Source organism: Halomonas sp. 3F2F (assembly GCF_014897805.1).
Classification (GTDB): Bacteria; Pseudomonadota; Gammaproteobacteria; order Pseudomonadales; family Halomonadaceae; genus Vreelandella.
In genome coordinates, this window is record NZ_JABUZE010000067.1 from 57,672 (window position 1) to 114,300 (window position 56,629).

55 protein-coding genes (1 of these 55 running past the window's edge) are annotated in these 56,629 nt (G+C 53.1%); 25 read left to right on the plus strand and 30 right to left on the minus strand.

Annotated elements, in window-relative coordinates:
- From INT21_RS08115 to antA, 8 genes are all read right to left on the minus strand, one after another.
- On the minus strand, positions 1-500 hold the 5' portion of the coding sequence (locus INT21_RS08115; RefSeq protein WP_193059608.1) for a TRAP transporter small permease. Its footprint begins 67 nt before the window's first position; the window shows 500 of its 567 coding nt (coding positions 1-500); it begins with the start codon at positions 498-500; its stop codon lies off the left edge, out of view.
- 10 nt (positions 501-510) lie between these two features.
- Positions 511-1,494, minus strand: coding sequence for a TRAP transporter substrate-binding protein (locus INT21_RS08120; RefSeq protein ID WP_051626399.1), 984 nt, complete (start codon positions 1,492-1,494; stop codon positions 511-513).
- Between the two features lie 42 nt (positions 1,495-1,536).
- Positions 1,537-2,511, minus strand: coding sequence for a catechol 1,2-dioxygenase (gene catA, locus INT21_RS08125; protein ID WP_193059580.1), 975 nt, complete (start codon positions 2,509-2,511; stop codon positions 1,537-1,539).
- A gap of 65 nt (positions 2,512-2,576) precedes the next feature.
- Positions 2,577-2,867, minus strand: coding sequence for a muconolactone Delta-isomerase (gene catC / locus INT21_RS08130; RefSeq protein WP_089040225.1), 291 nt, complete (start codon positions 2,865-2,867; stop codon positions 2,577-2,579).
- A gap of 28 nt (positions 2,868-2,895) precedes the next feature.
- Positions 2,896-4,020, minus strand: coding sequence for a muconate/chloromuconate family cycloisomerase (locus INT21_RS08135; protein WP_193059581.1), 1,125 nt, complete (start codon positions 4,018-4,020; stop codon positions 2,896-2,898).
- 7 nt (positions 4,021-4,027) lie between these two features.
- Positions 4,028-5,044: an anthranilate 1,2-dioxygenase electron transfer component AntC gene (gene antC / locus INT21_RS08140; RefSeq protein ID WP_193085033.1), complete on the minus strand. Its 1,017-nt coding sequence runs from the start codon at positions 5,042-5,044 to the stop codon at positions 4,028-4,030.
- A 19-nt stretch (positions 5,045-5,063) separates the two neighbouring features.
- Positions 5,064-5,549, minus strand: coding sequence for an anthranilate 1,2-dioxygenase small subunit (antB, locus tag INT21_RS08145; RefSeq protein ID WP_193085034.1), 486 nt, complete (start codon positions 5,547-5,549; stop codon positions 5,064-5,066).
- Between the two features lie 3 nt (positions 5,550-5,552).
- Entirely contained in the window at positions 5,553-6,941 is a 1,389-nt protein-coding gene (gene antA, locus INT21_RS08150; protein ID WP_089040221.1) for an anthranilate 1,2-dioxygenase large subunit, read from the minus strand.
- A 296-nt stretch (positions 6,942-7,237) separates the two neighbouring features.
- On the opposite strand from antA, the gene INT21_RS08155 reads away from it, so the two are divergent.
- Positions 7,238-8,092 carry a DUF72 domain-containing protein gene (locus tag INT21_RS08155; RefSeq protein WP_193085035.1) on the plus strand — a complete coding sequence of 285 codons (855 nt, stop codon included), beginning with the start codon at positions 7,238-7,240 and terminating at the stop codon, positions 8,090-8,092.
- 153 nt (positions 8,093-8,245) lie between these two features.
- Positions 8,246-9,589, plus strand: a complete 1,344-nt coding sequence (locus tag INT21_RS08160) for a sodium-dependent transporter (RefSeq protein WP_193085036.1) — start codon at positions 8,246-8,248, stop codon at positions 9,587-9,589.
- A 135-nt stretch (positions 9,590-9,724) separates the two neighbouring features.
- Here INT21_RS08160 and INT21_RS08165 read toward each other — a convergent pair whose 3' ends face one another.
- On the minus strand, positions 9,725-9,943 hold the full coding sequence (locus INT21_RS08165; protein ID WP_089040218.1) for a PA3496 family putative envelope integrity protein: 219 nt from the start codon (positions 9,941-9,943) through the stop codon (positions 9,725-9,727).
- 217 nt (positions 9,944-10,160) lie between these two features.
- Here INT21_RS08165 and hexR point away from each other — a divergent pair, with 217 nt between their 5' ends.
- From hexR to INT21_RS08180, 3 genes are all read left to right on the plus strand, one after another.
- Positions 10,161-11,015 (plus strand): transcriptional regulator HexR, encoded by an 855-nt coding sequence (gene hexR / locus INT21_RS08170; RefSeq protein ID WP_038479662.1) that lies wholly within the window; start codon positions 10,161-10,163, stop codon positions 11,013-11,015.
- 81 nt (positions 11,016-11,096) lie between these two features.
- Positions 11,097-13,295 carry a DNA helicase II gene (gene uvrD, locus INT21_RS08175; protein ID WP_193085037.1) on the plus strand — a complete coding sequence of 733 codons (2,199 nt, stop codon included), beginning with the start codon at positions 11,097-11,099 and terminating at the stop codon, positions 13,293-13,295.
- A gap of 136 nt (positions 13,296-13,431) precedes the next feature.
- Positions 13,432-14,520, plus strand: coding sequence for a TRAP transporter substrate-binding protein (locus INT21_RS08180; RefSeq protein WP_193085038.1), 1,089 nt, complete (start codon positions 13,432-13,434; stop codon positions 14,518-14,520).
- A 79-nt stretch (positions 14,521-14,599) separates the two neighbouring features.
- Here the strand turns inward: INT21_RS08180 and INT21_RS08185 are convergent, their stop codons facing one another.
- Entirely contained in the window at positions 14,600-15,013 is a 414-nt protein-coding gene (locus INT21_RS08185) for an acyl-CoA thioesterase (RefSeq protein WP_083007699.1), read from the minus strand.
- An 84-nt stretch (positions 15,014-15,097) separates the two neighbouring features.
- On the opposite strand from INT21_RS08185, the gene INT21_RS08190 reads away from it, so the two are divergent.
- The 7 genes from INT21_RS08190 to INT21_RS08220 all read left to right on the plus strand — a co-directional run bounded on the left by INT21_RS08190 (position 15,098) and on the right by INT21_RS08220 (position 21,663).
- On the plus strand, positions 15,098-16,051 hold the full coding sequence (locus tag INT21_RS08190; RefSeq protein WP_193059584.1) for a PstS family phosphate ABC transporter substrate-binding protein: 954 nt from the start codon (positions 15,098-15,100) through the stop codon (positions 16,049-16,051).
- Between the two features lie 96 nt (positions 16,052-16,147).
- A complete protein-coding gene (locus INT21_RS08195) occupies positions 16,148-17,266 on the plus strand; it encodes an ABC transporter permease subunit (protein WP_089040213.1) in 1,119 nt (372 codons plus the stop codon).
- A complete protein-coding gene (gene pstA, locus INT21_RS08200) occupies positions 17,266-18,690 on the plus strand; it encodes a phosphate ABC transporter permease PstA (protein ID WP_193085039.1) in 1,425 nt (474 codons plus the stop codon). Before INT21_RS08195 ends, pstA begins: the two co-directional genes overlap by 1 nt.
- Positions 18,684-19,499 (plus strand): phosphate ABC transporter ATP-binding protein PstB, encoded by an 816-nt coding sequence (pstB, locus tag INT21_RS08205; protein ID WP_089040211.1) that lies wholly within the window; start codon positions 18,684-18,686, stop codon positions 19,497-19,499. Before pstA ends, pstB begins: the two co-directional genes overlap by 7 nt.
- 30 nt (positions 19,500-19,529) lie before the next feature.
- Entirely contained in the window at positions 19,530-20,255 is a 726-nt protein-coding gene (phoU, locus tag INT21_RS08210) for a phosphate signaling complex protein PhoU (protein ID WP_193085040.1), read from the plus strand.
- 68 nt (positions 20,256-20,323) lie between these two features.
- Positions 20,324-21,058, plus strand: a complete 735-nt coding sequence (cysZ, locus tag INT21_RS08215; RefSeq protein WP_089040209.1) for a sulfate transporter CysZ — start codon at positions 20,324-20,326, stop codon at positions 21,056-21,058.
- Between the two features lie 125 nt (positions 21,059-21,183).
- Entirely contained in the window at positions 21,184-21,663 is a 480-nt protein-coding gene (locus INT21_RS08220; protein WP_193085041.1) for a copper chaperone PCu(A)C, read from the plus strand.
- 98 nt (positions 21,664-21,761) lie between these two features.
- On the opposite strand, the gene INT21_RS08225 is transcribed toward INT21_RS08220, so the two are convergent.
- The 6 genes from INT21_RS08225 to INT21_RS08250 all read right to left on the minus strand — a co-directional run bounded on the left by INT21_RS08225 (position 21,762) and on the right by INT21_RS08250 (position 26,714).
- Positions 21,762-22,082, minus strand: a complete 321-nt coding sequence (locus INT21_RS08225) for a hypothetical protein (RefSeq protein ID WP_193085042.1) — start codon at positions 22,080-22,082, stop codon at positions 21,762-21,764.
- A 394-nt stretch (positions 22,083-22,476) separates the two neighbouring features.
- A complete protein-coding gene (locus INT21_RS08230; protein ID WP_193085043.1) occupies positions 22,477-22,779 on the minus strand; it encodes a hypothetical protein in 303 nt (100 codons plus the stop codon).
- 300 nt (positions 22,780-23,079) lie between these two features.
- Positions 23,080-24,396, minus strand: coding sequence for a phosphate regulon sensor histidine kinase PhoR (phoR, locus tag INT21_RS08235; protein ID WP_193085044.1), 1,317 nt, complete (start codon positions 24,394-24,396; stop codon positions 23,080-23,082).
- A 2-nt stretch (positions 24,397-24,398) separates the two neighbouring features.
- The gene (phoB, locus tag INT21_RS08240) at positions 24,399-25,088 is read right to left on the minus strand and encodes a phosphate regulon transcriptional regulator PhoB (protein ID WP_009723274.1); all 690 of its coding nucleotides are present in this window, start codon (positions 25,086-25,088) and stop codon (positions 24,399-24,401) included.
- Positions 25,089-25,210: 122 nt separating this feature from the next.
- A complete protein-coding gene (gene ubiA, locus INT21_RS08245) occupies positions 25,211-26,101 on the minus strand; it encodes a 4-hydroxybenzoate octaprenyltransferase (RefSeq protein WP_089040204.1) in 891 nt (296 codons plus the stop codon).
- A gap of 34 nt (positions 26,102-26,135) precedes the next feature.
- Positions 26,136-26,714, minus strand: coding sequence for a chorismate lyase (locus INT21_RS08250; RefSeq protein ID WP_319022686.1), 579 nt, complete (start codon positions 26,712-26,714; stop codon positions 26,136-26,138).
- 87 nt (positions 26,715-26,801) lie between these two features.
- On the opposite strand from INT21_RS08250, the gene INT21_RS08255 reads away from it, so the two are divergent.
- From INT21_RS08255 to yccS, 4 genes are all read left to right on the plus strand, one after another.
- Positions 26,802-27,992 carry an NAD(P)/FAD-dependent oxidoreductase gene (locus INT21_RS08255; protein ID WP_193085045.1) on the plus strand — a complete coding sequence of 397 codons (1,191 nt, stop codon included), beginning with the start codon at positions 26,802-26,804 and terminating at the stop codon, positions 27,990-27,992.
- Between the two features lie 104 nt (positions 27,993-28,096).
- Positions 28,097-28,369, plus strand: a complete 273-nt coding sequence (locus tag INT21_RS08260; protein ID WP_083007712.1) for an HU family DNA-binding protein — start codon at positions 28,097-28,099, stop codon at positions 28,367-28,369.
- Positions 28,369-28,725 (plus strand): hypothetical protein, encoded by a 357-nt coding sequence (locus INT21_RS08265; RefSeq protein ID WP_009723280.1) that lies wholly within the window; start codon positions 28,369-28,371, stop codon positions 28,723-28,725. The genes INT21_RS08260 and INT21_RS08265 overlap by 1 nt, the downstream gene beginning before the upstream one ends.
- A gap of 242 nt (positions 28,726-28,967) precedes the next feature.
- Positions 28,968-31,199 (plus strand): YccS family putative transporter, encoded by a 2,232-nt coding sequence (gene yccS, locus INT21_RS08270; RefSeq protein WP_193085046.1) that lies wholly within the window; start codon positions 28,968-28,970, stop codon positions 31,197-31,199.
- Positions 31,200-31,214: 15 nt separating this feature from the next.
- Here yccS and recG read toward each other — a convergent pair whose 3' ends face one another.
- Positions 31,215-33,293: an ATP-dependent DNA helicase RecG gene (recG, locus tag INT21_RS08275; RefSeq protein WP_193085047.1), complete on the minus strand. Its 2,079-nt coding sequence runs from the start codon at positions 33,291-33,293 to the stop codon at positions 31,215-31,217.
- Positions 33,290-34,219, minus strand: coding sequence for a LysR substrate-binding domain-containing protein (locus INT21_RS08280; RefSeq protein ID WP_089040971.1), 930 nt, complete (start codon positions 34,217-34,219; stop codon positions 33,290-33,292). Before INT21_RS08280 ends, recG begins: the two co-directional genes overlap by 4 nt.
- A gap of 149 nt (positions 34,220-34,368) precedes the next feature.
- Here INT21_RS08280 and INT21_RS08285 point away from each other — a divergent pair, with 149 nt between their 5' ends.
- The gene (locus INT21_RS08285; RefSeq protein WP_089040195.1) at positions 34,369-35,250 is read left to right on the plus strand and encodes an SDR family oxidoreductase; all 882 of its coding nucleotides are present in this window, start codon (positions 34,369-34,371) and stop codon (positions 35,248-35,250) included.
- Positions 35,251-35,364: 114 nt separating this feature from the next.
- On the opposite strand, the gene INT21_RS08290 is transcribed toward INT21_RS08285, so the two are convergent.
- The 4 genes from INT21_RS08290 to gmk all read right to left on the minus strand — a co-directional run bounded on the left by INT21_RS08290 (position 35,365) and on the right by gmk (position 39,051).
- Positions 35,365-35,754, minus strand: coding sequence for a RidA family protein (locus INT21_RS08290; protein ID WP_083007717.1), 390 nt, complete (start codon positions 35,752-35,754; stop codon positions 35,365-35,367).
- A 137-nt stretch (positions 35,755-35,891) separates the two neighbouring features.
- Entirely contained in the window at positions 35,892-38,024 is a 2,133-nt protein-coding gene (locus tag INT21_RS08295) for a RelA/SpoT family protein (RefSeq protein WP_089040193.1), read from the minus strand.
- 44 nt (positions 38,025-38,068) lie between these two features.
- Positions 38,069-38,329: a DNA-directed RNA polymerase subunit omega gene (rpoZ, locus tag INT21_RS08300; RefSeq protein ID WP_038479742.1), complete on the minus strand. Its 261-nt coding sequence runs from the start codon at positions 38,327-38,329 to the stop codon at positions 38,069-38,071.
- Positions 38,330-38,418: 89 nt separating this feature from the next.
- Positions 38,419-39,051, minus strand: coding sequence for a guanylate kinase (gene gmk, locus INT21_RS08305; protein ID WP_193067824.1), 633 nt, complete (start codon positions 39,049-39,051; stop codon positions 38,419-38,421).
- 202 nt (positions 39,052-39,253) lie between these two features.
- On the opposite strand from gmk, the gene INT21_RS08310 reads away from it, so the two are divergent.
- Entirely contained in the window at positions 39,254-39,949 is a 696-nt protein-coding gene (locus tag INT21_RS08310) for an extensin-like domain-containing protein (protein ID WP_193085048.1), read from the plus strand.
- 7 nt (positions 39,950-39,956) lie between these two features.
- Here INT21_RS08310 and INT21_RS08315 read toward each other — a convergent pair whose 3' ends face one another.
- Positions 39,957-41,156: an MFS transporter gene (locus INT21_RS08315; protein WP_125753200.1), complete on the minus strand. Its 1,200-nt coding sequence runs from the start codon at positions 41,154-41,156 to the stop codon at positions 39,957-39,959.
- A 344-nt stretch (positions 41,157-41,500) separates the two neighbouring features.
- On the opposite strand from INT21_RS08315, the gene INT21_RS08320 reads away from it, so the two are divergent.
- A complete protein-coding gene (locus tag INT21_RS08320; protein WP_193085049.1) occupies positions 41,501-42,112 on the plus strand; it encodes a DNA-3-methyladenine glycosylase family protein in 612 nt (203 codons plus the stop codon).
- Here the strand turns inward: INT21_RS08320 and aqpZ are convergent.
- The 7 genes from aqpZ to INT21_RS08355 form a co-directional block, all read right to left on the minus strand.
- The gene (gene aqpZ, locus INT21_RS08325; protein ID WP_193085050.1) at positions 42,109-42,858 is read right to left on the minus strand and encodes an aquaporin Z; all 750 of its coding nucleotides are present in this window, start codon (positions 42,856-42,858) and stop codon (positions 42,109-42,111) included. The two genes, INT21_RS08320 and aqpZ, sit on opposite strands and share 4 nt — an antisense overlap.
- A gap of 581 nt (positions 42,859-43,439) precedes the next feature.
- The gene (locus INT21_RS08330) at positions 43,440-43,883 is read right to left on the minus strand and encodes a hypothetical protein (protein ID WP_193085051.1); all 444 of its coding nucleotides are present in this window, start codon (positions 43,881-43,883) and stop codon (positions 43,440-43,442) included.
- Between the two features lie 2 nt (positions 43,884-43,885).
- The gene (locus tag INT21_RS08335) at positions 43,886-45,130 is read right to left on the minus strand and encodes an MFS transporter (RefSeq protein ID WP_193085052.1); all 1,245 of its coding nucleotides are present in this window, start codon (positions 45,128-45,130) and stop codon (positions 43,886-43,888) included.
- A gap of 4 nt (positions 45,131-45,134) precedes the next feature.
- Positions 45,135-47,582 carry a TonB-dependent siderophore receptor gene (locus INT21_RS08340; protein WP_193085053.1) on the minus strand — a complete coding sequence of 816 codons (2,448 nt, stop codon included), beginning with the start codon at positions 47,580-47,582 and terminating at the stop codon, positions 45,135-45,137.
- 127 nt (positions 47,583-47,709) lie between these two features.
- Positions 47,710-48,720: a FecR domain-containing protein gene (locus INT21_RS08345; protein ID WP_193085054.1), complete on the minus strand. Its 1,011-nt coding sequence runs from the start codon at positions 48,718-48,720 to the stop codon at positions 47,710-47,712.
- Between the two features lie 9 nt (positions 48,721-48,729).
- Entirely contained in the window at positions 48,730-49,239 is a 510-nt protein-coding gene (locus INT21_RS08350; RefSeq protein WP_193060015.1) for a sigma-70 family RNA polymerase sigma factor, read from the minus strand.
- Positions 49,240-49,378: 139 nt separating this feature from the next.
- Complete coding sequence (locus INT21_RS08355) at positions 49,379-50,419, minus strand: zinc-dependent alcohol dehydrogenase family protein (RefSeq protein ID WP_193085055.1); 1,041 nt, start codon at positions 50,417-50,419, stop codon at positions 49,379-49,381.
- A 209-nt stretch (positions 50,420-50,628) separates the two neighbouring features.
- Between INT21_RS08355 and INT21_RS08360 the strand changes: the two genes are divergently transcribed.
- The 6 genes from INT21_RS08360 (at position 50,629) to INT21_RS08380 (ending at position 56,619) form a co-directional block, all read left to right on the plus strand.
- A complete protein-coding gene (locus tag INT21_RS08360) occupies positions 50,629-51,675 on the plus strand; it encodes a PDDEXK nuclease domain-containing protein (protein WP_193085056.1) in 1,047 nt (348 codons plus the stop codon).
- A gap of 265 nt (positions 51,676-51,940) precedes the next feature.
- Complete coding sequence (locus tag INT21_RS08365; protein WP_193085057.1) at positions 51,941-53,470, plus strand: HsdM family class I SAM-dependent methyltransferase; 1,530 nt, start codon at positions 51,941-51,943, stop codon at positions 53,468-53,470.
- Positions 53,460-54,398 (plus strand): RNA-binding domain-containing protein, encoded by a 939-nt coding sequence (locus INT21_RS08370; protein WP_193085058.1) that lies wholly within the window; start codon positions 53,460-53,462, stop codon positions 54,396-54,398. The genes INT21_RS08365 and INT21_RS08370 overlap by 11 nt, the downstream gene beginning before the upstream one ends.
- Before the next feature lie 5 nt (positions 54,399-54,403).
- The gene (locus INT21_RS20345; protein WP_226916862.1) at positions 54,404-55,606 is read left to right on the plus strand and encodes an HsdM family class I SAM-dependent methyltransferase; all 1,203 of its coding nucleotides are present in this window, start codon (positions 54,404-54,406) and stop codon (positions 55,604-55,606) included.
- Positions 55,607-55,733: 127 nt separating this feature from the next.
- Positions 55,734-56,450, plus strand: a complete 717-nt coding sequence (locus INT21_RS20350; protein WP_226916864.1) for a hypothetical protein — start codon at positions 55,734-55,736, stop codon at positions 56,448-56,450.
- On the plus strand, positions 56,443-56,619 hold the full coding sequence (locus INT21_RS08380; protein ID WP_193085059.1) for a hypothetical protein: 177 nt from the start codon (positions 56,443-56,445) through the stop codon (positions 56,617-56,619). The genes INT21_RS20350 and INT21_RS08380 overlap by 8 nt, the downstream gene beginning before the upstream one ends.
- Positions 56,620-56,629 lie beyond the last annotated feature (10 nt).

The following is a 56,629-nucleotide window of genomic DNA, read 5'->3' on the forward strand; positions in this document are numbered from 1 at the left end:
AAATTGATCAGACTGTGGAACAGCAAGGAAGCGGCGAACCAAGGAAGAATCAGCCACACCCAGAACTTCTTGATACCCAGCGTTGAGGTATTCTCGGCATAGATGAAATTGAAGGTCTCGCCTTGAAAAGCCTGAATATCGAATCCGCTCTGCCACAGCAGTAGTGGCTGATACCAGCGCCAACAAAGCCACAGCAGAATCAGCGCGAAGAGCGCCACCATGAGGTCGACAAACAAACCTACCAGGCGCTGACAAGAGGTCGGCAAGAGATCAGTGAACAGCGTCACAGCAATCCCTTGGCGCCGTTTAAAAACCGCACTGGAGATCAGCAGAGTCATCCAGATCATGGCGTAGATAGCCAGCTCGCTGATCCAGTAGATCGGATAGCCGGCGGCACGAAAAGCCACATTGACAAGGATCAGCAGGGTCACTGCCGCCGCTAGGACAGCGGCAGTGATCTCCTCTCCTTTGGCAAGTCGGTCAGAAAGTCGTGACAACATCACGTCGCCCTCATTCACGTAGACGGTCGGCTTCCTGGCGAAGCATCTCCAGTCTCGGAGCTTTCTCACCCCAGATTGCTTCCCACTCGGCAATGGCGTCGCCGAAGAACTCAGCATCGGCCTCGACAATGTTCAGACCAAGCTCACGGATCTCAGCTTCTTGGGCAGCATCCTTAGCCTGAAAGCCGGACAGGACATTCTCCAGGTGCTCAGCCATGGCGGTCTCGATCAACTCACGATCCTCCACTGAGAGTTCGCGCCAAACCCGACCGGAGACCACACCCACCATAGGGAACATCATATGGTTGGAGATCAGTAAGTTAGGCGCCTGCTCATAAAACTTGAGGATCAAGATAGAATCAAAGTCCATGTCGATGGCATCTACCTGGCCATTAGCCAGAGCGTCATAGACTTCGAGCAATGGCAACGGGGCTGGAGCCGCGCCAGTGGCAGTATAGAAGTCACGGATTGGCTCAAAGGGGGTGATACGCAAGCGCTTCCCGCTCATATCGGCCTGGTTCTCGATAGGTGCCCGAGAGAGCACCTGCCGCATGCCTACCATGCCATAGCCAACGCCGACCATACCCACGCCCTGGGGCATCAGGTCGAGCAGTTCACCGGCAGTGTCGGAACGCAGTAGGCGCGCGGCATGATCCACATCATCAACCAGATAGGGCGCATAGAGGGCACCGAAGTCAGGAATCCGATTGGAAATTTCAGCGATGGTCAGAAAGGCCATGTCCAGCGCGCCAGTCTGCAATTGCTGAACCATCTGTGCTTCGTTACCGAGCTGCTGAGCCGGGAAGACACTGACGCTGTGCTCGCCATCAGAACGCTCATGAAGGGTGTCGGCAAAGGCCACAGCTTCGGTGGACCAGAGGTGCTGGGGAGGTGTAATTACCCCCAGGCGGAAATCGCGAGCCTGGGCAGAAACGGCACCAAAGAGTAGAGAGGCCGCCACGGCAGTGCTCAGAAAGGCTTTTGTAGGAGTCATAATGGGTCTCTTATATAGTTTTTATGTGGTTTGAAAACAGACTCAGACCTTCGCTGTACCGGCCAGTTGACTGGCGAGATCCTGCTCATCTTCTTTAGCCCGCGGCCGGGCATGACGCACCTGTAGCTCGGGTGCCTCAACGTTGGCCAGTGCCACATTGAACACCACATGAGAAAACGGACCGTCTAGTTCACGCTTGGCAATCTCGGCGGGGTCCTCAATACGTTCGGCAGTGACGACCAGCTCTTCACGGGTGGCAAAGGCAAAGTCGTCATAGGTGTAGGGATCACCCGCCAGGTTAATCTGAGTGGTCAGGTGCTGGTGGCCCGGAGCGGAGACGAAGTAATGAATATGCGCTGGACGCTGCCCGTGACGTCCCAGAGATTTCAGCACTACATCCGTGGGCGCACCTTCGGGTACGCCGTAACCAGAGGGGATAATGCTACGCGCGGTGTAGTGACCTTCGCTGTCGGTATAAATCGTACGACGCAGGTTGTACTCAGATTGCGAAGGATCAAAGAAGGAGTAACCTCCATGGGAGTTGGCGTGCCAAATCTCGACCTTCGCGCCAGCAATCGGCGTGCCGCTCACGTCACGCACCTGACCGGTCAGCCACATGGTCTCACCGTCGTTATCCTGACTATCGTCCATGCGGGCAAAACCTTCGGCTTCCGGGGCGCCAGCGACATACAGCGGGCCTTCAATAGTACGCGGGGTGCCGCCAGTGCGTTTGGCTTCGGCATCGATAGCGTCTTGGCGCATATCAAGGTAGTGATCAAAACCAAGTCCAGGAGACAGCAAACCAAACTGAGTTTGGCTACCCAGCGAATTGAGCAGATTGACCGCCGCCCAGTACTCTTCCTCGGTCACATCGAAGTCATCGATTAGCTTGAACAGATCAGATACCAAGCGATGCACAATTTGTTTGGCGCGATCATTGCCACCGGTTTGGCCAAAGCCAGCAACGGTTTTGATGAAGTCTTGCACGTCGGGAGTGTCAAAAATCTTCACGGTCATGGTGAAACCCTCTGTTTGTTATAAGCTGTTGTTATTAATAAGAACTAACCTTGCACCTGGGTATATCAGCTATCGTCGTCACGCACTGAAGAGGGGTGACGACACAGCGGTTTGACGCTGATCTCCATATAGGGAAACAGCGGTAAGTTGCTAACCAATGCTTGCAGCTCGGCGTTATCTTCAACGTCAAAGATGCTGACGTTCGAGTAGCTGCCTGCCACCCGCCATAAGTGGCGCCATTTGCCCTGGCGCTGCAGGTCTTGGGAGTAGCTCTTTTCAGCAGCCTTAATATCTGCCGCTTGCTCGGCGGGCATATCCGTCGGCAATTTAACGGTCATTTCTACCTGATACAGCATGGCGCTCTCCTCCTCGGCTCTTACGCGACTAGTCTTTACGTGAGTAGTGCGTAACCTTGTCTTCATCTAGCGTGATACCCAGCCCCGGCCCTGTCGGTAAGTCGACGCCAAAGTCATGGTAATTCAGCGGTTTAACGACGATGTCGTCTTTGAGCAGCAGCGGGCCGAACATCTCCGTCCCCCAGGCCATTTCTGGTAGCGTTGCCCAGGCGTGGAGTGACGCGGCAGTGCCGATGGTGCCCTCCAGCAAGGTGCCACCGTACAAGCCAACCCCCGCAGCTTGGGCAACATGGGCCAGTTCCAGCACGCCGTACATGCCACCGGCTTTGGCAATCTTCAGCGCGAAGGCACCACTGAAACCGCCGCAGACAAGGTCAAGCCCGTCGCGAGCGTCTTGTACTGCCTCGTCAGCGAGCATTGGCACATTGAAACGGTTAGCCAGTCGGACCAGCCCGGCATGCTCACGAGCAGGAATGGGCTGCTCGATCAGCTCAATACCGGCCTCCTGCAGTGCCTGAATACCGCGAACCGCGGTGGACTCATCCCACGCTTGGTTGACGTCAACGCGCACGCTGGCGCGATCCCCCAAGGCCTCTTTGATGGCCGCCACGTGACGTACATCGTGATCCACCGGATGTGCGCCGATCTTCAACTTAAAGTCACAATGCTGGCGCTGCTCTAAGCGCAACTGCGCTTCGTCGATATCCTTGGCGGTATCGCCACTGGCCAGCGTCCAGAGCACCGGCAAATGTGTTTGGCGGGCGCCGCCGAGCAGCTCGGCCACGCTTAGCCCCAAACGTTTTCCCTGAGCATCGAGCAGCGCGGTTTCCAGCGCCGATTTGGCGATCATATTGCCGCGGATGTGGCGGTTAAGGCGGGCGCGTAGCTGATGAATATTGCCTGACGGTTGACCGATCAGCAGCGGCGCTAGGTAGGTATCAATATTGCGCTTGATGCTCTCTGGGCTTTCTGGGCCGTAGGCAAGGCCACCAATGGTGGTGCCTTCGCCTAGCCCTTCAACCCCATCCGAGTGGCGCATGCGCACAATGACCATGGTTTGGCAGGCCATAGTGGTCATGGAAAGCTTGTGTGGACGGATGGTTGGTAAATCGACCAGCACTGTTTGAATATCTTCAATAGAGACGCCGCGCATAGAAACCTCAACTAGAGATAAATTTCTCAAAAAACACTCGGCATTCGCCCACCGGATTTTCCTCAAACCAAGTCTTGCTAGCCTCAATCATCGGTGGCGGCCCACACAGGTAGGCATCGAAGGGCTGGGCGAGGAAGTCGAGATCGAAAAGGTCACAGACCACGCCCTTGTTGCCTTGCCACGCTTCGGAAGGCGTCATTACAACGGTGCCAAAGGCGAAGTCGGGCAGCGTCTCGGTGAAAGCTTCTAGGCGCGCGAGCTCACTGAGATCCTGCTCCTGGGTTACTCCATAGACGAGACGAATCGGCTGTTGGCACTCGCCCTTTTCGGCCAGTTCCTCAAGCATACCGAGGAAGGCAGAAAGGCCTGTGCCGCCAGCCACCATCAGTAACGGGCGCTGTACCTCACGGAGATAGAAGGCTCCCAAGGGCGCCTCCAGAGAGATGGCATCGCCCACCAGGGCACAGTCGCGCAGGTAATCGCTCATCACACCGCTCGGCAACAGGCGAATCAAAAAGCGCAGCTTTCCCTCCTGTACCGCCGAGGTGGCAAAGGAGTAAGCCCGCCACTGATCGCTACCCGGCACCTCGATGCGAGCATACTGACCAGGCAGGTACGGCAATGCCTGAGTGGGATCGTCGAGGGTGATCTCGAGGATGGCAGCACCATCGGAGACCTGCTCCACGGCGCTGACAGTGCCGTTATGCACCTCGGTAGCCACACTGCAGACGTTGGAATCGATATCGAAGTAGAAAGAAGCCTGACTGGAGCGCAGGCGAGTCTGGCAAGCCAATACATGCCCTGCGGAGACCTCCTCCTCGGTCAAGGCTTCCTCATCGATATACTCGACGTCGACATCACCGGACTCGCGCAGGCAGCGGCAGGTACCACAAACCCCTTCCCGGCAATCCACCGGCAGATTGACTCCGTGACGCTGAGCGGCATCCATCAGCAGCTCATTCTTATCGACCTTGACGAAGCGGGTGGTGCCGTCCCGAAAGACAATGGCGGCTGTGTTATGCATGACTCGCCCTCCAGCAACATCAGACGTGGTAGAAATCCAAGACGGAATCGATCTTGTCGTTGAGCAGTACCGTGTGCTTACGGGTAATCTTCCAGTCGTCGCCATCACCACGCAGCGTGTAGTTGGCCGTGCCGAAGAAGTAGCCGCTCTCACCGAAGCGGTGGAAGTGAGTGACCCAGTTCACCTTAGCCTGCACCTGACCATCATCACGTGGCGCCCAGCGCACGTTATTAATCAGATGCAGCGTGCGGGGCATCGGCGTGGAAGCAGCGGACTTACCAGTACGCAGGCGGAAGATGCGATCCTCAATGCCCGTGCGGTCCGCGTAGTACATCAGCGACATCTCACGCTTCGGGTCCTGGGTGATCTCGTGGTCGCCCTTCCACTGAGGGATATGAAACTCACACTCTGGGGCGAACTGGTCTAAATAAGCATCCCAATCCTGGCTGTCACAGAGTTCGGCGACCTGATAGAGAAACTGTTCGATGGATTGCTGCTGGCTCATGACTTATACCTCCTGGAGCTTGAGTGCTTTCTTCTCGAGACCCGCGAGCAGCATTTGCTGCCAGCTGCCGTGCTGGTTGACGTAGAGTCCCTCATGGGTGAACTCGGTTCCGGTGATCACCGGTTTAATCCCGAGCACCTGGCTGTTGTGGGTCTCGCCGTACTCCCAGCACTGGTAGCCCCGGGAAATGTCATTCCACTCAGTGGCCCGCGCTTCGAAGCCACGCTGTTGCTCACGGAACTCCACCAGATCATCGGGGGTCCCCATGCCAGAGACATTGAAGAAGTCCTCAAACTGGCGGATACGATTCTCGCGATCAGCATCGGACTCGCCTTTCACGCCCAAACAGAGGCTGATCACTTCCGTCTTGTTCCAAGCCACCGGGCGCACGATGCGCAGCTGGGAACTGATCTGATCCATGAAAAACAGGCTGGGGTAGATGTTCAGGTTACGCAGGCGGTGCATGGTCCACTCAGCACGCTCCTGGGGGAGCTGCTCTAGTAGGCGCGGCATCACCGCAGCGTAACCAGGGCGTACCTGGGGGTTAGGCATGTCACTGAACAACAGGCTGTGGCCGTTATTGAAGGAGAACCAACCATCGTCGGTATCTTTGTCGCCAGCACCTAGCTTGCTGTAATCGAGGGTGTCGCCACTGCTACCCTTCTGTTGGGCTTCCAGCTCACGGCGGTGCTGTACGGTGGAAACGTAGTTATAGTGCACAGTGCTGACGTGATAGCCATCCAGACCGTTCTCGTTCTGCAGCTTCCAATTGGCGTTAAAGGTGTAACGGGACTCACCGGGCAGCACTTCCAGCTCACCATCCTTCGCCTGCTCGACCATCATGTCGAAGAACAGCGTGGTGTCACCGAGGAACTCCTTGAGACTGACGGTGGATTCTGTGTCCAGACTAATAAAGACGAAGCCACGGTAGCTTTCGATGCGCGCCTGGCTCAGGCCACGGCTGGCCTTGTCGAAGTCTTCGGGATATTCGCTCGGCGCCTTGACCTTGACCAGGCGGCCATCGGACTTGTAGCACCAGGCGTGGAACGGGCAGGTGAAGGTGGACTGGTTGCCCTTGCCAACCCGGGTCAGGGTGGCCCCACGGTGCTGGCAGGTGTTGGCCAGCGCGCGCAGCTCTCCCTTGCCATCACGAGTGATGATCATCGGCTGACGGCCAGCCTGCATGGTAATAAAGTCGTTCTTATTGGGAATTTGGCTTTCGTGGCAGGCGAAGATCCACTGCTTTTCGAAGATGAGTTCCATTTCGAGATCGAACAGCGCCCGATCGGTGAACATGTCACGAGAAACCCTAAAAACGCCTTCATCGGGACGGAAGTCGATACAACTCTCGACGAAAGCCTGCCAGTCGGAGGGGGAGCGATATGCAGTCATGGGTCGTTACCTTTTTATTACTTATGAGGTACGTCTAACCCTAGAGGCTTCCCCCAGCCTTCACTATGCAGTTCTTGGAGGAACACTATGCACTTTTTTGCTCATCCTCCGAGAGCAGTACTGATCGATCGGCGCCAATGCTCACCCAAGTAGTTCTTGTCTATTTAAACGTCGCAACAATGCCCTAGAAACTGTGCCCTAGAAACTGTGTTCTAGAAACAGTGCCCTAGAAAAGCACCTAAACGCTTCTATGAAACAGTTACACTAGTATAAAGATAACCACGAAAGGCCTTAACATGACGCTACCGCTTTACCTTGGTCTGCCCATGTGGGCCAATCAGGATTGGCTTGGCACTCTCTATCCAAGGCATGCCAAAACTGACCTGTTAAGCGATTATGCGGCGGTCTTTTCAAGCGTTGAGGGCAACACAACGTTTTATAGCGGCGCACCAAAGGCAGAAACGGTGGCCGCGTGGGCGCGGCAAGCCCCCCCTCATTTTCGTTTCTGCTTTAAACTTCCTGCCACAGTCACCCATGACCAGCGTTTAACCCAGCCAGAAAATGCCTGGGCGTTTCTCGAAGCACTCACGCCCCTGCATGATCGCCTTGGCCCTACCATGGTTCAGCTACCACGTGATTTTGGCCCTTCGGAGCTGCCACAACTAGAAGCACTACTTGCTCAATGGCCGACCCACTTGCCTTGCGCAGTGGAGGTACGCCACCCCGCTTTTTTCCTTAAAGGAGACGCTGAAAAAGCCCTGAACCGCTTGTTAATAACTTATTCAGCCAACCGCGTAATGCTCGATGTTCGCCCGCTGTTTTCAACACTCGCCAATGACCATCCTGGCTTAGCGCATGCTCAGCAAGAAAAGCCGAAACTCCCGCTACACGTGCTTTCCACAGCAAATTATCCAGTCATTCGCTTTATTGGCCATATTGACAAAACAATTAATAGGGACTACTTCACGCCGTGGATAGACAGGCTCATCCTGTGGATAAGTCAGGGGAAAACCCCTTTCTTATTTGTGCATACTGCTGATAATCGAGCGTCACCAGAACTGGCGCGCTGTTTGTACCATAAAGTTCAACAACGCATCACTTTGCCAGCGCTTGCGTCATTCGCCGACGAGAAGCAGAGCCAACTGTTTTGACCGATCTTTTTAGGCTAACTGACTGGCAACCCCCACCACGATCGGATAAATTGCGCGTACTTTCGGAAAATAACGTTAGAACATTTCTCTTTTCCGAAAATCAGCACATTAGGCTTATAACGCCTTATTACAATTAACGAAACAGGTGATTTCATGGCAAAACTTGCACATGCACAGTGGTCATCGCGCATGGGGTTTGTGCTAGCGGCCGCTGGTTCAGCCGTTGGCCTTGGCAACATTTGGCGCTTTTCTTACATGGTGGGCGACAGTGGTGGGGCAGCTTTCGTGCTTGTCTACCTTGCTTGCGTGGCGTTGGTGGGCCTGCCCATATTGGTGGCTGAATGGATGATTGGCCGCCGTGGTCAGAAAAATCCAATTAACACCATGGCTGACCTAGCAGCCGATCATGGTAAATCCAAGGCGTGGGCGTTAATCGGGGTGAGCGGCGTATTAGCGGCGTTCCTGATTCTGTCTTTTTACAGCGTCATTGGGGGCTGGTCGCTGAACTACACCCTCAGTTCAGTCATTGGTACGTTTAACGGCCAAGATGCTGATGCGATTAGTGGCCTTTTTGGCGGCATGCTGGCTAGCCCGACGACCCTGCTGCTTTGGCATACTGCCTTTATGGTGCTCGTCATTGGTATCGTCGCACGTGGCGTAACCAAGGGCCTTGAGAGCGCAGCACGGTTGCTGATGCCTGCTCTGGTGGTATTAATGCTGATACTGGTGGGCTACGGCATGACCAGCGGCTATTTTGGTGAAGCGCTAGCCTTTATGTTCAGCCCGAATTGGGATGCACTCGACGGCGGTGTTGTACTCGCCGCGATGGGACAAGCGTTCTTCACCCTATCGCTGGGTATGGGCATCATGATGGCTTACGGCTCTTACCTAGGCGAAGACGTTAACCTGATCAGCACGGCACGCACGGTGATCATTCTTGATACGGTGATTGCACTGCTAGCGGGACTGGCGATCTTCCCCATTGTGTTTGCTAATGGTCTCAGTGCTGGAGAAGGTCCAGGCTTGATCTTTGTCACGTTGCCATTGGCTTTCGGTAATATGGCTGGCGGTACAATTTTGGGCTTGATGTTTTTCTTACTGCTGACCTTTGCTGCCTTAACGTCAGCAATTTCCCTGCTGGAACCGACGGTAGAAATGCTTGAAGAGCGCACTACAATGTCTCGTGTCACCGCTACCTTAACAAGTGGGATTGGCGTCTGGGTACTCGGTGTCGCCGCATTGTTGTCGTTTAACGTGTGGTCTGAGGTGCTTTTCTTCGGCCTTAATATTTTCGATCTACTCGATACGTTTACCAGCAAGATCTTGCTGCCATTAACCGGGCTAGGGGCAATTATATTTGTTGCGTGGTGTTTGAAGCGTGACAGTGTAGAGGCTGAACTGGGGCTTTCGTCCACAGGCGTTAGCGTATGGAACGTCATCGCGCGCTTTATAGCGCCCGCAGGCGTTATTGCAGTGTTCGTCACAGGGCTACTCTAAGCCCTCACTGACAATCAGCACTATTGAGCAGTACCGCCCTGTGCATGAGCGGGGCGGATCTGCTTCAGCGTTCTACAATCCCTTAGGTATACTTTTTAAGCCTACCTTTTTAAGTGCACTCTTTAGTGCACTTTTTTAATGCAGTTCGCTCTCTTGCTGCTCGTCATCGTCTGGCATGGGGGCGATATCTCGCGATAGTTTCTGAAACTCCCGATGCAGCTCGATACCCCTACGCGCCCTTAGGCTACGCTGGGCGGCGCTGCGCCGACGCTCAACATGCTCATCCACTTCCATACTCATAAAGATGTCGAGCAGCTCGCTTTTTACCGAGGTGATTCGTTCGACGTTTCTCATAATCGACGTTCCTCCAGGTGAATATGCCTACGTCCACCTGCATCCGTGACGACTGTTTATTTAAATGATGCAGTGCGGCACTTCACTTCTTACTATAACCTACTTGACAAAATGATGACGAATCCAGCTGAAATGCCCTAACGGCGTTTAAACGCATGAGTCAATCGCATTTATACTGTGTCTGCATAAGTACTAAAGAGAATTTAAGGAGCTTAATGTGAGCCGCGCCCTGTTCGATGAAATGAGACGCCGCATGGAGCACTTTCGTCGCTCCGAGCAAAAGGTTGCGCGGTTCGTACTGCGCAACCCAGACGAGGTCATCCATATGCGGATTGTCGACCTCGCAACAGAGGCTAAAGTTAGCGAGCCCACCGTCGTGCGCTTCTGTCGCGCACTCGGCTGTAATGGGTTCCAGGACTTTAAACTCCAACTTGCCCAGATGCTGGCCAGTGGTAGTCAGTTTGCCCAGTTCTCTATGAACGATAGCGACTCGGTTGCCGAATTTTCCCACAGCATTTTCGACTCCACCGTGGGCACACTTTTATCGGTGCGCGACCGGCTTGATAATGATGCCCTCGGGCGTGCGGTCAACGCTCTCGCCATGGCAAACCGCGTTGAGTTCTATGGCTTTGGGGCCTCCGGTGCCGTAGCTTTCGATGCCCAGCACAAGTTCTTCCGCCTGCAGATATCGACCTCCGCTTATGCCGACCCGCATATGCAAAATATGTCGGCGGTCACGCTAAAAGAGGGTGATGTGGTGGTCGCCATCTCACAAACTGGCCGCACCAAAGCACTGGTCGCTAGCGTTCGCCTAGCGCGCGAAGCAGGCGCTACCGTTATTGGCCTGTGCCCGAGTGACTCACCGCTGGCTGGCGAAGTGAGTCTGCCGTTGTATATCGATGTGCATGAAGATACCGAAATCTACACGCCGCTTAGCTCACGAATCGCCCATTTGGTGCTTATCGACGTCCTCGCCGTTGGCGTTGCCAAAACGCGTGGCCCGAAGCTGGCTGAGCAGTTGAAAGCCGTCAAGAAGAGCCTGAATACGCTGCGTTTTCCTGAAGAGCCGTAGTTGCCCATTCGACTGTATGCACAGCCAGTTCACTGGCTGTGCTAAACTGACCGCCCATTTTTCGAACCGGCAGCGGCTTATATGGACGACGTCACGGCGATACTTGATCAGCTTAACCCTGCCCAGCGCGAGGCAGTAAGCGCCCACCAGGGTAACTTACTGGTACTGGCGGGTGCCGGGTCCGGTAAAACCCGCGTGCTGGTTCATCGCATTGCTTGGCTAATGCAGGCCGAAGGGCTTTCGCCGTATGCCCTGCTGGCGGTCACGTTTACCAACAAGGCCGCGCGGGAAATGCGCACTCGTCTGGAAGCTCTGCTGAGCATCTCCATGCGCCATGTATGGGTTGGCACGTTTCACTCAATCGCCCATCGCCTACTGCGCACTCACTGGCAGGATGCTCGGCTGCCACAGCACTTCCAAATCATCGACTCCGATGACCAGTTACGGCTGGTAAAACGGATGCTCAAAGATTACTCCATCGATGATGAGCGCTTCCCGCCCCGCCAGGTGCAAGGCTTTATCTCTGGCTGCAAAGAGGAAGGCCTGCGCCCCCACCAAGTCAACGTGGACGGCGATGGTTATCTTGGCCAGATGGTAGAGCTTTATGAGCGCTACCAATTTATCTGCGAACGCGGCGGCCTAGTGGACTTCGGTGAACTGCTACTGCGCAGCCTAGAACTGTTGCGTGACAATCCGCCTTTGCTAAACCATTACCGCGAGCGCTTTGGTCATGTATTGGTCGATGAGTTTCAGGACACCAATACGCTGCAATACGCGTGGTTAAAACTACTCACTGGGCTGCAAACACCCATGACCGCCGTCGGTGACGATGACCAGTCAATTTACGGTTGGCGTGGCGCCAAAGTGGAGAATATTCGCCGCTTTGAGGAGGAGTTTCCTAACACTCACACCGTACGCCTAGAGCAGAACTACCGCTCCACAAGCGCGATTCTGGAGGCCGCTAACACGCTGATCAGTCATAACAGCGAGCGGCTGGGTAAAAACCTATGGACTGATGGTGTCGAAGGCGACCCTATTTCTGTTTACGCCGGGTTTAACGACTTAGAAGAAGCCCGCTATATCGTCGATACCATCAAAGAAAAGGTCGATGAAGGGTTTAATCGCCGCGATGTTGCCATTCTTTACCGCTCGAATGCTCAATCGCGCTTACTGGAAGAGACGCTGATTCGCCAAGGTATGCCCTACCGTATTTACGGCGGGCATCGCTTCTATGAGCGCTTAGAGATCAAAAATGCCCTAGCGTACCTGCGCCTACTGCTTAATCGTGATGACGATGCCTCCCTGGAGCGCGTGATTAACGTGCCCACCCGCGGGATTGGCACCCGCACGGTAGAGATTGTGCGCCATCGCGCCCGGGAGCAAAGCATTTCACTGTGGCAGGCGCTGCACGATGCCATTCAAGACGGCACGCTAAAAGGCCGTGCAGCCAACGCGGTACAGACATTTGCCAACCTCATTGAGCAATTAGACAACGATGCATCTGGCCTGCCGCTGCATGAAATTATCGACCACATCACCACTCATACTGGCCTGATCGAGCATCACAAAAGCGAGCGCGGCGAAAAAGGCCAAGCGCGCGTGGAAAACCTGGAAGAACTGGTGACCGCTGCGCGCGCCTTTACCCATGGCGATGCCTTCGAAACCCCAGAGGCAGGCGAAGGCATGGCGGCGCTGGAAGCGTTTCTTTCCGAAGCGGCACTTAATGCGGGCGACCATGAAGCCGATGAATTTGAAGACAGCGTGCAGCTGATGACCCTGCACTCTGCTAAGGGCTTGGAGTTTCCCGTGGTGTTCATTGCCGGCGTTGAAGAGGGCCTATTTCCTCATAAAATGTCGATCGAAGAGCCAGGGCGGCTCGAAGAGGAAAGACGACTTTGCTATGTCGGCGTTACCCGTGCGATGCAGAAACTCTACCTGACCCATGCCGAAACCCGCCGCCTGCACGGCAAAGAAGTGTTCCCCAGGCCATCGCGCTTTCTACGTGAACTTCCGCCCCATCTGCTGGAAGAAGTCCGTCTACGTGGCCACATTTCCCGCCCCGTTACCGCCTCACGCTCAAGTTTTGCGCAACAGCGGGTTGAAAGCGACGGCGACCTACCTGCCCTGCATGTTGGCCAGCGGGTAATGCATCCGGTGTTTGGCGAAGGCATCATTTTAAACGCGGAAGGCGAAGGTGCCCGCGCCCGCGTACAGGTCAGCTTTGAAGGTGAAGGGGTGAAATGGCTCGTACTAGGGTTTGCCAAACTCACCCCTCTTTGAGCGGTGTTAACGTAAGCGTAAAGCTGTAGGCGAGTACTTGCCGATTAAAACCTGCTTAGCGCATACTGGCTGATGGACACTGCGCTCACTGCGCGTTAATAAAAAAACATCAGATAATTTCGGAGTTATGCCCGCCATGCAACGCCGCCAATTTCTAAAAACCGCCGGCTTCGGTGCCGCCGGTGTCGCTGCTGCGCCTTTTGTTTCCACTGCTAGCGCCAACGAAACCTACACCTGGGATATGGTGACCTCCTGGCCGAAAAACTTCCCAGCGCTTGGCACAGGTGCCAATGACTTCGCGCGCCGGGTCGAGCAGCTCTCCAATGGCCGCATGCGCATACGTGTACACGGTGCTGGTGAGCTTGTGCCTGCACTTGAGGTGTTCGATGCGGTCGCTGCGGGTACCGCAGAGATGGGGCATTCCGCATCCTACTACTGGCGCGGCAAGGTCGCGGCCTCACAGTTTTTCACCGCGGTGCCGTTTGGCATGAACACAACCGAAATGAATGCGTGGCTGTATAACGGTGGTGGCCAGGAGCTGTGGGATGAGATCTACGCCAACCACAACCTGAAGCCTTTTGCGGTCGGTAATACCGGCACGCAAATGGGCGGCTGGTTCAAAAAAGAGATTAACTCTCTAGACGATATGCAGGGCCTAAAACTTCGCCTGCCAGGCCTTGCTGGCGAAGCGATGAACGGCATTGGTGTGAGTACCGTCACTATGGCGGGCTCAGAAATCTTCACCTCGCTGCAAACCGGCGCACTTGATGCAGCGGACTGGGTCGGGCCTTACAATGATATGGCATTTGGCCTTCACCAAGTAGCGGATTACTACTACACCTCCGCATGGAACGAGCCTACAGCCGTGCTGGAAGGCACGGTCAATTTAGACGCTTGGAATTCCCTGCCAGAAGATCTGCAAGACGTGATCCGTGAGGCTGCGCGCGCCTCTAACCTCGCCATGATCAGCGAATTTGCCTTCCGTAACGCTCAGGCATTGGAAACGCTGGTCGATGAACATGGTGTTCAACTGCGTACCTTCCCGGAAGACGTGATGGCAGCGCTGTATGAATCTTCAAAAGAGGCGATCCAACGCCAAGTAGACAATGACGAAGAGTCTCGCCGTGTTTATGACTCTTACTCAGCCTTCCAGAAATTACTGCGCCCATTCAGCGATGTCGGCGAATACGCCTACCTGAAAAACCGCGACAATGTCGGCGTCTAGGAATTTCGCCAACGTTTAGTAGCGACACAACAAAGGGCGCCAAGGCGCCCTTCTGCGATGTTAATGGTCAACCAATCTCTCAGCTATGCACCGCACGGATACGCCCATTATCATCCAACGCTACCATCACAAAACGCGCTTCGGTCACTTTCTGCCGCTCTTCCAAATGGCGACCCTGAGGTGGACGCACCCATACCTCAACATCAATCTTAATCGAGCTATGGCCTATTTCCCGCACGCAGGTATAAACGCTCACCATTGAGCCCACACGTACCGGGCTTAAAAAATCCATCGCCTCAATCGCTACGGTCGCTGTGCGACCGCCTGCCTCTCGGCCCGCGGCTAGTTCGGCGGCTTGATCCATCTGATTGACTAACCAACCACCCGGAATATCACCATAGAGATTGGTATCTTGCCGAGAAGCCAGTAACTTTAAGGTGAGCTGCCCCTGCGGAGCAGGTACATCGTCCAAATCGGTGTCCAGCGGTGTCATAAGGTGGTCGCTTCAAAAGGTTATTGTTGTGATGTTGCTGCATCGCAATAGGCTGGTAATAGTTAATCACAAGAGGGGTGTCGTTTGAAGCGTTACAATTTACGACGTGTGAGTAAACATCAACTGCTACTGCTTCTGACTGGCTGGCTTTTAATGGCAGGCACGCTTGCCTGGGGGCAGCCAACCTCGGTGAGCGGCACGTTAGGTGCCGTCGGTTCTGACACCATGGCAGGCTTGGTGCTGCGCTGGGGCGAAGCCTTAAGCGCCCGCCACCCGGATATCAACCTACAATTTCAGGCCGGCGGCTCAGCCAGCGCGCCAACTGCCTTAGTGGCAGGCACCACCCGCCTAGGGCCGATGTCACGCCCCATGACCCATGCAGAACGCCAGCAGTTTATTGACCGCTACGGTTACCCACCGCTTGAACTTCGAGTTGCTCGGGATGCATTAGTCGTGGCGGTACATCGCCATAACCCATTGGATACCCTGACACTCCAACAAGTCGATGCGATTTTTTCAACTAGCCTCGCTTGCGGTGCTCCCCACCCCATCCGGCGCTGGAGTACGCTGATCCCGGCGACGGATTGGCCCTATGGCCAAATAGCCCTGCATGGTCGTAACCTAGCGTCAGGCACTCATGGCCTCTTTCAGGCAAGAGCCCTGTGCGATGGCGAGTTCCGCCTAGATATCAGTGAACACCCAGGCTCATCGGCGGTCATTGCTGCTGTAGGAGAGTCCTTCAATGCCATGGGCTATGCAGGCTACAACCACTTAAACCCAATGGTGCGCGCACTGCGCCTAGTAGATGAATCCGGCGCTGCCGTTGCCCCCAACGAACGCTCTATTCAGCAAGGAAAGTACCCATTATCACGCGATCTCTATCTTTACGTTAACCTGCCACCCGGCGAGTCATTGCCACCTGTGGAGCAAGCCTTTCTGACACTTATCTTTTCCGAAGAGGGTCAACAGATTGTCAAAGCAGCTGGCTTTGTGCCGCTGCCCAATCACCTGCGTGATGCTCAGCGCCAACACCTGTGAACTGTCATTTAATTGTCATAAATAAACGATAGGGTAAGGAGACTTGACCATGCATGCTTATTTTCGTGATGGCTTTCGCTTTTCTATGATGTCGACATGACTCCTCCTCGGCTACCCTTCTCGCGTCAGCCGCTGCGCCATATACAAGACCGACTTGCTACCGGGCTTATCACCGCTGGTGGCATTGGTGTTTTGTTGGCAATTTTAGCGATTGGCGTGTTCCTTTTTTGGGAAACGCTACCCTTGCTCGCCTTTGGCGACACGTTCAGCCTCGCTAAACTCTCGCCCCTTGCCTGGGGAACATTAAAAGCGGCACTGGCGGCCATGCTATTCGCAACGCCTATTGCCCTAGGCGCGGCAATGTACTCTGCGCTATTTATGTCAGCACGGCTCCGCAGCCGTTTGAAGCCAACGCTTGAGTTGATGGAGGCGGTGCCTGGCGTTGTCATCGGTTTCATTGCCGGTTTATTACTCGCCCCCTGGGTGGAACGAAACCTGGCCAGTGCCTTGATGATCATTATTTGGCTACCTCTTAGCGCAGCCTTAGCAGGATATCTATGGTATCGGACGGCCGCCCACGTTCGTCAACGACTACCGCTTTCTTGGGCAGGCTTATGGCTGATCCCCTGGTTGGCTGGCATGGCTGTACTGGCTATATGGATTGCTCCCATCATTGAACAACACTGGCTTGGCGGTGACCTGCGACGCTTGCTGGATCAACGTTACGGTCTTGATTACGCCACTCGAAATGCATTGATTGTGGGCATTGCGATGGGATTTGCGGTGATTCCCAGTATTTATTCACTCGCAGAAGATGCACTTGCCGATGTGCCCCCTACCTTAATGGAAGGTGCTCAAGCGCTAGGCGCTAGCCGCTGGCAAGCACTGTGGAAAGTTGCCCTACCCACGGCAGGTCCTGGGGTCTTTTCAGCGGTGATGATTGGCGCTGGCCGCGCCGTGGGCGAAACCATGATTGTGTTAATGGCCAGCGGTAACACCGCGCTCTTGAGTGCCAGTCCGTTTGAAGGGCTACGTTCACTATCAGCCTCTATCGCCATTGAGCTTCCCGAGGCTTCACCAGGCGGGCTGACCTATCACTTACTGATACTGGCGGCGTTAGCCTTGTTCATTTTTACCTTTGTGGTGAACACACTGGCTGAAATTGTCAGACAGCGCTTGCGCCGACGCTATCAACGCTTAGGGAGCACACTCTAATGCGTTGGCAGCGGGCTGTTTTTGCAAACGTTGGTTTTTTAAAAATGAGCGGCAGCGGGCTCTGGCCTTGGCTTTGTGCTGCCTGCGTGGCGCTTTCGTTATTAATGTTGGCAGCATTATTAACGCTGCTGACGATTCGGGGGTTAGGCCATTTTTGGCCAGCGCCATTAGAGGAAGTTACCCTCAAGTCAGGCGACATCGTCATTGGGCAGCCAGTTCGTGAAACGACGCTGCCCAAAGGAGCAGGGGCAGAACGGCTCTATTTCACTGGTAATCAGGATGTTACAGGAAGCAACTGGCAGTGGATTGCCATTGATGAGATTAGCCAACAGGCCGAGCCAGCCGACCTTATCCGCTTAACGCGCACCCCATGGGGTGATTTTATAGGTCGCTTAATGACGCTGGAGAGTGGCGATCAACGGTTAACAGAACAAGCTGCCTGGGCCTTCATCCAGGATGCGCTTGCCTTGCCCGTTAACCAGCGGCCCCCTGGCACGTTAGTGCTAGCCACCGCCGATGGTCAAATACTTCGCCAGCCGCTGGCAAGTGTTACCTATTTTCAATCACCAAATTCCATGTCCTGGGGACAAAAAACCATCGCCTGGGGGCAGCGCATCTGGCAATTTCTGAGTGAAGGGCCACGCGCCGCAAATACTGGCGGAGGTGTCTGGCCAGCCATTTTTGGCACCGTCTTAATGGTCATTCTGATGTCAGTGATCGTTACTCCGTTTGGGGTTCTCGCGGCTATTTACTTAAACGAAATCGCCCACCAAAACCGCTTAACACGCTTAGTTCGCATTGGCGTACGCAACCTGGCAGGCGTGCCTTCAATCGTTTATGGCGTGTTTGGCCTTGGGGTATTTGTATACGGAGTAGGCGGCTCTATCGACAGCTGGTTCTTTAGCGATGAACTGCCCTCACCCACATTTGGAACCGGCGGCCTTCTTTGGGCCTCGCTAACACTTGCCTTGCTCACGTTACCGGTAGTGATTGTCGCTACCGAAGAAGGGCTAGCACGCATACCTGATGCCCAGCGGGAAGGTGCCGTTGCGCTGGGTGCGACACGCTTGGAAATGTTAACGCGGGTGGTGTTACCCATGGCAACGCCCGCCATGCTAACGGGGATGATTTTAGCCGTCGCCAGGGCCGCAGGTGAAGTGGCGCCGCTAATGCTAGTGGGCGTCGCCAAGCTAGCCCCGCAAATGCCTGTAGATAGTGAGTTTCCCTACCTTCATCTAGAGCGCAAGTTTATGCACCTCGGCTATCATTTATTTGATACCGCCTTTCATGGTGAAGATGTGCAGGCCGCCATTCCGCTAGTTTTCGCCACTGCGCTGCTGCTGGTATTAATCGTACTCGTGCTTAATCTAACTGCCATATTTCTGCGTCATTATCTGAGGCGTCAGCGAGGAAACGAATGTTAGCGTCTTTATCGTCCAACAATGCGGCTCTCGCACCCGTGGCGCGTTTTTCTGCCGAACAGCGCTGCTTGAGCATTGCAAAGTTTCACCTCGCTTATGCGGGGAAAATGGCGTTGCGCGATCTAACATTAGACCTACCACGCCACCGTGTAACGGCCTTTATTGGCCCTTCAGGCTGTGGAAAGTCGACACTACTACGCGCGATTAACCGACTGCACGACCTTAATGAATCGGTAACACACAGTGGCCATATTCAGCTTGAAGGTCAGGATATTCATGCCCCGGACATGAATGTTACCGAGTTGCGACGGCGCGTTGGGATGGTGTTTCAAACACCCAACCCTTTCCCTATGTCGATTTATGAAAACGTGGCCTTTGGCCTGCGTTTACAGCAACGCTTACCCAAGCGAAAGCGGGACGACATTATCGAATGGGCACTGACATCGGCAGCACTGTGGGATGAGGTTAAAGACCGACTGCACCGCTCGGCCTGGCAGCTATCTGGCGGCCAGCAGCAGCGCTTGGTCATTGCTCGTACGCTTGCCGTACAGCCGGATGTACTGCTACTTGATGAACCAGCGTCAGCCTTAGACCCGATCTCAACGCTGAAAATTGAAGAGCTGATTCGTAACCTTAAATCACAGCTAACGCTAGTGCTGGTTACCCACAATATGCAGCAAGCCGCGCGGGTTTCTGACTACACGGCTTTTTTGCAGCACGGTGAACTCGTTGAGTACGGGCCAACGGATCAAGTGTTCACCAACCCGCGTTTACAACGCACCGAAAACTACATCACCGGCCGCATCACCTAGGCCCCAAAGACATCACGTCAGGAGTGCTCAATGGATATTACGAGCGATAGCCACAGCCAACATATCTCTCGCCAGTTCAACCAAGAGCTGGAAGAGCTAAAAACCCACCTGATGGCCATGGGCGGTCTGGTGGAAAAACAAGTGCAAGATGCTGTTTTTGCGCTACTGGAAGGTGATAGCCGTCTTGCTGAGAAAGTGCGCGACAATGACCGCCAAGTGAACGACCTGCAACTGCAAATTGACGATGAATGTACGCGGGTATTAGCGCGCCGTCAGCCAGCGGCTTCCGACTTACGCTTAGTGCTAGCGGTTATTCGCGCAACGTCCGACCTCGAGCGTATCGGCGATGAAGCCAGCAAAATTGCTCGAAATGCACTACTGTTGAGCGAAAGTAGCGGCAGCATCCGTGGTTTAGTCGAAGTACGCCATATCAGCGAGCACGTGCGTAAAATGCTTCGCGATGCACTTACCGCGTTTGCGCGTTTTGATACCGATCTTGCAATGCAAGTTGTGCGCGAAGATGAGTTCGTTGACGATGAGTATGGTAGCGCCATGCGCTCGCTGATGACCTTTATGATGGAAGATTCACGTTCGATTAGCTCCGTACTTAGCATTATGTGGGTGCTACGTGCCTTAGAACGCGTGGGGGATCATGCCAACAACCTGGCGGAGTACGTTGTCTACTTGGTCAAAGGGCTAGATATTCGCCATAGCGATCCCGACACTATCGACCCACAGGCACTTAAAAAATCTTGACCTAGCACGCGATTCCTCCTGCAATACGCCCAGATATCCCCTCTGGGCGTTTTTTCTAAGGAGCAAACATGTTGGATGCGATGACAGCGCTGAGTCGAGGCACTCGCTTGGTATACCAGAAAGGTCTGCGGCGCTATATTTTCCTACCCATCGTGGTCAATATAATCGTTTATGCCAGCATGCTCAGTTTCGTGGTCAGCCGCTTTTCTGGCTGGTTAGATAGTGCGATGACCATGGTGCCAAGCTGGCTTGAGTGGCTCTCATGGCTAATCTGGCCACTGTTCTTTATCAGCCTACTGCTGGTGATCTTTTTTACCTTCACCCTGGTCACCCACTTAATCGCCGCACCTTTCTATGGTTTTTTAGCCGCGAAGGTAGAGCGTCAAGCAACAGGACGTGAACCCCTGGATGACCGCGGGCTCGCTAAAACCGCCGTCGATGCCTTGGGTCGCGAGCTAGTCAAACTCGGTTATATTCTGCCACGCATGGTGATACTGTTTATCATTAGCTGGATACCTGGCCTAAACCTGATAGCGCCTATTTTGTGGATCCTTTTTTCCGCGTGGATCATGGCAATCACTTATTTAGATTATCCTATGGATAACAATAAGATTACCTTTCGCGATATGCGTACACGATTATCGAAACGGTGGTGGCCAAGTCTCACCTACGGCGGGTTAATTATGCTCGTGACCTGGATTCCTCTCGCCAACCTGTTCTTAATTCCCGGCGCAGTGGCAGGTGCCGTCTTAATGTGGGACGACCACTACCGCGGCACGCGCGACATTACGCCTCATCGCTAATGACTTAATCGCTATAACGCTGATACAACCTATTTGTTACCTTAAGGTTGTTTGGCTTCACTATTATTCTCAAGATTAAGCATAAGCCTTGTTAAGAAGATAAGGCCCCTACAAGGAATACGACCATGCTGACCCGCGCACTCTGGTTGACGGCTCTCCTCACTGGCTCAATCTCTTTCGCATCGGCTCACGACGTTCAAACCGACCAGCTAAGGATCGCTCATCCTTTTGCCACGCCAACGCCCCCCGGTGTGACAAATGGTGCCGCTTATCTGGATATTACGGCTCATACAGAGTCCGTCACACTGGTCAGCGCACAGACACCTGTGAGCGAAAGTGTTGAGCTACATGATATGCAGATGGAAGGCGATATGATGAAAATGCGCCACGTCAGTGCTATCGAAATCGCTAAAGATGAAACGCTAACAATGCGCCCAGGTGGCGGCTATCACTTAATGCTAATGGGATTACATCAGCCATTGGCAGAAGGTGACCGGTTTCCCATCACGCTCGAATTTGCCCAGCAAGACGCTATTGAAATAGAAGTTTGGGTTCAAAGCGCCCAAGAAGGAAGCACCGCCGCTGACCGCCATCACCAGCATTAACAGGATCAATCGATCACCGTCTTAACCACAAAAACCCCGCCGAAGCGGGGTTTTTGCTATAAAACTTATTTGTCACACACGTTTAACCATCGCCCTCTTTACCAGCGTGTACTGCTACCTTCTTCACGGTTGAGTTCTTCAGCGCGATAACCTGCTCGCTCTTTAGAGTCATCATCAGCGTCACTGGCACGGCTTGAAGGAGCATATATCAGAGTATTCTCATTATCATTGATCAAATCTTTAGCTGAATAGGTCGCAGGGCCCGATGTGTTACGAGATTGAGGTTGAATAATTTCTTGGTTCTCAGCACGTTCTTTATTCAGCTCAATGGAAGAGTGTGCAAACGCTATTGGGCTTGCGATAAGCCCCAACGATAAGCCTACAACCACAGTGCTTTTAACAAATGATTTCAACAACATAAATAAAAACTCCTTGCTATATGGAGCAACCGACAATGCAATGATACAAGGTACCTTCTTTTGCCAATCGCAAAACGTGTCATCTGAATAATTGCATTTTTAACACCAAGAAACAGTGGGCAACGTAACAATGATTATACTATACACAAAAAATTAGACCCCACCGAAGTGGGGTCTTGAGCACTCTTAGTATCGCGATACGTAACACTAGCTTCCTATCCGTTTGAGGGGCTCCAACCTTGGAATTAACCCTAACTAGCGTGTTGACCGTCGAAAGATTCAATCCTTGAATCTAGGAGCATCCATGCAATTTGACATCCATGCCTCTGAATAGCTCATCCGTAAGCGTAAGAGTTATAGTACCTTTTGAAAAGATAAGTAACCAAAGTTAATGTTACATTCCGCTATTTTCTTCAGGCAACTCATCTGTGCTGTCATAGCCAGACTCTGAATCGTCCTGGCTCGTTGAACTAGGTTTCATGTCGCTGGCGTTATCGCCTTCGTCATGAGTCAACTCTTGGCTATCATAATCACTTGAATCTGTTGTACTTTCGGATTGAGTCTCAACAGGCTGCTCATCAGGGGAAATATTGTTCGCGGGGTCTGCTGGCTCTTGAGCGAATGCTGCAGGGCTAGCCACTAAACCAAACGCGACACTTAAAATACCAGCTTTCTTGAGTAGTTCCTTGGACATCATGTTCCGCCTCCTAGATCGCTGTTCAGGTACTGCTTAAATAGTAAGAAAGACGGCCTTTCGGCTTACCAATTCCTATGGTTTTCTCTCTTACCAAGTACCAAGACACTTGCATACGATGTGCCAAAAAATCAAAAATTATATAAAAAAACCGATAAAACAAACACTTATTAAATAAAAGATAATAGAAAGGGCGCTTAAAGCGTTTGCAGATCAAGCAGGGAAAGTGGTTAGAAATGGCACATGAGTATTATGTGACCATACTTGTATGACAAGCATGACACATCTATACATCACTTGTACTTAAACAGCATTGCGCGAGGCGGGCTCGCTTTTGACAACACGTGATGACGGAAAAACACAGCGAAAGAGGGCTCCTTCGCCAGGGCGAGATTCAATTTGTAACAATGCGTCATGTCTTAGTAGCACATGCTTTACAATCGCCAGACCAAGCCCGGTACCACCCGTTGCAGTACTACGACCTTTATCAACGCGATAGAAACGCTCGGTTAAGCGTGGAATATGCACAGGGTCAATTCCCTCACCATCGTCGTCAACTTCAATACAAGCACTGCCATTCGGCAGGGTTTTCCAGCGAAGTGTTATCTGACTACCCTCTGGCGTATACCGCACAGCGTTAAACACTAGGTTTGAAATAGCGCTATGCAGTTCCTGCTCGCTGCCGATCAGACGGGCATCGCTTTCAAGCGCGACTTGAACACTGTGCTGTTGGTTAGAGAGCGCTAGCGCATCGCGGCGAATGGTGTCGAGCATTGGCCCTAACGCCAACGCATGATGATCCTCGCCACCTTGATCAATTTCTAACCGAGAGAGCAGTAGCAGATCATTGACTAAGTTTTGCATACGCTTCGTCTGCTCTTCCATCTGAGCAATACCTCGGCCCAAACGTGGTGGAAGTTGCTCTTTCAAGTCGCTGTAGGTTTCTAAATAACCCGTCAGTACCGTTAGCGGTGTGCGTAGTTCATGGGAAACATTGGCGACAAAGTCACGCCGCATCTGCTCTAAACGATGCAAGCGGGTAATATCTCGCGCCATTACCAAGCGCTCATCATCACCATAGAGAGTAATTTGATATTGAAGGATATGCCGTTCATCGATGGGCGACGTTAAGGTCAGCGGCTCACCGTATTTACGCGCATTAAAGTAGCTGATAAATCGCGGGTCACGAAGCAGATTGGTAATGTGCTGGCCACGGTCGTGGGCGGTTTGCAAGCCCAGCATTTCCGTCGCGGCACTGTTCCACCACTCCAGGTCACCATGCCGATCTAGCATAACGACACTGTCACGCATCGCTTCGGATGATTCCTGAATACGTGCAAGGGTGGCACGTAAGCGATTCTGAGTAATCCGTTGGCTCTTTTGGTAGCGATACAAGCGATCAAAAAGCTCGCCCCACATGCCGCTCGCAGCAGGGGGTTCATCATGAGGGTGAAGCGTTAACCACTTAAAGAGCGCACGCAGTTGGCGCAGTTGATACACCAGACAAACGGCAAGACCTGCAGCAACGCCAAGACCTGGCATACCCAGCAACCACCCCAGACAAGCGCCCAAAGCGGCCAGCCACGCAATTCGCCATAGTTCTCGGCTCCACAGGCGCACCGTTACACCCGCGCGGAAAAACGGTACCCAGTGCCTCTCACCGTTTGAATGAGACTCTGGTGAGCTTCTCCTAGGGCCTTACGTAGACGTCGGATGTGAACATCTACCGTCCGCTCTTCAACGTATACGTTACCGCCCCACACTTGATCGAGCAGTTGGCTACGTGTATAGGCGCGCTCTTGGTGCGTCATGAAAAACTGCAGCAAACGGTACTCCGTCGGCCCCATTTCTAACGCCTTACCGTAAGCACTCACACGGTGGCTCACTGGGTCTAATAGCAAGCCATTAATTTCAATAGGATCTTCGACACCACGGGGGGTAGTACGTCGCAATACTGCTTTTAAGCGCGCCACCAGTTCGCGGGGAGAGAAAGGCTTGGTGATATAGTCATCCGCCCCAGCCTCAAGCCCTTGAATCTTATTATCTTCTTCGCCTTTAGCGGTCAGCATAATGATAGGCACCTCGGCAGTGGCTTCTTCACGCTTTAAGCGCCTTGCAAGCTCAATACCACTGGTACCCGGCATCATCCAATCCAGCAAAAGCAGATCTGGCTGGTGGTCAACCATCATCGCGTGGGCATCCTGGGCGTTATCCGCTTCAAGCACGCGATAGTCAGCCATTTCCAGCGCCACTGCGATCATCTCGCGAATAGGCGCCTCATCATCGACAATCAAAACGGTCTTGGCGGTCATTCCAGGGCCTCACGGTGTTCAATGAAAACTAATTTAAAAAAATAGTTTAAAAAAACAGTTCAAAGACATGTCAGTGACGATAACACCATGACTCGATGACAATTTTATGACATAGAGGACATTTAGCCAGTTATTGGCCACCAACTTAGTGCAATACCTGCAAAAATTAACAAGCCTGACCAATGATTATTAAGAAATGCCTGGAAGCAGCGGTCGCGCTCACGGCCAGCGATTAAGCGTTGTTGATGGACAAACGTAGCGGCCATAGCGGCTAGCCCAAGCCAGAAAAAGCCACCTAAACCAACACGCCATCCTACCCAGGCAAGTAGTCCAAGTGCCGCCACTTGCAACACACCAATGATCAGACGATCAGCGCTACCAAACAGCACCGCGGTAGATTTGATGCCAATTTTTAGGTCATCGTCGCGGTCGACCATGGCGTATTGAGTATCGTAGGCAACGGTCCACAGCACGTTAGCGCTAAACAATAGCCATGCTTCAAACGGTACATGACCCAATACCGCACCGAATGCCATGGGGATCGCCCAAGAGAACGCAGCCCCTAACACCACCTGAGGTAAATGGGTGTAGCGCTTCATAAACGGGTAAATGAACGCTAATACAACACCACCTATCGACAACAGCACCGTAAACCAATTGGTCAATAGCACTAAAATGAAAGCAGTGGCTACCAGCGCGATAAACAGCAGCTGCGCCTCGGTTTCACTGATACGACCAGTGGCTAGCGGACGATGTTTAGTGCGCTTTACATGGCCATCGAAATGACGATCAGCGTAATCATTAACCACACAGCCCGCGGCGCGCATCACATAAACGCCAGCAATAAAGATCAGCAGAACATTCCGTCCAGGCACACCCTCTGCTGCTATCCACAATGCCCATAAGGTGGGCCACATCAATAGCCAAGTACCAATCGGGCGATCCAATCGCGTTAAATGTAAAAAATCAGCCACCCGAGCCCATCCCGTTGGCCTCAACAGAGAACGGTCCATGCTTACCTCTCAAAAAGAAAACGCTGGCGATAGCCTAGCGCGAAGACAGGGCAAGATCATCTGCCATGGTCGATAAAAAGTATTCCTGCACTAACAGCGACAGCCCACTGTGCTGAAACACTGAGCGCCGCCCCCATACACTATCTAAAAGCGACGCAGAGTGTTCCGCGACAAAGCGTGGCTGATGGCGAGTGGCGTAGAGTGGCCCGCGCACTAAGTCAGGTTGTTGAAACAGCCAACTGCCTAATGAACGCTCGCCAAGCCCTTCTAACCCCTTACCTTGTAATTGACTAAGTGGCGCTACCGAGCGTGCTACCACCCAGGGCTTATCACCTACACACAATGCGACTTCCCTCAGCCATGCATAGCGGCGCGGTTCAATTCCCAGCGCTAGCGCTTCATCCCGCAGAGGTAAGCCAATCGTTTGACGTAACAATTGCACCCGAAACGCGTTTGTGCCGCCTGCGACGGTTAACCGCGTCGTTAAAGAGTCCGTCGAGGCCACCCACTGCCACCACGCAGCGCTCATTGCAGGACGAGCCGCAGCAACAGGGAGCCAGTGAGGAAAGAGTCGATGAGGAAGGGAAGCTTGCCGAACAGTAGGGGCGATCACCAAAGTCTCCAAGGCGGTCAATACACAGAAAGCTAGTGTAACATGGTGACCTCACAGGCTTTTGTTCCGCCGACTTTTGGTGACTGCATGCCCTCACACGAGATATCGCGATATTCCCATTCGGCACTGATTATTATTGGCACCGGTATGGCGGGGATTGGCCTTGCGCGCGCTCTACGCCGACAAGGCGATACACGTGCCATTACCCTTATTAGTGCCGATAGTGGCGATGATTACAGTAAACCGCTGCTTTCTACAGGCTTTGCGAAACGCTTAACGCCAGACCAACTTGCCCAACGTGACGCCAGCAGCGTCGCAGAGGAACTGAACGCTGAGTTAATTACCCACACCCAGGTCGCACACCTGCATGTGGATAACCAATGCGTAGAACTCAGTAATGGCCAACAGCTCCACTACGACGATCTAGTGCTGGCCACTGGGGCAGCGCCCCATACGCCTTTCAGCGTGCCCGAGAGTGTCGCCAAACGATGCTTTACCATCAACGACTTAGACGAGTATCGCCGCTTTTATGCCGCATTAAGCGCAGCGACTACTAAACGTGTTGCGGTTGTCGGTACCGGGCTGGTGGGCTGCGAGTTCGCCAATGACCTCCATGCTGGCGGCCACCAAGTCACCCTCATTGCGCCAGAAAGCACCCCGCTGCAACGCCTACTGCCCGAGCCACTCGGCCAAGCGCTGGCGGATGCTTTCCAAGACGCTGGCATCCAACTTGCTTTAGGGCATAACCTGAAAACGCTCGCCCTTAACGTAGATAATGCCCTATCACTCCATCTTGATAATGGCGACGTCTATGCTGCCGACATCGTATTACTCGCCACTGGCTTAGTTCCGCACACTCAACTTGCCGAAGCAGCCGGGCTGGCGGTTAGCCATCGCGGTATTGTGGTTGACCGCCAGTTACGCACCTCTCGACCGAACATATTTGCGTTGGGCGATGCGGCTTGCGTTGAGGGAGTTAACGCTATGTACGTGCAGCCCCTGCAGGCGAGCGTAAAAGCGTTGGCGTCAACCCTCGCCGGAAAACCAACCAGCGTCAGCTTTGGGGCGTGGCCCGTCATTGTGAAAACGCCATTACTACCCGTGGTTGCCTACCCACCGGTAACAACACCAGCACGGTGGAGAATTGAGGGAGAAGGCGGTGACATGACAGCCGTTGCTGAAAATAAAGACGGTCGTTTGATTGGATTTGCGTTGACAGGCAGCTGCGTGAGAAGGAAAGTGGAGCTTTCCAGAGTAGCACCTGCGCTGCTAGGCTGATTTTCGCCGCCTTAGCGACTAGGCTAAAAAAGTTAACCAGCTGGGCAGTGCTTCTAACAACTCAGATGAACTTACGCTTGATTTCCACATAGGGAGATACCTTTATGCGCAAACCTGAACTCGCAGCCGCAATTGCTGAAAACGCTGATCTATCCAAAGACAAAGCAGGCCAAGTCCTGAACGTTATCTTGGACGAAATCACTAACAGCGTTGCCAAAGGCGAAGATGTTGCTCTGATTGGTTTTGGAACGTTTACCGTACGCCAGCGTGCCGCACGTACTGGCAAAAACCCGCAAACTGGCGCGCCGTTACAGATTCCCGCCAGCAAAAATGTTGCGTTCAAGCCGGGCAAAGCGCTTAAGGACGCCGTTTCCTAATGAAACTCAAGCTGACGCTGTGGCTACTGAGCTTACTGCTTAAAAGAGCCCTGCGACGCAAGCCGCGCTTTCGTGAACAACTTGAGCGTATGCGCGGCCTGGACTGGGGTGTTGCCACGGAAGACCTTAGTATTGCTCGGTATTATCGAATGACCTCGAAAGGCATTGATACCGGCAAAGGACTACCCGTTGACCTAGACCTTGAGCTTCGTTTTCGCGATCAGGATGCCGCGTTGAAAATCCTTAAAAAGCCGACGCAACAGGCATTTCTGGACGGCATGGTAGCTGGCGAAGTCCGCCTAGTGGGCGACTCCGCCGATATGAACAAGCTTCAAAAGCTACTGAAAAATATGTAATAACTAACCCGCCACCTCAAGGTGGCGGGTTCCTTCCTAAGATTTCTCTTATTGCCCCTGCTATCTTTCAGACTAGGCTCTCACTGACCAGCCCCTCGCTGCCAAGCATCACGCTTGCTCGGTTACGTTTTGTATAGCCATTGAGCACAGCCGTTGAAAACAGCGGGTAAAGACAAGCACACACGCTTCACTCTATACTAAGCATTAAACTAAAGTCTAAAAAGCGACCCATTAGAGACTCTATGCCTATTTCATTGCCCCTGCGGCGTCTATGGACCCTGGACAAGTTCGCCTACAGCCTGCGCGTGTTTATCGCGTTCAGCGGGGCGCTGCTGTTTAGCGGTTTGGCAGGAGACATCGCGCTGGTGATTCCGCTGTTCTTAGGCATTATTGCGAGCGCTCTTTCTGAAACTGATGACAGCTGGCAGGGACGCCTGCAGGCGCTAGTAGTCACGCTTGCCTGCTTTGCATCGGCGTCGTTTGTCGTTCAGTGGCTTTTCCCCTGGCCGTGGCTGTTTGCAGTTGGGCTGGCGGTTTCTACCTTCACGTTAATTATGCTGGGTGCCATTGGTCAGCGGTACGCGACCATTGCGTCAGGCACGTTAATCCTATCGATCTACTCAATGATCAACATTGAACAGCACGGTGGCGTGGATGAAGACGTGGCTTCCCGGCAATTGCTGCTGCTTGCAGGAGCCGCGTGGTACGGGGTTATCTCAATCCTATGGTGCGCCCTTTTTTCGCGTCAGCCGGTTAAACAAAGCATGGCGCGGGTATATAAAGCACTAGGTGAGTTTTTAATCTTGAAGTCTGCGCTGTTTGAGCCTGTTCGTGGGGTCGATCTTGAGGCACGTCGCGTGGCGCTAGCCAGGCAAAACGGCAAGGTAGTCGATGCCCTCAATCAAGCAAAAGAGATGATTTTTCGCCGCTTAGAGGGGCAGCGTGGCAGCCGCAAGCTAAACCGTTACTTACAAATTTACTTTATCGCCCAGGATATACACGAGCGGGCAAGCTCTACCCACTACCCCTATAGCGCGCTCACCGAAGCGTTTTTTCACCATGACGTGCTGTTTCGTTGCCAGCGACTCTTAGACCAACAAGGCCGCGCCTGCCGCCAGCTAGCCAAATCGTTGTTGCTTAACCGCCCATTTGGCCATGAGCAGAGTGAGCAGGCACTGGCCGATCTACGCGCTTCTATCGACAACCTAAGCGAGCGCGGTAAGCCCGAATGGCGTCCGCTTATCCACCCGCTCAATGCACTTGCTGATAACCTGTCTATTCTGGAAGCTCAGATTGCCAGTGCTCACAACCCAGACACCGACGATGATCGTCGTGATAGTTCACTTTACGACCGCTCCCCCTCTAGCGTGCTAGAAGCGTGGAAACGCGTTCAGCTAAATTTGACGCTGGGCTCACCCACGTTTCGCCATGCAGTGCGCTTATCCACCGCGCTGTTAGTGGGCTATGGGCTGCTCCAGTGGCTTGACCCCGAGCAGGGGTTTTGGATCTTGCTCACCACGCTGTTCGTCTGTCGCCCTAACTTTGCCACCACGCGTCGTTTTCTGTCACAGCGCATCCTCGGCACGGTGCTTGGTCTCATTGCAGGTTGGGCATCCATTAGCTTGTTCCCCCAAGCCAGCATACAAAGCATGATTGCGGTGGCCGCGGGCGTTTGTTTTTTTGCCAACCGCGAGCGTCACTACGTTATCGCCACTGCTTCAATCACACTGCTGGTACTGTGCAGCTTTAACCAGGTCGGCGACGGTTTTAATCTGATCTTACCTAGGCTATTGGATACCTTGGTGGGTTCGTTGATTGCCGGGCTAGCGGTATTTTTTATTCTGCCAGACTGGCAAGGGCGTCGGCTGTACCGGGAGGCCGCAAAAGTCCTCACCAACCACCGCCGTTATTTAGATGAGATTGTTCACCAGTATGAAGAGGGCAAGCAGGACGATTTGGCTTACCGGTTAGCCCGCCGCAATGCCCACAATGCCGATGCGGCGCTGTCAACGCTGCTCACCAATATGCTCCACGAGCCGGGGCACTATCGCAAACAGGACGCCGACAGCGGCCTACGCTTTCTCGTGCTGTCTAACACGCTGCTAAGCCACTTATCTGCTCTTGGCGCTCACCGCCACCAGTTGGCTGAAGATGAGGACGACGCCGCTTTGGTGCCCCTTGCCAAGCGCATCAGCGAGCTGCTGGAGCAACTGGCAGAACAACTCAATAAGCGCCAACCCGTCACTCCCTTGGCTGATCAAGTCAACGACCTGCTCGCGCAGCTAGAGCAGAATGCCGCAGATTCCTTCGATAAGAAGGGCTCAGAGGGGGACGAAAACGCCATTGCCCTTTACCGTCCCATCCAAAGCCAGCTACGCCTGATTGCCGCACAGCTAGGCCCCCTTGGTGAAGCCGCCAACCGCTTAACGGAGACACCAGTAGAGAGTCACCAAGAAGCGAGCACCGCAGCTTAAGCGCTGTATTACTCCCTACACCTGCCCATAGCGCCCGGCGGCTTCGCCTAACCAGCGCCGCACTAATACGGCGGTGACCTCAGTGTTGCCTTGAAGCGCCTGGGCAAGGGCGGTAACGCGCTCTAGCTGGTCGGCGTCACGCTCAAGATCAGCAATTTTCATCTGGGCAAGACCGGTTTGGCGAGTGCCGAGCACTTCCCCAGGGCCGCGAATTTCCAAGTCCTTTTCGGCAATACGGAAACCGTCGGTCGTTTCACGCATTACCCCCAGGCGTTCCCGAGAGCTTTTCGAAAGCGGCGGGTGGTAAAGCAACACACAGAAGCTTTCCGTGCTGCCGCGCCCTACCCTGCCGCGCAACTGATGCAACTGAGAAAGCCCCAGGCGCTCCGGGTTTTCGATAATCATCAGGCTGGCATTGGGGACATCTACGCCCACTTCAATAACGGTAGTGGCCACCAGCAGGTCGAGTTCGCCCGTTTTGAAGGCCTCCATCACCTCGACTTTTTCGCTGGCCTTCATACGCCCATGAATCAGGCCAATAGCGAGTTCAGGCAGCGCCTGGGTTAGTTCATCGCGAGTGACTTCGGCGGCCTGACACTGCAGCACCTCAGACTCTTCAATCAGCGTACACACCCAATAGGCCTGACGCCCATCACTGCAGGCATTGCGAATGCGCTCAACCACTTCGGGCCGCCGCTCATCAGACACCACTACGGTTTTGACCGGCGTACGCCCTGGCGGCAACTCATCAATCACTGACACATCCAGGTCAGCGTAAGCGCTCATGGCCAGCGTGCGGGGAATCGGTGTCGCGGTCATGATCAGTTGGTGGGGGGTTAGCCCGCCTGCTTCGCCTTTCTCGCGCAGTGCCAAGCGTTGATGAACGCCAAAGCGATGCTGTTCATCAATAATTGCCAACCCTAAACACTGAAAATGTACGTCGCTCTGAAACAGCGCGTGAGTACCCACCACCATGCGCGCACGGCCATCGGCAATAGCGGCTTTGGCATCTAACCGCGCTTTACCTTTGAGCTTACCTGCCAACCAGGCCACTTCGATGCCCAGCGGTTCAAACCAGGCTTTAAACGCCCGATAGTGCTGTTCAGCAAGAATTTCCGTGGGGGCCATCATCGCCGCCTGGCAATTGCCCGCTAGCGCTGAAAGCGCCGCCATTGCCGCAACGACCGTCTTCCCCGAGCCGACGTCGCCCTGCACGAGCCGTAGCATCGGCGCTGGCCGCGCAAGGTCTAGGGTAATCTCTTCCAGCACGCGGCGCTGCGCACCGGTAAGGGCAAACGGCAGCTGGGCTAAGAATCGGGTTTGCAGGCTGCGACCCGACGGCAGCGATGGCGCACCATCCGCCTGAATACGTAACCGCACTTCACGCAGACTGAGTTGGTGGGCCAATAGCTCTTCCAGCGCCAGCCTACGCGTGGCGGGATGATGGCCGTGGGCAAGCTGCTCAATATCCACTTCCGGTGGCGGTTGATGTAGCAGTTGCAGGCTAGCGTGTAACCCAGGCAGGCTGAACCGCTGGCGCAGGGCATCTGGAATGACGTCCGGAAGCAACTCAGGGGAGCGTTGCAGTAGCGCAAGCGCTTGCTGGGTAAGTGCGCGCAAACGCGTCTGATGCAACCCTTCAGTGGTCGGGTAGATCGGCGTGAAATACTCCTCAACCGGTGTATCGTTACCGCCGCTTAGCCGGTACTCAGGATGGTAAATTTCCAGCCCTGTTGCCCCCGCGCGCGCTTCCCCAAATGCACGCACCGTAACACCGGGGCGCATCTGTTGCTGCTGAGCAGGCGAAAAATGAAAAAAACGCAGGCTTAAAATACCGCTTCCATCGCGCACTCTGACTAACAAACTACGCCGACGCCCCTTCACAACATCGCACGCGGTGACTTCCCCTTCTATCACCGCCTCACTCCCTGCGCGCAGCAGGCCAATGGGCGTTAGCCGTGTACGGTCCTGGTAGCGCAACGGCAGGTGAAATAGCAGGTCGCTTACGCAGTCTATTCCCAAGCGCGCCAACTTTAGCGCAAGCGCCTCACCAACCCCTTTCAGCGACGAAACCGGTGCAGAAAGGTCACTCATGAGGACGGACTAGCAGTGTGTACAGGTTGCTGACATTGGCTAATCGCCTTGGCTAACGCATCAATTGCTTTTGGGCGAGGAAAGCTTGCCCGCCACGCAATGGCAACGGTGCGCGAAGGCGCGGGCTCAACAAAGGGCCGGCTCACTAGCATGGCATTTTCATACTGATCAGTGCCCAGCGCCGACTGTGGCAGTACCGTAATGCCTAATTTAGATGCCACCATATGGCGAATGGTTTCCAATGAACCACCCTCAGCAATCAGCGTATTATTGGGGCTGTTAAGCTTTTGGGTAATCGCCGGACAGGCTTCTAAAATTTGATCACGGAAGCAGTGCCCTTCCCCCAGCAGCAACAAGCGCTCTTCTAACAAATCTTCTTTGTGGATCGCGTCACGACTTACCCAGCGATGGCTGGCAGGTATCAACACCTCAAAATGCTCATCGTAAATCGGCTTGGTAACTACATCGGTCTCTGTGAAAGGCAGCGCCACAATAATGACATCCAGCTCGCCACTGCGCAGTTTCGCCCGCAAAGAACCAGTCATGCCTTCTTCAATATATAGCGGCATTTGCGGTGCGGCACTCGCCAGTGCTGGCACTAAATGGGGAAATAAGTAGGGACCTATCGTATAGATAGCGCCTATGCGCAGCGGGTTAGCCAACTGGTCTTTGCCAGCATTCGCCATTTCGTAGATAAGTCGGCTCTGTTCCAGTACGCGCTGGGCTTGAGCAACGATTTTCTCACCCAACGGGGTGACCTGCACGGTTGATTTGGAACGTTCAAACAACGGTGTATCAAGCTCGTCTTCGAGCTTTTTCACCGCCACCGAGAGCGTTGGCTGCGAAACATGGCAGCGTTCGGCGGCACGACCAAAGTGACGTTCTTGGGCAAGGGTTACGATGTAGCGTAGTTCTGTTAAAGTCATAGTGGTGCCAGTGGCATCCTCTCGTTGCAGCTCGTTACAGGTCATCGTGATAGCGAGATGGAAAAGGACAAACAAACCCTATTGAAGATGGCACATCTCATAGGGACTTTGTATCTGATAGGGAATATTAATCAAGAGGAGTGACCAAGGTGAAGCTAACGGTACTGATTATTGGCTGCGGAGATATCGGCATAACGCTCGGACGCGAGCTACTCAGCGAAGGCCATCATGTTATCGGCGTGCGCCGTCATGTCGAGGCATTAAAAGACACCGGCATTGAGCCGTTGGCGCTTGATCTTAACGATCTTGAAGGCGCTGGTGCTGACGCCCTGCCTCACGCTGACTACGTTATTTATTCCGTCAGCGCTGACCGTTTCGAAGAAAGTGCCTACCAAAGCGCCTATCCGGATGGCCTTAATCGTGTGCTTGGCGTGCTGGATCAGCATAAAACGCCACCAAAGCGCATCTTTTTTGTGTCGTCGACCAGTGTTTATGGCCAGCAGGAAGGCGAGGTCGTTAGCGAAGACAGCCCAACCGGATCAACCAGCTTTTCTGGCAAGCTGATGTGCGATGCCGAACAAGCGCTGATTAACCATTCAATCCCCGGCACAGTCGTGCGCTTTTCGGGTATTTACGGCCCTGGGCGTGATCGTTTGATTCATCAGGTCGCGGAAGGCCGCATTGCCGCTGTCACGCCAGTCAGCTACTCCAACCGTATTCACCGTGATGACTGCACCGGTATTCTGGCGCACTTAATTCGTTGTCAGGAAAAAGGCGCTCCACTCGCCGACCTTTACCTAGCTAGCGACTGCGAGCCTGTCACCCTGCATAACGTGATGGCGTGGTTAGCCAAACAGCTCAAGGTTGAATCTACCGAGACCATGCAGTCACCACTGCGCCGTCGCACCAGCAAACGCTGCGATAATAGCCGTATCCGTGAAACGGGTTATGAATTCCGCTATCCGACCTACAAAGAAGGCTACGCACAGGTGCTAAAAGAGGGCGGCTTCTTAGCGCCACAAAAAGCCTAATCGTTTCGGCGCTAACTCCTTTGTACTAACCTCAAAAAAAGAGCGGGCACTTGATGATAGAGTGCTCGCCCGTTTTTGGTGAAGACAGTTGCTGAAGACATTCAGCTCAGAGGCTTAGTCGCCAATGACCATCACAGCTTCTGCTTCTACTTGGCTGCCTTTGGGTAACGCTTTGACGCCGACCGCTGCACGGGCAGGGAAAGGCGACGAGAAGAACTCTTCCATCACCTTGTTTACGATCGCAAAGTTATCCAAATCAACAAGATATAAGTTGAGTTTGACGATATCGCCAAGCGTACCGGCAGCCTCTTCACACACCGCCTGTAGATTGGTAAATACTTGACGTGCCTGCGCCTCAAAGTCGTCAGAGATAATTTCCATTGTCTCTGGGTTCAGCGGGATCTGACCCGAAAGATACACTGTGTTGCCAGCCTTAATCGCTTGAGAGTAAGGGCCGATTGCAGCGGGGGCTTTTTCAGTATTAATAACTGCTTTGTTGCTCATGAGATAGCACTCTCCTGTCGTGTTTAATATATTTTTAGAGGTAAGTTGTAGATAGGATGATAGCGTTAAACATTAATTGTAATGGTCCGCCATAGCAGTTGCTGCCAGCCCATCGCCAGCAGCCTACTAACGGGTGATTAATTGGTCATTCTGGTTATTTTGCCGACATTAGGAAGGTTGCGAATACGCTTAATAATGCGCGCAAGATGCACTCGGCCTTTTACCGATAAGGTTAAATTAACGATTGAAAGCCGCGCATCACGCTCTTCAATGCCGATACGCTCGATATTAGCGTCGGCATCGGTCACCACGCCCGCCAGCTCGGCCACCAGCCCACGACGGCTCTCAATTTCAATGCGCAGCGCGACCGGGAAGTCTTCATCTATACTGTCCGACCACTCAAGAGCAAACAGCTTCTCTGGATCGTTTTTACGATCACCTAGGTTTTTGCACTCACTGCGATGCACCACCAGCCCCTTACCAACGGATAAGTGGCCGACAACGGGGTCGCCCGGCAGCGGATGACAGCAGCGGGCAAAATTAATCACCATACCTTCGCTACCGCTGATAACGACGGCTTTTTCACTATCCCCACTGAGAACGTAGTCAGAATTGCCGCCATTGGAGACATCAACCAAGCGCCGTGCCACCACATGGGCCATGCGATTGCCCAAGCCAAGTGACTCTAACAAAGCATCTAGCGAAACGACGTCCAGCTCTTTCAATGCTTTAGCAAAAACACTGTCATTAAGCTCTTCCAGACTGGTTTCAAACGGCGCCAGCGCTTTATTCAACAGCCGCCGCCCTAAGATAACCGCTTCTGCCTGCTGCTGGTGCTTCAATGCATGCCGTATTGCAGAACGCGCTTTTGCTGTCGTGACGAAGTTGAGCCATGCCAAGTTAGGCCGTGCCCCAGGAGCAGTAATAATTTCCAGCGTTTGGCCACTTTCAAGACGCGTCGAGAGCGGGGCTAAATGGCGATCAATACGACAAGCAATGCAGTTATTGCCAATATCGGTGTGTACGCTGTAAGCAAAGTCGATCACCGTTGCGCCCTGAGGCAGCTCCATGATGTCGCCTTTGGGGGTAAATACGTAGATATCGTCTGGGAAAAGGTCGTTTTTGACGTGCTCAATAAACTCTAGCGAGTCACCCGCATGGCGCTGCATTTCGAGCAGCCCTTTTACCCAAGCGCGGGCGCGGGCATGGCTGCCTTCGGCAATGGGGTGGGTTGTTTGCCCTGCTTTATAGAGCCAGTGGGCAGCGATGCCATTATTAGCCATCGCCTCCATCTCACGGGTGCGGATCTGCACTTCAATTGGCATCCCGCCCTGACCAAACAGCGTGGTGTGAAGACTTTGGTAGCCGTTGGCTTTTGGGATAGCGATATAATCTTTAAATCGCCCTGGCACGGGCTTATAGAGATTATGCACCACGCCTAAGATGCGATAGCAGCTAGCAACATCTTCGGTAATAATGCGAAATCCGAAGACATCCATAATTTCCGCGAACGGCTTACGCTGGTCGCGCATCTTTTTATAAATCGACAGCAGATGTTTCTGCCTGCCGATCACGGTGCCTTTAAGCCCTTCATCGTCCAGACTCTGCTGTAGCGATGACTGAATTTCTCGCATCGCACTACGGCGGTTTCCCCGCGCGCTGGCGACCGCACGCTTGATGCGTTCTGAACGCATTGGGTGAATAGCCTGGAAAGAGAGATCTTCAAGTTCAACACGAATCGTATTGATACCTAAACGTCCCGCGATACGGGCATAAATTTCCAGCGTTTCTCGGGCAATACGGCGCTTTTTATCTGGGCGCAATGCTCCCAGCGTGCGCATGTTATGCAGACGGTCAGCCAATTTTACGATGATGACGCGAATATCCCGCGACATCGCTAACACCATCTTCTGGAAATTTTCCGCCTGGGCGACGGCTTTGTCTTCAAAAGTGATCTGGGTCAGCTTGGAAACACCATCCACCAGTTCAGCGACAGGCTTACCAAACTGCGCAGACAGCGCCTTTTTCGAGACACCTGTATCTTCAATGACATCGTGCAGCATGGCCGCCATCAAGCTTTGATGGTCCATGTGCATATTAGCCAATATATTAGCGACCGCTAACGGGTGGGTCACATAAGGCTCACCAGAGCGACGACGCTGGCCGTCGTGGGCTTGCTCGGCATAATAGAAAGCGCGTTTGACCTGCTGTATTTCGTCTGGAGGTAAATAGCCGCCAAGTCGATCGGCCAGGTCATCAATGGTGAACATTTACCGCGCCCCTAGTCGCTTCTAAGTCCAGTCTCTAGTCAACCTTAGTCGTCGATATGTGTCGTAGGCGTCATTGCTGGGCGCGTACGAACCGCGGCTTCAACCGGCTCATCTAGCACGGTGTGATTTACCAGGCCGGCGGCAATTTCACGCAGTGCCATAACGGTAGGTTTATCGTTCTCCCAGGGCAGTTGCGCTTCACGGGAGCCACGGGCAAGCTGGCGCGCGCGCTGGGTAGAAATCATCACCAGCTTGAAGCGGTTCTCAACATTTTCCAGACAATCTTCAACGGTTACGCGAGCCATGGGGGCCTTCCTGTAATGACAACGCTGGGCCAGCGTTGTGGTGAAACGCCGCGGGCCCAGCAAAAAAAGTGGTAATGGAACCTGCTAGATTACTCGACGCTAGGCGCTTGTGACAAGAGCGCATCGAGTAGTGGCGCATGACGCACCTGCATCGCCTCACGTGTTAAGCGGCGACTGATCACCAGCGACTGCAACTCTTGCAGTGCTGTGGTGAAATCATCGTTGATGACTAAGTAGTCATATTCATCAAAATGGGACATTTCGCTAACGGCATCACGCATACGCCGAGCAATCACTGCGTGCTCATCGGTTCCGCGGCTAGAAAGACGCCGCTCTAGTTCGCTACGCGAGGGTGGCAAGATAAAAATCGACACTGCCGAAGGCATTTGCTCACGTACCTGCTGAGCGCCCTGCCAGTCGATCTCTAAAATAACGTCTTGCCCCGCATCCAGAACAGCTTGCGCCGCACAGCGAGACGTACCGTAGTAATTATCAAAGACCTTGGCATACTCAAAGAACTCACCGCGCTCAATCATCGCTTCAAAGTCGGCTACGTGAGTAAAGTGGTAGTTCACGCCATCCACTTCCCCCTCGCGCTTAGCTCGCGTGGTATGTGATACCGAGACCTGAATGCCATCCAGGCTCTCGATCAGCTCGCGGACCAAGCTGGTTTTACCAGCACCCGACGGGGCAGAAATAATAAAAAGCGTACCCTGGGACATGAAGCGCTTCCCTAATTAGCAAAAGATAGATAGCGAAATGATAGTCAGCGAAAGATCGTTGATGAAGATAAACAGCACAACGGCAATACGTTGTACTGTTTATCAAGCACTGCGAATAAGGTTCTGCAAATAAAGTAGCGCGCAGTATCGCACACCTATGCTATGGACTGTAGCGTTTCGGCGCAGTCACAAGGAGGTCGTTATGCGCAGTACGATCGTTATTTTATGCTTAATTGCCCTAGGCGTAGCGTTCCAAAAAGGGCTGATTGAGATTCCCCGCCATTGGGTACCCTGGGCGCCACTCTATATCGATGACCCAATAACGCCCATCACCCAGCTAAAGCTCAAACGTCTAAACGATGACCGGAGTGCCTGTTTAGCCGCACTGGACACCGTGCCAGAAAGCGAGCTTAGTTACACACCTTTAGCCGATTATTCCCCAACCGCTAGCTGCCCACTGACGAATATCGTGCGTATGCAGTCTAGCAGCGTTCGTTTTAACCAACGCTTTGTCGCCACCTGCCCAATGGCGCTGGCCTGGGTAATGTACGAGCGCCATGCCCTTCAACCTGCCGCCCTGGAAATCATGGGTAGCCGTGTGGCCCAAGTCAATCACGTTGGCAGCTTTGCCTGCCGTAACGTCTATGGCCGCGAAACAGGCAGGCGCAGTGAACACGCCACCGCTGAAGCACTGGATGTGGTGGGGTTTCAGTTTGAAAATGGCCAGCGCGTTACGCTGATCAATCACTGGGATAACGAAGGCGAAACTGGGGAATTTCTAAGAGCAGCGAGAGATGGTGCCTGCGACACATTTGGTAACGTGTTGGGGCCAGACTACAACGCCGCACATGCTGATCATTTTCACCTCGGCATGCGCGGCTTTCGGCTATGTCGTTAGTAAACACTCACTGATAACGTTCAGCCGTAGCGAAAGTGCGTTTCTCAAGCCAGCGCCCCCAAGCAAAAATCACTAGCCCGCAAAGCGCTAAACCGGTACCGACTAACCCCGTGCTCGACCAACTAAAACCTGCGCTAATCACCAGCCCCGCTAACCATGCCCCTAACGCATTGGCTCCATTAAAAGCGGCATGGTTTAGCGAAGCTGCCATCGTTTGGGCATCTTCTGCCACATCCATTAAACGAGTCTGCAGCGCTGGCGCTAGCGCCATGCTGGAACCGACTAATCCGACAAATAACAGCCCCGTCCAAACATTATTAGCAGCAAAATAGAACAATCCCTGAATCACTGCGCACCACACCAAGGTAGCGGGAATCGCGCGCATCAGGTTCTTGTCCGCTGCACGACCACCGATCAAATTCCCAGCGATAGAGCCAAGACCAAAGATGACCAACACTAGCGGCCCCAGCGCTTCACTCATACCCGCTTGCTGAGTAAGCGTAGGCATCACATAACTAAAAATAGCAAACATACCGCCACAGCCAATACAGGCAATGGCCACCGTCACCAGCACACGCTGCTTTATCAATGCCGACAGTTCACGTAACGGGCTTGCCAAAGCATCGAACGGCTGTACAGGTACCCACAAACGAATCAATAGCGCGGTCAACAGGGCAATAATGCCTACGGCTGCAAAGGCGATTTGCCAACCAAACAGATTGCCTGTCCACGTGCCTAACGGCGCGCCAATCAGAATCGCCAACGTCAAGCCCATCATTACCCGTGAAATAGCGCGTGCCCGCTGATCAACTGGCACTGCACCCGCGGCCACCAATGCGGCTACGCCAAAATAAGCACCATGCGGCAACCCGGCGATAAAGCGCAGCCCTACAAATGACCAGAATCCCGGCGCCATGGCACTGGCGATATTACCGATAGCAAAGACCAACATCAGCACAATGAGCAACGCACGCTTTGGTACCCGCGCTGCAAAGGCAGATATCAGCGGCGCGCCCACAACTACGCCCAGGGCATAGCTACTGATGGCATAGCCCACCTGTGGCACCGTAACGGCGAGATCTTCCGCGACACGGTTCATTAACCCCATAATGACGAATTCGCTGGTGCCAATACCAAACCCGCCTAACGCCAACACGACTTCTGCCAACCGCGGGTTACGTGCCAATCCCGATGACGACGCCTGCATACTTTTCTCCCCCAGGCGCATTCAACACCTGCTTAACAAAACGGTCTTGTATAGCTGCAAATGATCGCAGGATTAGACAAAAGTAGAAATACGCAACACCAAAAAAGTTAGCGGGCGAACGAGGCAATTCCTACGGATTACAACGGTAATATCCCAGGGAGCCTCTGATTAACGTTATGAGCGCAGGCCAGACAAGGCAAAAATCAACGAAAAAGCGGAGTTTACGGGTTGTAAATGAGCATTTTGAGGTGATTTTTAACGCAGTATGGACAAGCGCAATAGTTAATCAGAGGTTTTCTAGTTTTGTTAGTGTGTTTTTAAACTTATAAGCAGGTGAAATGTTCATGACACTAGAGACTATCGAGCGCGCCATGGAGGCACTGGCTAAAGCAGACCCCGATATTGCCCGTGCTTATCCACTCGTGGGAGCCCCCGCACCGCGCCAACGCGACCAAGGCTTCGCAACGTTTTTTAGTACGATTGTGAGTCAGCAGATTTCGACGGAAGCGGCGCGCGCTATTATGGGCCGAGTCACTTCATTGCTACCTGAATTGCACGCGCAAGCAGTTATCGACGTTGAAGACCAAGCGCTGCGTGATGCAGGGCTTTCCTGGCGCAAAGTAGCGTATGCCAAAGGGCTGGCGGAGGCAGAGCTTGCAGGCACATTCAGCGCCGATGGGTTGGCCACGCTGAGCGATGACGAGGCGATTGCCGCCATCACTCAACTACGTGGTTTTGGACGTTGGAGCGCCGAAATTTACCTGATGTTTTCGCTCCAACGCGGGGATATATTTCCCGCCGACGACCTTGCCTTACGTGTAGCGCTTGGCCGTCTAAAAAAGCAGGAAGACAAACCCACGCCTAAACAGGCTCGCCAGTTAGTCGAACACTGGGCCCCCTGGCGTAGCGTGGGTTCGCTATTTTTATGGCACTACTATCGTGGAGAGCCGCTTTAGGGAACGATCTTACCCGTTAGATCATCGTCATGATCAGAAGGCGATGGCGGCGCTATGAGTGCCTCAGGCTGAGCAATAAAGCGATACGCTAGTGCCCCTAACGCTGCGCCGATCATAGGCGCTATCCAGAACAGCCACAGCTGAGCCGTCGCCCAATCTCCTACATATAGAGCAACGCCCGTACTACGCGCTGGATTCACCGAGGTATTGGTCACCGGAATGCTGATCAGGTGAATCAGCGTTAAGCCCAAGCCAATCGCCAACGGCGCAAACCCTGCCGGTGCGCGGCCATCGGTTGCCCCCATAATGATGAAGATAAACATCATGGTCATTACGACTTCCGTTAGTAACGCCGCCGTCATGCTATAACCGCCGGGTGAATGCTCCCCATAGCCATTAGATGCAAACCCAGCCGACACATCAAACCCTGCTTGGCCACTCGCAATCAGATACAGCACGCCACCGGCAACAATGGCACCCAGTACTTGCGCACCAATATAGTAAGGCAACTCTTTAGCAGGAAAGCGTCCTCCCACCCAAAGCCCTACCGATACCGCAGGATTTAAATGGCACCCCGAAATATGCCCAATCGCATACGCCATCGTAACAACCGTTAAACCAAAGGCCAGCGACACTCCTAATAGGCCAATGCCTACGTCTGGAAAAGCCGCCGCTAACACCGCGCTGCCACAACCGCCCAATACTAACCAAAACGTACCGATTAACTCCGCTGCGTACTTTTTCATATCTCTACTCCTCTAATGACCAAGCATCATTGGGAATACCGCGCCAGCTAATTAAGCACCCATAAGGCCGCTCATTAATGTGTACGCAGTAATGCGCGCACTCAGTGCACGCCATTTTTTTAATTAACTTAAAGAGAGAAACTAGTTCTTAAAAACTAGGTCTTAAAAACTAGGCGCATTGTTAATTTTTCTTACAGCAAATTAGTGTAAAAAATTATTCAAACAAGCACCTAAAGAAAAGACAATCTTTTATATAACAGCCTCTAAAAATGGGCAATAAAATATCACCTTCGACATTAAAATAAACAATAATAAACAATTAGCACATCAGTCATTATGTGCTAAAAAACCATTAATCAATTAAATTGATAAAAAGTGTTTCTTTAATACCATCTTTTTAGGCTACAAAAAAACGTTAACAATACCAAAAGCACCCGTTATAGATGAAAAGTAACGGGTGCTAAATGACTGAGTGAGCTACCTCTATGGATGAAACATTCAAAGCTGACTAAGCCCTAGCCTAGATAGTGAAACGGCAGATCCAGTTTCGGACGCATGGCATAGAGCTGAGTGCCCTAGATTTAGGCACCCAGTAGTTCTACCGCCAGCTCAGAGGCCTGTTGCCGAGTCTGCACCACCTTCATGGGAAACTGATACAGTTTTCTTGAGACAGTTTTGAGACGCTCTTCAAGAAGCGCTCTTAGCGCCTCATCCTGGGTAACGTAAACATATCCTTGGCAGAAGTGATTCAGGCGGTCGCGATGTTTTTTGATCCACAGGATTGCTGTCTTTTCGTCCTCGTGAGGTTCGTCATCATGATCATGGCTAGGTGGCGTCCATACCGCTACGAAAGGCTCTTCCTGGGATAACAGGCAGTCCAGTCCAGTCAGAAGTCGGGAGACGCGGTTTTCCTCGTTCAGCTCTGGGAAACGGATAAAAGCCGTCGGCCAATCACCAATATCAAATAAGTCTCGATCCGGCACCGATTGCTGGAATTGCACGTATTTCTGAGTCATGTTGGACATAGTTATTCCTCTGAGTAAAGACGTCGTAAAACGCTGATGACTAGTAGCAGAGCCAGCGCACCGATGGCGTAGAACAGTCCCCAGCCAATCAGAGATATCAGGCTGGCAGCCCCTACGGTGACCAGCGTGCTGGCAAAGCGGCTAATGCCGTAATAGGCGGCGTAGTCGGTCGCTGGCTGTGTCCCTTCTGACCAGCCCAGAATTTTGGCCGCAACGGTGACGTAGATGCCGCTGACACCAGCCCCAATGGCGATAGCACCAGCCATAGCAAGGGTCGGCACTAGCTGCAGAAAGCCATATCCCATGGCAGCCAGCGACAACAATGAGACGGCTGCGAACAGAGACATGGTGCGAGTCAGTCCAGCGAGTTTCATCAATGGGATAGACATCGCAGAGGTCGCCATCATGGTCAGCGGCCCCAGGGTGCCGACGATCCAGCCCACTTGTTGAATACTGACCCCAAGGTCGATGAGCATCAGTCGATTTAGACCGGCGAGCGGAAAGATGATGCAACAGGTTAGCGTCAGCAACAGTACGCGGCGGCGCGAATCAGCCACAGACAGCAGCTTCAACAGGCTGGCCCGACTATGAGAGGAGTCTGGCTGGCTGGAGACGGCATCAAAACGGCCCAACGGCAGGGCGAATAGCAGCAGCAACCCCATGACCATCGACAGCAATAGAAAAGCATTCTGCCAGCCTAGCTGATCAAAGAAGCCCACAAAACCTCCTCCACCTAGCATGGCGCCCAGGGACAGAGCAGCAAGCTTGGTGGCAGAGGCGACCGGGCGCCATGCAGGGAGAATAGTCTTAACCGCCATGGCATCCAGCGCCAAGTCCATAGTGGCAATGGCCAGCGACACCAACAGGCCCAGACCAAACAACTGCCACCACGGAATACCTTCAGACAGGGCGATAAGAATCAAAACGAGGATGGCGGCAGTCTGCATAGCCACAATCCAGCCCAGTCGGCGAGAAATCAGCGGCAAGCCAACCCTGTCGATCATAGGAGCCCACAAGAAGGTCAACCCGAAAGGCAGGTAAAGCAGGTACAGCCAACCGGTGGAGGCAATACTCAGCCCCTGATCCCGCATAATGGCTGGCATACCACCATTCACCACCCCCATGATCAAACCAAAGCCTACATACAGAGCATTGATCCCAAGCAGTACCCAAGGTTGGTGTGCTGCTGCGATTGGCTCTCCCAGCGCTTCGTATCGGTCGAGGCCGCTTGTTTGGTTTGTTTTCATAGGGCTACCACTGGTACTTCAAGGTGGCGTAGACCGAACGTCCGTTGCCATAGTTACAAAAGTTGTTGCCCAAACAGGTCACGTAAGTCTTATCGGCCAAGTTGGTGATGTTGAGCTGTGCGTTCACGCCATCCAAGCGCGGATCTAAAACACTCAGGTCGTAACGTATTAGTGCGTCTAATAGCGTGTAATCGGGGACACTCAGCCTTTGGGCACCGGAGGTAAAAGCGTTGGGGCTGTAACCACCAGTTGACTCACCCACGTAACGGGCACCAGCACCAACGGTCAGGCCGCTGAAGAGCGGTTGGCTGAAACGGTGATCAATCCACAAGGATGCGGTGTAGTCAGGAATGGCAATCGGAGCATCGCCTCTATCAACGCCAACGCTTTTGCTGATGTCTGCATTGGTGTAAGTCACTGCCCCGATGAGGTTGGTCTGCGTGTCCAGTTCGAGTTTAGCTTCTAGTTCCACCCCTCTGGAGGTGACTTCCCCAGTTTGATAGCGCATGAGCGGATTAACCGTCGTCACCACATCCTGCTGGGTAATATCGAAATAGGCCAGGGTGAACAGGCCGTCTAGCCCAGTGGGCTGATACTTAAGCCCCACCTCGTACTGTTCTGCTGTAGTCGGATCAAGGGCATTGCCCTGATAGTCTGTTCCGCTCGCCGGCAGGAAAGACGTGGAATAACTACCATAGGCCACTAGGCCGTTATCAAAGCTATACAGTAGGCCCAGTTTGCTACTGAATTCACTGTCATTCTGGGACTGGCTAGTGTTGGCCAAGTTGTTGTCGGTTCTGGTGTGGACACGCTCATAGCGGCCACCCAACAGTAATGTCCACTGATCAAAACGGATCTGATCCTGAAGGTAGATACCATTTTGGTCGATGCTTTGCTCCTGATCGACAAAGGGGGCAAGTACCAGTGAGTTGGCGATAGAGTACTGGGGATCTAGATAATCAATGGAGGGAGCCATACCAAACTGTCGTTTTTGCGTAGAATCAAGGGATTGGTGATCCCAACCAATCAATGCCGTGTGCTCCAACTCGCCCGTTAGGAAATTGGTCTGAACCTGCAGATCGGACGCCAAGCCTGTTGCAGACTCATCCGTCGCAAGAGCGTAGCGGTTGATGGTATGGCCATCGGCAGCCAGGGATTGTGTAGCGACGTCCTGGGTAATCGAATCGACATTCAGATAGCGCAAATTGTGGCGGATGGCCCAATCGTCACTGAACCGGTGTTCAAACTCGTAACCCAGAGAGTACTGTTCCCGGTCGAATTCAGCGAAAGCTGGATCACCATCATTAAAATCGGTGGGAATCTGTCCCGCCGGGCTGTCCCAGAGTGAACCTACCGTCGGCAGAATGCCGTAATAACCACCTTCAGGGTCTTTCTGATAGCTGGCTAGAACCGTCAGGTCAGTGTTATCACTCATGCGCCAAGTTAGTGAGGGAGCCACGTAGTAACGCTCTTCCTCAGTGTTAACGACCTGGGTGTCGGCGACCTTGCCAAGAGCAACGAAGCGATACAGCAAGGTTTTATCTTGATTGACTGCATCGGATACGTCGAGCGCTGCCTGGGAGTGGTCATCACTGCCCACCTGGAATTCAACTTCTCCCCTGGGTTCCTCGGTCGGGCGCTTGGACACGGTATTAACTAGCCCTCCAGGCATAGCGGTTCCGTAAAGAGTTGATGAGGGGCCTTTTAGTAGCTCGATACGTTCGCTGCCATAGGCTTCCACTTGTGGAATTGCATACCCCGGCCCTCGCGGAAGACGCAGGCCATCCTGAAACAGAATTGGGTCGCTGGGGGAGCCGAAGCCACGGATATAGGGGATATCATACCGGGTTGCAGACCCACGGATTTCAGCAGCGATACCCGAGGAGTAGCGCAGCGATTGCGCAAGGCTCAAGGCACCTTGGGATTCAGCCTGTTCACGAGTGACGACGGACACTGACTGAGGTGTCTCCAGAATTGAAGTATCAGTCTTGGTCGCGGTTGCACTGCGTTGTGCAACGTAGCCCTCTACAGGCCCTCGGGCGGATTCCGCTACGCGCTCAGCATAAATATTGATTGGTGGCAGGGTAGTGGTGGCTTCATTGGCAACAAGCAGCCTGAATTGACCTGGCGCCGTCTGCTCGGCGGTCAGTCCTGTTCCTGCAAGAATTGCGTTCAACCCTTCTCGAACATTATAGGTACCTACCAGGCCTCGGCTGGTCCGACCTTCCGTCAAAGAACCATCAATAGCCAGCAGTATGCCGGCGGTGGTAGCAAACTGGTTCAGTACTTGATCAAGACTGCCTCCTGGGGTGCTGTACTCTGTGAGCAGTTCCGTACGGGAGCCACTATCAACCTGTTGTGCGGATGCAGGCGCGATGATAACGCTGCCTAGGGCCAGCAGGACGGCCTGAGCTAATGCTCTGCGCCGCAGTGTGTCGTGTAGGGAGGGCATGCTTCATCCTCATGGGTGACAGAAATATTAAGCCTCTGTAGTAATCCCGAACGAGAATGAAAAAGTGCTAAGGTTTATGAAAAAAAAGTTTACGGAAATAAGTTTATGGAAAAAGTAGGCAATCTCGCTAAGAGGCAGAGATCGTTACCCAGTATCGGGTCAAAGTATGAATGCGAATAGGCAATGCCTGTTCTAGTGCTTGCAGAACTTGGTCAGTGTCACGCAACGGATACACGCCGGAAACGACGAGGCTGGCGACAGCCGGATCACAGCGTAGTACGCCGACGCGATAGCGCCCCAACTCGGCGAGAAAATCACCTAACCTCTGCTGTTCAGCAATCAATAAGCCTCGTGTCCAAGCTGATTTGGCCATATCAACGGGCGTGGGTAGGGTGACCTGGTGTTGGTCAAAACGAGCCTGCTGGCCGGCATTAATCCGTATGCCCGCACTCGACCGGGGGGTGAGCTCAATAGCACCTTCCAGCACCTGAACCAGGACGCTACCGGCAACGTCGTCATACTGACGAACCGAGAACCGGGTACCGATAGGACGAACCTGACCACTTCGGGTTGAGACCATGAAGGGGCGTGCAACCGTTGCCCGATCCGGTGCCGTTGCAATCATAACTTCACCTTGACGCAGGTGCAGTGTTCGCTGGCTATCAGTAAAGGTGACGTCAACGGCGCTGTCTGTGTTAAGCGTGATAACGGTTCCATCCGGCAACGTGACGCTGCGTGTCTCGCCGCGACGGGTCGTGTAATCGGCGGTTGCGGCCTGCCAATGAGAGGTTCTCTGGATACCATAGCCACTGCCGCCAATACCAACCAAGACGACGAAACCAAGCAGAAGTTGGCGACGTCGAGTATCCGGGCCGCTTGCTCGTAAGGCCCTGCCTGCGATGTCACTCGGTATATGACTGAAGGGATCGTGTATTTGCTGGAGCTGCTGCCAAGCCTGCTGATGCTTGGGACTGGCATTCAGCCAAGAGGTGAACGCTTGCTGCTCCTGAGGCGTGACTTCGCCAGACCAGAGAATTATTTGCCACTCCATGGCGGCCTGTAACTCGCTGCTGTGACATTTTTCGATGTTCTCACCGGAGTCGTTTCCATGAGAGTTAGTGTCGCCAGGGTGACTCATTGGACGCTTCTACTCCTGGGTAGCGGCCACACAGGCCTGCACCGCAAGAAGCATGTAATTGCGGACAGTGGCAACAGAAATACCCAGCTGAACGGCAATCGCCGAGTACGTGAGGCCATCAAAGCGCGACAACAGGAACGTTTCTCGAACCAGAGGCTTTAATCCGCTGAGCATCGCGTCAATTCTCACTAGCGCCTCAATGGCCAGCCAGCTTTCCTCTGGGGAGGGCGTAAATGCCTCAGGACACTGGGCAAGCGCATCCAGGTAGGCCTGCTCGATACGCTGTTTCCTGTACCGATCAATCACGAGTCCTTTGGCAATCTGTATCAGGTGGGAACGAGCTTGATCGGCGGTTGGGGTTCGGCGGGATTTCAGGATTCGCAGATAGGTGTCATGGGCCAGATCCGCTGCGTGATGCGAGCAGCCAAGGCGATGACGCAACCAATTATGCAACCAAGCATGGTGGTCGCAGTACAACTGGTGGATATCGTTGGACTCGGCGGTATCAGTGCCGGACACAGGGTATTCCTTGAGCAGCAGGCTTTATGGGATATAAATAATAATCACTCGCATTGTAGTCCGTTGATGAAAGTAAAAGCAATCCTGGCATGAGTCCAAGACCGGAACCGCAAAAGCAGCAACGCTGCAGCCCGCTTTATCAAAATTCTGTCACCACCGTCACGCCCGCTCCTTCGAACTTATCCATGTTCATCAGCGCATCAATCGATTGCTCAAGATTGATTCGTTTGCCGATAAGCTTTTCAGGCGCCAACTTTCCAGACTGGATCATCGCCAGCATGGCGTCATAACGGTGTGCCTGCATGCCATGACTGCCCAGTATTTCAAGTTCGTGGGCAATAACCTTACTCATGGGAATAGCGGGCGTACTGTTCTCAGCCAACATCAGCCCGACCTGGATATGCTTACCGCGTTTACGCAGATTGCTGATGGAGTTAAAACAGGTCGTCGGGTGGCCTAACGCATCCAGGGATACATGAGCGCCCCCCTGCGTTATTTCCGCCACTGCCTCAACCACATCGGCAACCTTGGCAGCATTCACAGTGGCAACGGCACCCAATTGACGGGCCAGGTGAAGCGCCTCTTCCGAAATATCGATAGCCACCACATTGGCGCCGACGGCGTTGGCAATCATCACGGCAGAGAGGCCAACCCCACCGCAACCGTGGACGGCTACCCACTGCCCTGCCGCTGTTTTGCCCTGATCAACCACTGCCCGAAAAGAGGTAACGAACCGGCAACCCAAACTCGCCGCCGTTGCAAAATCCAATGTCTCTGGCAACGCAACCAAATTGACATCGGCGTAGTGAATACTCACATACTCAGCAAACGAGCCCCAGTGCGTGAAACCCGGTTGAAACTGGCTATCGCACACCTGATGGTTTCCAGAGTGGCACTCAGGGCAAGTGCCGCATCCACCAACGAAGGGAACCGTGACGCGGTCGCCAATGCGCCATGTGTTTACGTCCTTACCCACAGCTTCAACAACACCTGACAACTCATGCCCCGGCACATGGGGAAGTTGAATATCAGTGTCATGCCCTACCCAGCCATGCCAGTCACTGCGGCAAACGCCTGTCGCCATCACTTTCACCACAACCCCATGCGGCTCGGGGGTGGGGTCAGGCAATTGCTGGATCTGTGGTGGGGCGAAAAATTGCTCAAAAACAACGGCTTTCATAAAGAATTCCTAACCTATATCGTTTTTTACTTTATAAAGTCTCATGCGGATAAGAAGCAAATTGTTGGCCGCACCACAATCATCTCACCCGAGCTAACGCCGCCGCCAATCAATGCGGTGATATTTATCCCGCCATTTAAATCGGCAAAATTTGATATTGTTAGACCAAAGCCAGCTGTAATTACCCTATGACGCCAGGGGTTAAGCCGATGACCGAGCAGAGCCCAATCGCTTTTAGCAGCCTTGTTAGCGCGATTACTCAACAGATAAAGCAAGCACGCGGGCAGGTTCGCCAAGCCGTGAATACGGCCATGGTACAAAGCTACTGGGAAATAGGCCGTTTAATTGTCGAGCACGAACAGCAAGGCAATAGCCGTGCTGATTATGGTAAGCAACAGCTACAGCAGCTTTCGCAACAGCTTACCGAGCGGCTGGGTAAAGGTTTTGATGTCACTAACTTGCGCAATATGCGCCAGTTTTACTTGAGTTTTCCAATTCGCGACGCAGTGCGTCTCGAATTGAGTTGGACTCACTATCGCACCCTTCTGCGAATAGAAAATGTCCAAGCCCGCGACTGGTATTTACACGAAGCGATCAACCAAAGCTGGAGTGCGAGAGCTCTAGAACGCCAGATTAATACCCTCTACTACGAGCGCCTCCTGGCCAGCCAAGAAAAATCACTGGTAGAAGCTGAAGCTCAACAAAACACCCAGCCGTTGGCGGAAACCGCCAAAGATTACCTGCGTGATCCCTACATTCTGGATTTCCTTAACCTACAGGATAAAACCTATCAGGAAAGCCAGTTAGAACAGGCCATTATCAGCAACCTGCAGCAGTTTTTACTGGAACTGGGTAAAGGTTTTGCCTTTGTGGAGCGCCAGCAGCGCATCCGCTTTGATGATGAAGACTTCTATATCGATTTGGTGTTTTACAACTTCAAGCTGAAGTGCTTTTTGCTGGTGGATCTAAAACTCGGCAAGCTAAGGCATCAGGATATCGGCCAGATGGATACCTACGTGCGCTTATACGATGAGCAACGCAAAGGCAGCGACGATAATCCCACCATAGGCTTAGTGCTATGCAGCGAAAAAAGCGAAGCCATAGTGAAGTACTCAGTGCTGGCCGAGCAAAAACAACTGTTTGCGGCGAAATATTTACCGTATTTACCCTCAGAGGATGAACTCAAGCGCGAGTTAGAGCGCGAGCGCGCAAAGGCAGTTGAGCAGCTTCAACAGCAGGGGCTGGGCGATGAGTGAAAATATATGCCGTGTAGCCCCTATTTAAGACGCTACGTTGCATACCAACGCCAGCAAGCCCCAAGGCTGTGCTGTCCTTAATATATCACCTAGACGAACAGTCAAGCAGTTACCCTGCGCTGCGAGAGGCTACAGCCATTCCTGCCTGTTACCGCTTAATTCTCCCCTGAAGCGTTCGTGATTCGTTAGACTATCCATCATTTAAATATCGGTCATTAGATTCAGCCCTAACGCTAAGTCTGCTGTATCTCTAAGGAATATCTTAATGCCCCTGACCCTTCCCCAGCTCGAACGCCACCTATTCAGTGCCGCCGATATTCTGCGCGGCAAGATGGACGCTTCCGAATTCAAGGAGTACATCTTCGGGATGCTGTTCCTGAAGCGCTGCTCGGACGTGTTCGACGAGCGCTATGCGCAGGTCGTCAGCGAACAGCTGGCCAAGGGTAAGACCGAGGTGGAAGCGGCCCAGATCGCCGAGAACCGTATCTGGTACAAGATGGGCTTCTATGTGCCGGAAACCTCGCGCTGGCGCTATCTGGTCAACGAAGCCCACAAGAGCGTGGGCGATTCTCTCAATACCGCCCTCGGTGGCTTAGAGCAGGGCAATACCAGCCTGCAGGACGTGCTGGCACACATCGACTTCAACCGTAAGGTCGGTCAAAGCAATATCTCCGACGCCAAGCTGCGCGCGCTGATCAACCACTTCAACGAATACCGGCTGCGCGACCGGGATTTCGAGTTCCCCGACCTGCTGGGTACTGCGTATGAATACCTAGTCGGCGATTTCGCCGGCAAGAAGGGCACTGAGTTCTACACACCACGCTCGGTAGTGCGCATGATGGTGCGGCTACTTGATCCGCAGCAACACCACCGTATTTATGACCCCTGCTGTGGCACCGGCGGGATGCTGATCGCCGCGAAGGAGTGGGTCGACGAGCACGGTGGCGAAGGCTTTCGGCTCGATTGCTATGGCCAGGAAAATGCCGGCACCTTATGGTCAATCGCCAAGATGAACATGCTGCTGCACGGCATCACCACGGGCAACTTGGAAAACGACGACACGTTGGAACACCCACGCCACATGAAGAACGGCGAACTGCAACGCTTCGATCGCATCCTGACCAATCCGCCATTCTCCTATAACTTCGGCAGCAAGGACACGGACGACAGCGGCCAGCCGGTGTTTCAGCCAAAATTCCGTACTGAACGTTTCAAGTACGGCGAGGTGCCGCTGGGCTCGAAGAAAGCCGACCTGATGTTCCTGCAGCATATGCTGGCGATGTGTGCCGACGGCGGCATGATTGCCACCGTCATGCCCCATGGCGTGCTGTTTCGGGGCGGTGAGGAGAAAAACATTCGCAAGGGCATCATCGAGGACGACCTGCTCGAGGCCGTCATCGGCCTGCCTCCGGGTTTATTCCATGGCACAGGTATTCCGACAGTACTGTTAGTGCTCAATAAGAATAAATCTGCTGATAGGTCAAAAAGTGTTATTTTTATCGATGCTGCTCATTGCTATAAGAAAGAGAAGGCTTTGAACGAGTTTCAAGAGGAAGACGTTGATAGGATCGTTGAGGCTTATGAAAGCTGGGAAAGCCAAGGTGACTATTCCAGGGTGGTGAACTTTGATGAAATTGCTGCCAATGATTTTAATGTGGGTCTTAATGGTTACGTTGATAACTCTCCAGCCTTGAGACGAATCAGGGAGCTAGGCGAGTATCATAAAAGATATGAAGCTTATGGGCTTGACCCAGAAGATGAAAACTCTGCTGCTACGAAAATCTATGCAGCCTAAATCAGTTGGCGAGAGAAAGAATTCGATTTTTATTAACTGTAAAAACGCAGGCAAGAAGGTGTGTAGTTCGATCAGTGAGATCAATGAAGAGAGAAAGGAAAATTATATTCAAGTGGTTCTTCGAGAGGATCTTCTGTTCTCAGAATATGCAAAGCTCTTCTTTTTGTCTGAGCTGGGCCAGCTGACCATTCGACATCCTTTATCGGGCCATATGGCCCCTATGTTAACTATTGGAAAAATAAAGGGTTTCAAGATTTACGCGCCACCTTTAGAAGAGCAGAAGAACATAATAGATTTGGCAAAAAGGTTGGATGTTGCGCGGAGGAATATCTCTGATCATTGGGATAACTTAATAACTAGACCTTCGCTTGCAAATAGTATTCAGGAAAAGTTGGATAGGTTTGTATATGACTTGTCTGACATGGGAAGCGAATCAGCTGTAAGATATATGCTTGAGAAAAACGAGAACAAACACATTGAGTTCAAGCAGTGTTTTTTTCTTTCAGAAAGTCAAGTTTATAATGAGGCCGAGTCAGTAGGGATTAATAAGGGCGAGCAAAGAAAGGCTGTAAAAAACACTGCCTCTTTCATTAATTCTGAAGGTGGTAGTTTGCTAATTGGTGTGAATGACGGAGGAGGGGTTGTTGGTGTCGAGCGAGAAATGGCTCGACTGAAAATGAAAAAATCCGAACAGTATATTAAGGGTTTGGAGGATGTTATTAAATCTCTTCTTGGTGAAGGCATAAGCAAGTTTTTAGATATCAGAGAAGTGATTATAGATGACAAGACTGTTATTTTGTTGAGCTGTAAGCGTTCTCCTAGGGCAGTTTTTTGTGATAAAGAGTTTTTTATACGCAGGTCAGCGGCGTCCGAAGCTTTATATGGACACGAAATGTTGAACTACATCCAGACACACTTTACGAGCTAAATTTCATGCCCCTAACCCTTCCCCAGCTTGAGCGGCACCTCTTCAGCGCTGCCGATATCCTGCGCGGCAAGATGGATGCTTCCGAGTTCAAGGAATACATCTTTGGAATGCTGTTCTTAAAGCGCTGCTCGGATGTGTTCGACGAACGGCACGAGCAAGTCGTCAAAGAGCAGATGGCTAAGGGCAAAAGTCGCGAGGCGGCCCTTGACGTAGCCGAGCAACGCTTTTGGTACAAGACGAGCTTCTACGTACCGGAAACCTCGCGCTGGGGCTACCTGTTCAATGAAGCCCACAAGAACGTGGGCGATGCGCTCAATACCGCGCTTGGCGGCTTGGAGCAAGGCAATACCAGCCTGCAAGACGTGCTGGAACACATCGACTTCAACCGCAAGGTGGGCCAGAGCAAGCTATCCGATAGCAAACTGCGCGGGCTGATCAACCACTTCAGCAAGCACCGTCTGCGCAATCGGGATTTCGAATTCCCGGATCTTTTAGGTGCCGCCTACGAGTTTCTCATCGGCGATTTCGCCGACTCTGCTGGTAAGAAGGGTGGTGAGTTCTACACGCCTCGCTCGGTGGTACGCATGATGGTGAGGCTGCTTAAACCCGAACAGGATCACCGCGTTTACGACCCCTGCTGTGGCTCCGGCGGTATGCTGATTGCTTCAAAAGAGTGGATCGACGAGCACGGCGGCGAAGGCTACCGGCTCGACTGCTACGGTCAGGAAAATGCAGGCACCGTGTGGTCGATTGCCAAAATGAATATGCTGCTACACGGCATCACCACCGCCAACCTTGAAAACGACGACACCCTGGAAAACCCTCGCCACGTCAAAAACGGTGAGTTACAGCGCTTTGATCGTATCCTGACCAACCCGCCGTTCTCCTACAACTTCGGCAGCAAGGATACGGACGATAGCGGCCAACCCGTGTTTCAGCCGCAATTCCGCAGTGAGCGTTTCAAGTACGGCGAAGTGCCGGTGGGCTCGAAAAAAGCTGACTTAATGTTTTTGCAACACATGCTGGCGGTATGTGCCGACGGCGGCATAGTCGCCACCGTTATGCCCCACGGCGTGCTGTTTCGCGGTGGCGAAGAGAAGAATATCCGCAAGGGCATTATTGAAGATGACCTGCTTGAAGCTGTAATTGGCCTGCCACCCAACCTGTTTTACGGCACCGGTATTCCCGCCTGTATTTTAATTCATTGAACAGAACACGAGCGTTATTACTCAAGAGAACGCGCTACGCGAGGCGTTTGAAGCCTGGTGGCAGCGCCATAGCAAAAGCATCACGGCGCTGGCCCAGCACCGAGAATATGCTGCGCTTCGTCAGGAGTTGCTCAACAGCTTTACCGAGAGCCTTCGCCCCATCGGCCTTCTGGATGATTTTCAGGTTAGCGGCATGATCGCCGGTTTCTGGCATCAGCAGAAGTATGACTTTCTCACCCTAATGGCGCGGGACTCACGAGGAGTGGTCGATGCCTGGCGCACCAGTATCGTCACCGCCATGGAAGACAAGATCGACAAAGACGACCCGCTGGAGCACAAGCTGGTGAAGTTCCTACTGGGCGGTTTTCTTGAAGAGCTGCAGGTATTGGAACAGCAGCAGGCCGAACTCGACGGCCAGATTAAGGTCGCTGAGGGTAAGCTGCCGAAACCGAGCGACAGCGACGAAGACGACGCCAGTGAAGGCGAAGTAACACTCACCGATATCGAGCGCGCCAAACTGGAAAAGCAGATCAAGGCGTGGAAACAGCAGCGCACCGCCCTGGTGAAAAAGCTCAAGGCAAAGCGCGCCATGTTGCCCGAAGAGCTTAGCGGCAAGGTCGACAATCTGGATAACGCCCAGGCCGCCGATCTGCTGCTGACCATTTTACACCACGATATGAAAAACATCGTTGAGCGCTATATCGGCACCCAGCGCCAGCAGCTGATTGCCACTGTGGAAAACTGGTGGGATAAGTACAAGGTGACGCTCACTGAGATCGAGCAGGCACGGGACAGCGCGGCTAAGACGCTGGCCGGGTACCTAAAGGAGCTGGGGTATGTCTGAGCAATTTGCAAAAATTAAATTGGGGATTTGCTGTCTTGCTATTAAGGATGGCACACATGGTACTCACCCTAGGGTCACCAAAGGTGTTCCATTATTAAGCGCTAAAAATATAACCAAGTTCGGAGAAGTTTCTTTTGTAAGCGCCATTAAACCGACCCACTTGCCCTAACCGTATTGAG

What these genes read in the sequence shown, in the direction of transcription:
- antA (WP_089040221.1), bottom strand. Translation starts at nt 6,941, where the DNA reads ATGACTGCATATCGCTCCCCCTCCGACTGGCAGGCTTTCGTCGAGAGT.
- cysZ (WP_089040209.1), top strand. Translation starts at nt 20,324, where the DNA reads ATGTTGGATGCGATGACAGCGCTGAGTCGAGGCACTCGCTTGGTATAC.
- INT21_RS08225 (WP_193085042.1), bottom strand. Translation starts at nt 22,082, where the DNA reads ATGTTGTTGAAATCATTTGTTAAAAGCACTGTGGTTGTAGGCTTATCG.
- INT21_RS08260 (WP_083007712.1), top strand. Translation starts at nt 28,097, where the DNA reads ATGCGCAAACCTGAACTCGCAGCCGCAATTGCTGAAAACGCTGATCTA.
- pstB (WP_089040211.1), top strand. Translation starts at nt 18,684, where the DNA reads ATGTTAGCGTCTTTATCGTCCAACAATGCGGCTCTCGCACCCGTGGCG.
- INT21_RS08230 (WP_193085043.1), bottom strand. Translation starts at nt 22,779, where the DNA reads ATGATGTCCAAGGAACTACTCAAGAAAGCTGGTATTTTAAGTGTCGCG.
- INT21_RS08165 (WP_089040218.1), bottom strand. Translation starts at nt 9,943, where the DNA reads ATGAGAAACGTCGAACGAATCACCTCGGTAAAAAGCGAGCTGCTCGAC.
- INT21_RS20345 (WP_226916862.1), top strand. Translation starts at nt 54,404, where the DNA reads ATGCCCCTAACCCTTCCCCAGCTTGAGCGGCACCTCTTCAGCGCTGCC.
- phoB (WP_009723274.1), bottom strand. Translation starts at nt 25,088, where the DNA reads ATGACCGCCAAGACCGTTTTGATTGTCGATGATGAGGCGCCTATTCGC.
- catA (WP_193059580.1), bottom strand. Translation starts at nt 2,511, where the DNA reads ATGACCGTGAAGATTTTTGACACTCCCGACGTGCAAGACTTCATCAAA.
- INT21_RS08280 (WP_089040971.1), bottom strand. Translation starts at nt 34,219, where the DNA reads ATGACTTTAACAGAACTACGCTACATCGTAACCCTTGCCCAAGAACGT.
- INT21_RS08135 (WP_193059581.1), bottom strand. Translation starts at nt 4,020, where the DNA reads ATGCGCGGCGTCTCTATTGAAGATATTCAAACAGTGCTGGTCGATTTA.
- INT21_RS08120 (WP_051626399.1), bottom strand. Translation starts at nt 1,494, where the DNA reads ATGACTCCTACAAAAGCCTTTCTGAGCACTGCCGTGGCGGCCTCTCTA.
- INT21_RS08255 (WP_193085045.1), top strand. Translation starts at nt 26,802, where the DNA reads ATGCCCTCACACGAGATATCGCGATATTCCCATTCGGCACTGATTATT.
- INT21_RS08185 (WP_083007699.1), bottom strand. Translation starts at nt 15,013, where the DNA reads ATGACACCGCTGGACACCGATTTGGACGATGTACCTGCTCCGCAGGGG.
- antB (WP_193085034.1), bottom strand. Translation starts at nt 5,549, where the DNA reads ATGAGCCAGCAGCAATCCATCGAACAGTTTCTCTATCAGGTCGCCGAA.
- INT21_RS08155 (WP_193085035.1), top strand. Translation starts at nt 7,238, where the DNA reads ATGACGCTACCGCTTTACCTTGGTCTGCCCATGTGGGCCAATCAGGAT.
- antC (WP_193085033.1), bottom strand. Translation starts at nt 5,044, where the DNA reads ATGCATAACACAGCCGCCATTGTCTTTCGGGACGGCACCACCCGCTTC.
- pstA (WP_193085039.1), top strand. Translation starts at nt 17,266, where the DNA reads ATGCGTTGGCAGCGGGCTGTTTTTGCAAACGTTGGTTTTTTAAAAATG.
- INT21_RS08180 (WP_193085038.1), top strand. Translation starts at nt 13,432, where the DNA reads ATGCAACGCCGCCAATTTCTAAAAACCGCCGGCTTCGGTGCCGCCGGT.
- INT21_RS08355 (WP_193085055.1), bottom strand. Translation starts at nt 50,419, where the DNA reads ATGAAAGCCGTTGTTTTTGAGCAATTTTTCGCCCCACCACAGATCCAG.
- INT21_RS08370 (WP_193085058.1), top strand. Translation starts at nt 53,460, where the DNA reads ATGCAGCCTAAATCAGTTGGCGAGAGAAAGAATTCGATTTTTATTAAC.
- INT21_RS08360 (WP_193085056.1), top strand. Translation starts at nt 50,629, where the DNA reads ATGACCGAGCAGAGCCCAATCGCTTTTAGCAGCCTTGTTAGCGCGATT.
- INT21_RS08310 (WP_193085048.1), top strand. Translation starts at nt 39,254, where the DNA reads ATGCGCAGTACGATCGTTATTTTATGCTTAATTGCCCTAGGCGTAGCG.
- INT21_RS08340 (WP_193085053.1), bottom strand. Translation starts at nt 47,582, where the DNA reads ATGCCCTCCCTACACGACACACTGCGGCGCAGAGCATTAGCTCAGGCC.
- INT21_RS08160 (WP_193085036.1), top strand. Translation starts at nt 8,246, where the DNA reads ATGGCAAAACTTGCACATGCACAGTGGTCATCGCGCATGGGGTTTGTG.
- phoU (WP_193085040.1), top strand. Translation starts at nt 19,530, where the DNA reads ATGGATATTACGAGCGATAGCCACAGCCAACATATCTCTCGCCAGTTC.
- INT21_RS08330 (WP_193085051.1), bottom strand. Translation starts at nt 43,883, where the DNA reads ATGTCCAACATGACTCAGAAATACGTGCAATTCCAGCAATCGGTGCCG.
- INT21_RS08220 (WP_193085041.1), top strand. Translation starts at nt 21,184, where the DNA reads ATGCTGACCCGCGCACTCTGGTTGACGGCTCTCCTCACTGGCTCAATC.
- recG (WP_193085047.1), bottom strand. Translation starts at nt 33,293, where the DNA reads ATGAGTGACCTTTCTGCACCGGTTTCGTCGCTGAAAGGGGTTGGTGAG.
- INT21_RS08290 (WP_083007717.1), bottom strand. Translation starts at nt 35,754, where the DNA reads ATGAGCAACAAAGCAGTTATTAATACTGAAAAAGCCCCCGCTGCAATC.
- aqpZ (WP_193085050.1), bottom strand. Translation starts at nt 42,858, where the DNA reads ATGAAAAAGTACGCAGCGGAGTTAATCGGTACGTTTTGGTTAGTATTG.
- ubiA (WP_089040204.1), bottom strand. Translation starts at nt 26,101, where the DNA reads ATGGACCGTTCTCTGTTGAGGCCAACGGGATGGGCTCGGGTGGCTGAT.
- yccS (WP_193085046.1), top strand. Translation starts at nt 28,968, where the DNA reads ATGCCTATTTCATTGCCCCTGCGGCGTCTATGGACCCTGGACAAGTTC.
- gmk (WP_193067824.1), bottom strand. Translation starts at nt 39,051, where the DNA reads ATGTCCCAGGGTACGCTTTTTATTATTTCTGCCCCGTCGGGTGCTGGT.
- INT21_RS08335 (WP_193085052.1), bottom strand. Translation starts at nt 45,130, where the DNA reads ATGAAAACAAACCAAACAAGCGGCCTCGACCGATACGAAGCGCTGGGA.
- INT21_RS08265 (WP_009723280.1), top strand. Translation starts at nt 28,369, where the DNA reads ATGAAACTCAAGCTGACGCTGTGGCTACTGAGCTTACTGCTTAAAAGA.
- INT21_RS08365 (WP_193085057.1), top strand. Translation starts at nt 51,941, where the DNA reads ATGCCCCTGACCCTTCCCCAGCTCGAACGCCACCTATTCAGTGCCGCC.
- rpoZ (WP_038479742.1), bottom strand. Translation starts at nt 38,329, where the DNA reads ATGGCTCGCGTAACCGTTGAAGATTGTCTGGAAAATGTTGAGAACCGC.
- uvrD (WP_193085037.1), top strand. Translation starts at nt 11,097, where the DNA reads ATGGACGACGTCACGGCGATACTTGATCAGCTTAACCCTGCCCAGCGC.
- INT21_RS08295 (WP_089040193.1), bottom strand. Translation starts at nt 38,024, where the DNA reads ATGTTCACCATTGATGACCTGGCCGATCGACTTGGCGGCTATTTACCT.
- INT21_RS08315 (WP_125753200.1), bottom strand. Translation starts at nt 41,156, where the DNA reads ATGCAGGCGTCGTCATCGGGATTGGCACGTAACCCGCGGTTGGCAGAA.
- INT21_RS08380 (WP_193085059.1), top strand. Translation starts at nt 56,443, where the DNA reads ATGTCTGAGCAATTTGCAAAAATTAAATTGGGGATTTGCTGTCTTGCT.
- INT21_RS08320 (WP_193085049.1), top strand. Translation starts at nt 41,501, where the DNA reads ATGACACTAGAGACTATCGAGCGCGCCATGGAGGCACTGGCTAAAGCA.
- catC (WP_089040225.1), bottom strand. Translation starts at nt 2,867, where the DNA reads ATGCTGTATCAGGTAGAAATGACCGTTAAATTGCCGACGGATATGCCC.
- INT21_RS08345 (WP_193085054.1), bottom strand. Translation starts at nt 48,720, where the DNA reads ATGAGTCACCCTGGCGACACTAACTCTCATGGAAACGACTCCGGTGAG.
- INT21_RS08195 (WP_089040213.1), top strand. Translation starts at nt 16,148, where the DNA reads ATGACTCCTCCTCGGCTACCCTTCTCGCGTCAGCCGCTGCGCCATATA.